Annotated in this window: 53 protein-coding genes and 4 pseudogenes (2 of these 57 only partly in view); 10 read left to right on the top strand and 47 right to left on the bottom strand. The window is 60.8% G+C overall.

Annotation, left to right across the window (positions count from 1 at the left end):
• The 4 genes in view from tssM to KDD17_RS17400 are tightly spaced (at most 3 nt apart) and all read left to right on the top strand, a layout consistent with a single transcriptional unit that may run on beyond the window.
• On the top strand, positions 1–1,336 hold the 3' portion of the coding sequence (gene tssM / locus KDD17_RS17415; protein ID WP_212706312.1) for a type VI secretion system membrane subunit TssM. Its footprint begins 2,270 nt before the window's first position; the window shows 1,336 of its 3,606 coding nt (coding positions 2,271–3,606); its start codon lies beyond the left edge, outside the window; the stop codon is at positions 1,334–1,336.
• Positions 1,337–1,339: 3 nt separating this feature from the next.
• A complete protein-coding gene (gene tagF / locus KDD17_RS17410) occupies positions 1,340–2,023 on the top strand; it encodes a type VI secretion system-associated protein TagF (protein WP_212706311.1) in 684 nt (227 codons plus the stop codon).
• Positions 2,016–2,816: a PP2C family protein-serine/threonine phosphatase gene (locus tag KDD17_RS17405; protein WP_212706310.1), complete on the top strand. Its 801-nt coding sequence runs from the start codon at positions 2,016–2,018 to the stop codon at positions 2,814–2,816. Before tagF ends, KDD17_RS17405 begins: the two co-directional genes overlap by 8 nt.
• Positions 2,813–4,930, top strand: a complete 2,118-nt coding sequence (locus KDD17_RS17400; protein ID WP_212706309.1) for a serine/threonine protein kinase — start codon at positions 2,813–2,815, stop codon at positions 4,928–4,930. The genes KDD17_RS17405 and KDD17_RS17400 overlap by 4 nt, the downstream gene beginning before the upstream one ends.
• On the opposite strand, the gene KDD17_RS17395 is transcribed toward KDD17_RS17400, so the two are convergent.
• From KDD17_RS17395 to KDD17_RS17360, 8 genes are all read right to left on the bottom strand, one after another.
• Positions 4,927–5,205, bottom strand: coding sequence for a hypothetical protein (locus KDD17_RS17395; RefSeq protein WP_212706308.1), 279 nt, complete (start codon positions 5,203–5,205; stop codon positions 4,927–4,929). The two genes, KDD17_RS17400 and KDD17_RS17395, sit on opposite strands and share 4 nt — an antisense overlap.
• Positions 5,196–5,411 (bottom strand): hypothetical protein, encoded by a 216-nt coding sequence (locus KDD17_RS17390; RefSeq protein WP_212706307.1) that lies wholly within the window; start codon positions 5,409–5,411, stop codon positions 5,196–5,198. Before KDD17_RS17390 ends, KDD17_RS17395 begins: the two co-directional genes overlap by 10 nt.
• Positions 5,412–5,416: 5 nt before the next feature.
• Positions 5,417–6,466 (bottom strand): hypothetical protein, encoded by a 1,050-nt coding sequence (locus KDD17_RS17385; RefSeq protein ID WP_212706306.1) that lies wholly within the window; start codon positions 6,464–6,466, stop codon positions 5,417–5,419.
• Positions 6,463–6,870, bottom strand: a complete 408-nt coding sequence (locus tag KDD17_RS17380) for an ExbD/TolR family protein (protein ID WP_212706305.1) — start codon at positions 6,868–6,870, stop codon at positions 6,463–6,465. Before KDD17_RS17380 ends, KDD17_RS17385 begins: the two co-directional genes overlap by 4 nt.
• Positions 6,867–7,340: an ExbD/TolR family protein gene (locus KDD17_RS17375; protein ID WP_212706304.1), complete on the bottom strand. Its 474-nt coding sequence runs from the start codon at positions 7,338–7,340 to the stop codon at positions 6,867–6,869. The genes KDD17_RS17380 and KDD17_RS17375 overlap by 4 nt, the downstream gene beginning before the upstream one ends.
• 8 nt (positions 7,341–7,348) lie before the next feature.
• Positions 7,349–7,984: a MotA/TolQ/ExbB proton channel family protein gene (locus KDD17_RS17370; RefSeq protein ID WP_212706303.1), complete on the bottom strand. Its 636-nt coding sequence runs from the start codon at positions 7,982–7,984 to the stop codon at positions 7,349–7,351.
• A gap of 25 nt (positions 7,985–8,009) precedes the next feature.
• Positions 8,010–8,405: a hypothetical protein gene (locus tag KDD17_RS17365; protein ID WP_212706302.1), complete on the bottom strand. Its 396-nt coding sequence runs from the start codon at positions 8,403–8,405 to the stop codon at positions 8,010–8,012.
• A 105-nt stretch (positions 8,406–8,510) separates the two neighbouring features.
• Entirely contained in the window at positions 8,511–9,047 is a 537-nt protein-coding gene (locus KDD17_RS17360; protein WP_212706301.1) for a hypothetical protein, read from the bottom strand.
• A gap of 172 nt (positions 9,048–9,219) precedes the next feature.
• Here KDD17_RS17360 and KDD17_RS17355 point away from each other — a divergent pair, with 172 nt between their 5' ends.
• Genes KDD17_RS17355 through KDD17_RS17345 form a run of 3 tightly spaced genes read left to right on the top strand, consistent with a single transcriptional unit; the run spans position 9,220 to position 12,823 of the window.
• Complete coding sequence (locus tag KDD17_RS17355) at positions 9,220–9,555, top strand: DUF1036 domain-containing protein (RefSeq protein WP_254796978.1); 336 nt, start codon at positions 9,220–9,222, stop codon at positions 9,553–9,555.
• A gap of 46 nt (positions 9,556–9,601) precedes the next feature.
• The gene (locus tag KDD17_RS17350) at positions 9,602–10,405 is read left to right on the top strand and encodes a hypothetical protein (protein WP_212706299.1); all 804 of its coding nucleotides are present in this window, start codon (positions 9,602–9,604) and stop codon (positions 10,403–10,405) included.
• Between the two features lie 42 nt (positions 10,406–10,447).
• Entirely contained in the window at positions 10,448–12,823 is a 2,376-nt protein-coding gene (locus KDD17_RS17345; RefSeq protein WP_212706298.1) for a peptidoglycan DD-metalloendopeptidase family protein, read from the top strand.
• Here the strand turns inward: KDD17_RS17345 and KDD17_RS17340 are convergent.
• From KDD17_RS17340 to KDD17_RS17190, 30 genes and pseudogenes are all read right to left on the bottom strand, one after another.
• Entirely contained in the window at positions 12,818–13,999 is a 1,182-nt protein-coding gene (locus tag KDD17_RS17340; RefSeq protein WP_212706297.1) for a peptidoglycan-binding domain-containing protein, read from the bottom strand. The genes KDD17_RS17345 and KDD17_RS17340 overlap by 6 nt on opposite strands.
• Positions 14,000–14,103: 104 nt before the next feature.
• On the bottom strand, positions 14,104–15,093 hold the full coding sequence (locus KDD17_RS17335) for a LysM peptidoglycan-binding domain-containing protein (protein ID WP_212706296.1): 990 nt from the start codon (positions 15,091–15,093) through the stop codon (positions 14,104–14,106).
• 14 nt (positions 15,094–15,107) lie between these two features.
• On the bottom strand, positions 15,108–17,816 hold the full coding sequence (gene tssH, locus KDD17_RS17330) for a type VI secretion system ATPase TssH (protein WP_212706295.1): 2,709 nt from the start codon (positions 17,814–17,816) through the stop codon (positions 15,108–15,110).
• Positions 17,817–17,819: 3 nt separating this feature from the next.
• A pseudogene (tssG, locus tag KDD17_RS18970) lies at positions 17,820–18,778 on the bottom strand (type VI secretion system baseplate subunit TssG).
• A gap of 53 nt (positions 18,779–18,831) precedes the next feature.
• Positions 18,832–20,757 carry a type VI secretion system baseplate subunit TssF gene (tssF, locus tag KDD17_RS17315; RefSeq protein ID WP_212706440.1) on the bottom strand — a complete coding sequence of 642 codons (1,926 nt, stop codon included), beginning with the start codon at positions 20,755–20,757 and terminating at the stop codon, positions 18,832–18,834.
• Between the two features lies 1 nt (position 20,758).
• Positions 20,759–21,274 (bottom strand): type VI secretion system baseplate subunit TssE, encoded by a 516-nt coding sequence (tssE, locus tag KDD17_RS17310; protein ID WP_212706439.1) that lies wholly within the window; start codon positions 21,272–21,274, stop codon positions 20,759–20,761.
• Between the two features lie 158 nt (positions 21,275–21,432).
• On the bottom strand, positions 21,433–21,918 hold the full coding sequence (locus tag KDD17_RS17305; protein ID WP_212706438.1) for an Hcp family type VI secretion system effector: 486 nt from the start codon (positions 21,916–21,918) through the stop codon (positions 21,433–21,435).
• Between the two features lie 42 nt (positions 21,919–21,960).
• Positions 21,961–23,454: a type VI secretion system contractile sheath large subunit gene (tssC, locus tag KDD17_RS17300; RefSeq protein ID WP_254796992.1), complete on the bottom strand. Its 1,494-nt coding sequence runs from the start codon at positions 23,452–23,454 to the stop codon at positions 21,961–21,963.
• 37 nt (positions 23,455–23,491) lie between these two features.
• Positions 23,492–24,043 carry a type VI secretion system contractile sheath small subunit gene (gene tssB, locus KDD17_RS17295; protein WP_212706437.1) on the bottom strand — a complete coding sequence of 184 codons (552 nt, stop codon included), beginning with the start codon at positions 24,041–24,043 and terminating at the stop codon, positions 23,492–23,494.
• A gap of 91 nt (positions 24,044–24,134) precedes the next feature.
• A complete protein-coding gene (locus tag KDD17_RS17290; RefSeq protein ID WP_212706436.1) occupies positions 24,135–25,634 on the bottom strand; it encodes a type VI secretion system ImpA family N-terminal domain-containing protein in 1,500 nt (499 codons plus the stop codon).
• A gap of 40 nt (positions 25,635–25,674) precedes the next feature.
• The gene (locus tag KDD17_RS17285) at positions 25,675–26,361 is read right to left on the bottom strand and encodes a type VI secretion system-associated FHA domain protein (RefSeq protein ID WP_254796991.1); all 687 of its coding nucleotides are present in this window, start codon (positions 26,359–26,361) and stop codon (positions 25,675–25,677) included.
• A gap of 440 nt (positions 26,362–26,801) precedes the next feature.
• A pseudogene (locus KDD17_RS19290) lies at positions 26,802–27,029 on the bottom strand (FHA domain-containing protein); the annotation flags it as partial.
• Between the two features lie 38 nt (positions 27,030–27,067).
• A complete protein-coding gene (locus KDD17_RS17275; protein ID WP_212706433.1) occupies positions 27,068–27,568 on the bottom strand; it encodes a DUF6931 family protein in 501 nt (166 codons plus the stop codon).
• Positions 27,569–28,159: 591 nt separating this feature from the next.
• A complete protein-coding gene (locus KDD17_RS17270) occupies positions 28,160–29,263 on the bottom strand; it encodes a TRAP transporter large permease (RefSeq protein ID WP_254796990.1) in 1,104 nt (367 codons plus the stop codon).
• A gap of 11 nt (positions 29,264–29,274) precedes the next feature.
• Positions 29,275–29,460: a hypothetical protein gene (locus tag KDD17_RS17265; protein WP_212706431.1), complete on the bottom strand. Its 186-nt coding sequence runs from the start codon at positions 29,458–29,460 to the stop codon at positions 29,275–29,277.
• Positions 29,457–30,020: a TRAP transporter small permease gene (locus KDD17_RS17260; protein ID WP_212706430.1), complete on the bottom strand. Its 564-nt coding sequence runs from the start codon at positions 30,018–30,020 to the stop codon at positions 29,457–29,459. Before KDD17_RS17260 ends, KDD17_RS17265 begins: the two co-directional genes overlap by 4 nt.
• A 188-nt stretch (positions 30,021–30,208) precedes the next feature.
• On the bottom strand, positions 30,209–31,225 hold the full coding sequence (locus tag KDD17_RS17255; protein WP_212706429.1) for a TRAP transporter substrate-binding protein: 1,017 nt from the start codon (positions 31,223–31,225) through the stop codon (positions 30,209–30,211).
• A gap of 226 nt (positions 31,226–31,451) precedes the next feature.
• Complete coding sequence (locus KDD17_RS17250) at positions 31,452–31,907, bottom strand: OsmC family protein (protein WP_212706428.1); 456 nt, start codon at positions 31,905–31,907, stop codon at positions 31,452–31,454.
• 200 nt (positions 31,908–32,107) lie between these two features.
• Positions 32,108–32,998 carry an SMP-30/gluconolactonase/LRE family protein gene (locus tag KDD17_RS17245; protein WP_212706427.1) on the bottom strand — a complete coding sequence of 297 codons (891 nt, stop codon included), beginning with the start codon at positions 32,996–32,998 and terminating at the stop codon, positions 32,108–32,110.
• Positions 32,995–33,204, bottom strand: coding sequence for a tautomerase family protein (locus KDD17_RS17240; RefSeq protein WP_212706426.1), 210 nt, complete (start codon positions 33,202–33,204; stop codon positions 32,995–32,997). Before KDD17_RS17240 ends, KDD17_RS17245 begins: the two co-directional genes overlap by 4 nt.
• A gap of 255 nt (positions 33,205–33,459) precedes the next feature.
• Entirely contained in the window at positions 33,460–34,191 is a 732-nt protein-coding gene (locus tag KDD17_RS17235) for a response regulator transcription factor (RefSeq protein WP_212706425.1), read from the bottom strand.
• A 28-nt stretch (positions 34,192–34,219) separates the two neighbouring features.
• Entirely contained in the window at positions 34,220–35,449 is a 1,230-nt protein-coding gene (locus KDD17_RS17230; RefSeq protein WP_212706424.1) for a GAF domain-containing sensor histidine kinase, read from the bottom strand.
• Between the two features lie 414 nt (positions 35,450–35,863).
• Positions 35,864–37,210, bottom strand: coding sequence for an aminotransferase class III-fold pyridoxal phosphate-dependent enzyme (locus KDD17_RS17225; protein ID WP_212706423.1), 1,347 nt, complete (start codon positions 37,208–37,210; stop codon positions 35,864–35,866).
• Positions 37,207–38,022: an IclR family transcriptional regulator gene (locus KDD17_RS17220; protein ID WP_254796989.1), complete on the bottom strand. Its 816-nt coding sequence runs from the start codon at positions 38,020–38,022 to the stop codon at positions 37,207–37,209. Before KDD17_RS17220 ends, KDD17_RS17225 begins: the two co-directional genes overlap by 4 nt.
• Before the next feature lie 21 nt (positions 38,023–38,043).
• Complete coding sequence (locus KDD17_RS17215) at positions 38,044–38,754, bottom strand: type 1 glutamine amidotransferase (protein WP_212706445.1); 711 nt, start codon at positions 38,752–38,754, stop codon at positions 38,044–38,046.
• A 2-nt stretch (positions 38,755–38,756) separates the two neighbouring features.
• Positions 38,757–40,049: a type I glutamate--ammonia ligase gene (locus tag KDD17_RS17210; RefSeq protein ID WP_212706421.1), complete on the bottom strand. Its 1,293-nt coding sequence runs from the start codon at positions 40,047–40,049 to the stop codon at positions 38,757–38,759.
• A gap of 6 nt (positions 40,050–40,055) precedes the next feature.
• Positions 40,056–41,312 (bottom strand): cytochrome P450, encoded by a 1,257-nt coding sequence (locus KDD17_RS17205; protein ID WP_212706420.1) that lies wholly within the window; start codon positions 41,310–41,312, stop codon positions 40,056–40,058.
• Positions 41,293–42,897, bottom strand: a complete 1,605-nt coding sequence (locus KDD17_RS17200; RefSeq protein WP_212706419.1) for a tripartite tricarboxylate transporter permease — start codon at positions 42,895–42,897, stop codon at positions 41,293–41,295. Before KDD17_RS17200 ends, KDD17_RS17205 begins: the two co-directional genes overlap by 20 nt.
• A complete protein-coding gene (locus KDD17_RS17195; protein ID WP_212706418.1) occupies positions 42,897–43,430 on the bottom strand; it encodes a tripartite tricarboxylate transporter TctB family protein in 534 nt (177 codons plus the stop codon). Before KDD17_RS17195 ends, KDD17_RS17200 begins: the two co-directional genes overlap by 1 nt.
• Before the next feature lie 60 nt (positions 43,431–43,490).
• A complete protein-coding gene (locus KDD17_RS17190) occupies positions 43,491–44,429 on the bottom strand; it encodes a tripartite tricarboxylate transporter substrate-binding protein (protein WP_212706417.1) in 939 nt (312 codons plus the stop codon).
• A 132-nt stretch (positions 44,430–44,561) separates the two neighbouring features.
• Between KDD17_RS17190 and KDD17_RS17185 the strand changes: the two genes are divergently transcribed.
• Positions 44,562–46,046, top strand: coding sequence for an aldehyde dehydrogenase family protein (locus tag KDD17_RS17185; protein ID WP_212706416.1), 1,485 nt, complete (start codon positions 44,562–44,564; stop codon positions 46,044–46,046).
• A 9-nt stretch (positions 46,047–46,055) separates the two neighbouring features.
• Positions 46,056–47,280 (top strand): annotated as a pseudogene (locus KDD17_RS17180) (Tm-1-like ATP-binding domain-containing protein).
• A gap of 51 nt (positions 47,281–47,331) precedes the next feature.
• Here the strand turns inward: KDD17_RS17180 and KDD17_RS17175 are convergent.
• Positions 47,332–48,117: a glutaredoxin family protein gene (locus tag KDD17_RS17175; protein WP_212706415.1), complete on the bottom strand. Its 786-nt coding sequence runs from the start codon at positions 48,115–48,117 to the stop codon at positions 47,332–47,334.
• A 140-nt stretch (positions 48,118–48,257) separates the two neighbouring features.
• Between KDD17_RS17175 and KDD17_RS17170 the strand changes: the two genes are divergently transcribed.
• A complete protein-coding gene (locus KDD17_RS17170) occupies positions 48,258–48,530 on the top strand; it encodes a metal-sensitive transcriptional regulator (protein ID WP_284438390.1) in 273 nt (90 codons plus the stop codon).
• Positions 48,531–48,534: 4 nt separating this feature from the next.
• Here KDD17_RS17170 and KDD17_RS17165 read toward each other — a convergent pair whose 3' ends face one another.
• From KDD17_RS17165 to hpaH, 8 genes and pseudogenes are all read right to left on the bottom strand, one after another.
• Entirely contained in the window at positions 48,535–49,413 is an 879-nt protein-coding gene (locus KDD17_RS17165; protein ID WP_212706413.1) for a copper resistance D family protein, read from the bottom strand.
• Entirely contained in the window at positions 49,410–49,754 is a 345-nt protein-coding gene (locus tag KDD17_RS17160) for a copper resistance CopC family protein (RefSeq protein ID WP_212706412.1), read from the bottom strand. Before KDD17_RS17160 ends, KDD17_RS17165 begins: the two co-directional genes overlap by 4 nt.
• Positions 49,755–49,935: 181 nt before the next feature.
• A complete protein-coding gene (locus KDD17_RS17155; protein WP_212706411.1) occupies positions 49,936–51,267 on the bottom strand; it encodes a sigma-54-dependent transcriptional regulator in 1,332 nt (443 codons plus the stop codon).
• Positions 51,264–53,003 (bottom strand): sensor histidine kinase, encoded by a 1,740-nt coding sequence (locus KDD17_RS17150; protein WP_212706410.1) that lies wholly within the window; start codon positions 53,001–53,003, stop codon positions 51,264–51,266. Before KDD17_RS17150 ends, KDD17_RS17155 begins: the two co-directional genes overlap by 4 nt.
• Positions 53,004–53,007: 4 nt before the next feature.
• Positions 53,008–54,996: a TRAP transporter permease gene (locus tag KDD17_RS17145; RefSeq protein ID WP_212706409.1), complete on the bottom strand. Its 1,989-nt coding sequence runs from the start codon at positions 54,994–54,996 to the stop codon at positions 53,008–53,010.
• Positions 54,993–55,463, bottom strand: a complete 471-nt coding sequence (locus KDD17_RS17140) for a DUF1850 domain-containing protein (protein WP_212706408.1) — start codon at positions 55,461–55,463, stop codon at positions 54,993–54,995. The genes KDD17_RS17145 and KDD17_RS17140 overlap by 4 nt, the downstream gene beginning before the upstream one ends.
• A complete protein-coding gene (locus KDD17_RS17135) occupies positions 55,460–56,446 on the bottom strand; it encodes a TAXI family TRAP transporter solute-binding subunit (RefSeq protein WP_212706407.1) in 987 nt (328 codons plus the stop codon). Before KDD17_RS17135 ends, KDD17_RS17140 begins: the two co-directional genes overlap by 4 nt.
• A gap of 206 nt (positions 56,447–56,652) precedes the next feature.
• Positions 56,653–57,394, bottom strand: a pseudogene (gene hpaH, locus KDD17_RS17130) (2-oxo-hept-4-ene-1,7-dioate hydratase); it runs 58 nt beyond the window's last position.

The following is a 57,394-nucleotide window of genomic DNA, read 5'->3' as shown; positions in this document are numbered from 1 at the left end:
GACCTGGCGCGAGATGTTGGCCCGCGTCGAATTGGTGCCGATGGCCCAGGGCGCGCCACAATATCCGGCCCTTGCGGTGGCCGCGGCTCCGTTTGCCTCGCCGATCCTCAAGCTGGCCGAAGCGGTCGATCGCGAAACGCGCCTGTCGCGGTTCCTCGATGTGGTTGACGGGATGGAATTGTCGCCAGAAGCGCTGGCCAGCGGTGATATCGGTGGTGAACTTGCCGGGGTCGGTTTCGACGAGGTTGAACGCAGGTCCGGCGCAATTCAGCGGATCGCGCTTGGCATGCTGCGCGACCGGGCAAAGTTTCAGGAACGCGCGGGTGCGGGCGCCGCCGCAGCACCGTCGCAGCGCCGTCAGCTGGAAAGTATCGAGCAGCGTTTCGAGAAATGGCATCGCCTTGTGCGTGACGGCGACGCGGGGCGACCCATCGACGTGCTCCTCAAGGGGCTGAGCGAACTTTTGAAGAACCGCCAGCTTGCCGGCAGAGGCGGGACGCTGGCACTCGACGAACGTGGCATGCAGGACGCGCTCAATGACATGTCCCAGGGGATGCCGTTCTACCCCGAAACGATTGTCGGGTTCGTCAACCAGATCGAAAGCGAATTCCTGACCGTTTCCGCCAATGCCTCGATGGAAGAATTGCAACGCGCTCTTGCAGAGGAAGTCGCTGCCTATTGCACGCAGAACGTCGCCAGCGCCTTTCCTTTTGCGCAGCGTGGCGCGCGGCATATTTCGACATCGGTCTTCGGCGAATTCTTTGGCTTCGGTGGCCGGATGGAGCGTTTTTATGACAATTATCTGCGCGAGCACACACAGCGCGAGGCCGGAGGGGCCATCGTTGCGCGTGAAGGCTCGGCCCTTGGCGCGCGGCTGTCGTCGGGGATGCTGAGCCAGTTCGCCCGCGCCGAACGGATCAAGCAGGCGTTCTTTCCGCCCGATGCAGCCTCACCTCAGGTCAGCTTTACCATCTCGCAGGCGGCGGCTTCGCAAGCTGTCGAAAGCAGTGAGGTCACGTTCAGCGGACGCACCGTTCAGCTGTTCCCCAACTCCAGTGGATCAAGCTTCAGCTGGCCCGATGAGACGGCGGATATCGCCATTGCCTTGCTGCCCCGCGCCGAGGCCGGAGAAGACAGCCTGCGCTTTGGTGGTGGTCGCTGGGCGCTGTCGGATTTCATCACACGGGGGCGGATCCGCAAGAACGGCACCCGTGCGGATGTCACCCATCAGGTCGGCGGCCGCTCTGTCACCTTCCGGCTGGAATTCGACAGTATCGAGATTCCATTCCTGATGCGCGAACTCAGTGAGTTCTCTTGCCCCAAAACGATTGAGTAGCCCATGGATCTGGTCATCTACGGTAAACATCCGGCTTTTGGGGACTTCCTGTCGCACGGGCTTCCGCATCCGATTCTGCACAAGCTTGACGCATGGCTCGAACGGGTGCTTCCGACTGTGCGCAAGGGGCTGGGCGACGATTGGGAGGCCGCATGGGCCGCGGCGCCGACGCTCTATTTCTGGCTGGGTCCGGATATTATCGGCGTTCCCTTGCTGGGCTTGATGGCGCCATCCCAAGACAAGGTCGGGCGTCGCTTCCCGCTGGTTTTGGGCCTGTCCGATGTCATCACACCGCCGCCGGTGCACCGGGGGCATGATGCAACCCCTTTTCTGGCACTCAGCGCGCATCTGGACCGTTTCGAGGTGCCGCCGGACGGCACGCGTGGGGCCGCAACGCTTGCGGCGAATTTCGACCCGCCGGCCCTTGTCGGGGTGCCCTTCGAAGACGGGCAGGACGGCACCCTGTGGGGGCATCGTGAGGACGGCGATCTGGGGCGTCTGTTTGCCGATGCCGCAGATGCAGACGCGCAAAAGGCGCAGCTGGGACGCAGCCATTGGTGGCACGCGGATACGCCAACGCACTACGCGGGGTGGCTTGCCGCGAACGGCCTGCCGGATGCGGAAGGGCTTGCGTGGCTTTTGACCGCCCGCTGGCGCGAGACCGACGGAGCGCAACGTGATGACTGACAGTGCGACGCCGATCTACCGTTTTGTCACGGCAAGCCGAACGGATATCGGCTGCGTTCGAAAGATAAACGAAGACAGCTTATTGGCCTTGCCGGATGCGGGGCTCTGGCTTGTCGCGGATGGCATGGGCGGTCACGCCGCCGGTGATTTTGCAAGCCAGACCATTGTTTCCCAAATGGAAACGATCGGCGTGCCGACCGGCGCCGTCGATCTACACGCCCGCTTTGCCCAGCGGCTCGCCCAGGCAAACCGGCTGATCTTCGATCACGCGCGCGAGCTTGGCGGGGGGACGATCGGCAGCACGCTTGCCGCCTTGATGGTGCAGCAGGGGCATTTCGCGTGTATCTGGTCCGGGGACAGCCGCGTCTACCGCTTGCGCGGCGGCGTGTTGACCCGCTGCACTCGGGACCACACCGAAGTGCGCACCCTGCTGGAGAATGGAACCATCACACCCGAAGAGGCCGAAAACTGGCCGCGCAAGAACGTCATCACCAAAGCCATTGGTGTCACCGCAGAACCCGATTGCGAGATGGCCGAAGGACCGCTTGCCGACGGTGATACATTCTTGATCTGCTCAGATGGGCTGACCGAATATTTCCAAGACGAAGCGCTCGAGAGGCAGATGGTCGACGCGGGCCGTGATCTTGAGGGATTGTGTGATCGCCTGATTGCGCATGCCCTTGCCAGCGGGGGGAAGGACAATGTTTCCGTTGTGGCCGTGCGGTGTCGGCAGGAACCATGGCCGCAAATGCAGGCCGACGGCGTCTTTCCGGAATTTGTGGGCTCGCTATGAATAGCGAGGAAACCCAGCCGCCAAAATCGGACAAGGCAGAGGCGGAGGCAGACGACCGCACGCTATTGGTCCCGTCCCCAACGGCGCCAGGTGCCGACGATGATGACCGCACCATGATCGCCGCACCTCCGACCAACGAAGTGGATCCTGACCGCACCATGATCGCCGCGCCGCCGACTGAAGACGTTGATCCCGACCGGACCATGATCGCAGCACCGCCGGACTCCGCATCGTTGGATGATGATCGCACGATGTTGGCCGCACCCGTGCCGATAGCTGGAAACAACCCCGACGGGACGGTCGTCTCGCGTCCCACAACCCCGCCGCGGCCGGTGACGATGACCGATACGATCTCTACCGGCCCCGCCACGCAAACACCGCTGCGCACGCTGGAAATCGGTAATGTCATCAACAACATGTACCGCGTCGAAGAACGGATTGATCACGGCGGGATGGGTCGTGTTTTCCGCGGGATCGAGATCGGGACAGGCGAATCCGTAGCGATCAAGGTCATCCTGCCGGAAATGGCGGAGGATCCGCGCGTCGCACAGATGTTTCGTCGAGAGGCGCGGACACTGCGCCAGCTGCATCACGATGCCATCGTGCGCTATTTCGCTTACGTCCCCCCGGACACCAATTTCAACCTGCACGCCTTGGTCATGGGCTTTATCGAGGGGACGAAACTATCTGATCGCATCAAGGAACGCGGGCCGCTTGATGAGGAGCAGGCCTGCGAGATGTTTTTGCGCCTGGCGGGCGGCCTCGAACGCGCGCATGCAATCGGGATCGTGCACCGGGATCTGTCACCGGACAATGTGATGTTGCCGGACGATGATATCAGCAAGGCATTGTTGATCGATTTCGGGATTTCGCGGTCTTCGAAGATTGCCGATGGCACGCTCGGCAATGAATTTGCCGGTAAGCTCAAATATGTCTCTCCCGAACAGCTGGGGGCCTACGGCGGGGAGGCTGGGCCGCCGAGTGATGTGTATTCACTTGCGCTGTTGATGATCGTCTCGCTGACAGGGCAAGCGATGGCGATGGGCGACAGCATCGTGGATGCGGTGCAAAAACGTCAGGCCGTCCCCGATTTGACCGCCGTGCCCGAACGCTTCCAGTCCCTGCTCTACAAGATGTTGCAACCCGATCCCGGCCAGCGCATTGCATCAATGGCCGAGGTCATCGCGGGACTGCGCGGAATTGCCGGTGGGCAGCAGCTGACGGATCTTGGGCCGCGCCCCGCACCTCCGACCGAAACCCGCAGCGTGCCCGGGTTGCAAGCTGCCCCCGGTGCGACATTGACCGGTTTGCCCCGCCCAAGACAGGCGCAGACCGTGACGCCGACAGCCCCGGCGCAAAGCAATGGCGGCTTTGGTAAAATCGTTGCCGCAGGTCTCGTGCTCGCTGGCCTTGGCGTGGGAGGGTGGTTCGTTGCGGGTCAGCCGGGCGTGCCCACTTCAACAGCGCTTCCCCCGCAGGATGGCGCACCCGAACGTATCGCCGGCAGCCCTGCGGCCTTTCTGGCCGAAGCGCTTGACGAAACACCGTGCACCCTGGTCCGCCTGCGGGCGCAAGGTCGCAACGCGGGACTTCTTGAGGGGTATGCGCCCGTGCCGTCGGACTTGCCGGACGTGCCCACGCAATACGCTTCCCGATTTGGCATGCAGCCCGATATGATGACCCAAACGCTGACAGAGCCACAGTGCCCGGCAGTCGATCTCACACGCAATTTCCAGGGAACGCCCGCGCAGCCTTTGGAAATGAGCCTGGCGAGTGGTGGTGTCTCGCGCAGCGAAGGCGTCGTTGGGACGCTGCACAATATCTCGGGGCGCGAAACTTGGCTCGCGCTTGTCACGCCCGGCGGGGGCGTATTTTCGCTGATGAGCCGACTTGCCGATCCGGTCGGCGATGTGCAGCAGTTTTCGTTTCGCCTGCCATCAGCACAACCGGGGCGCTACCTTTTGCTTGCGGTCGCGTCGGATCAGGCGCTTGTCCGGGCAGGTGCCATGACGGACGGGACTGCGGCAACAGCGATCCTGCCGCTGATCGATGCTGAGTTGGCGCGCGGCACAGGTGGCAGCGTTGATATCGGCATTGTCGAGATTACGCCCTAGCGTACGTCAAATGTCGTGACACCGAAGACCAGGGATGAAAGTGTCCCGGCAGGCAGGCTGCCAAAGAAGGTTTGCGCGGTTTGCCCGATCCGCCCCGTCAGATCCAGCGGTGCATCCCGCGACCCCACCGCCAGAAGGATCTGGCGCGTTGCCCTTGCCGGACCCGCGCGCGCCACTGGCGCGTCGAAGACGGGCGTGTTGCCGTCCAGTGTCGTGAACCGCGCCAGATCCTGCACAACGCCGTTATCGTCGATCACCAGAAGTGTCAGGAACAACCCCCCGCGCCAAGCACCCGACCTTGCAATGTGTCACCACTGCGCAGGCTCACGTTTTCGACGGCAAGGCCGATACGCCCGGCGGGATAGCCCGCCATTTGCTGAACGGCGTCAATCGTCGCGCATTGGGGTGCGCCCACGATTTCACGGGTCTGAACAGGTGCCGGGTCAATGCCATCCAGCGCACGGGCGGCAAACCCGTCCATTTCGGTTAAATCAGCGCCGATGAAGGAGACACCGGCACCATCGGCGGTGCGGCGGGGCAGGGCTGCGATGCATCGCTCGGGGGGCAGCGCACGTATACGACGCAACAGCGCGCCGATTTGCGCGGTGACGGGATCGGGCGCCGCAATGCGCCTAGGCGCAGGCACAGATGAAGTGCCCCCTCCGGCTCATCGTCGGTCACGGCTGGCTCTGGGCTTTCCTCTGCCAAGATTTCCGGCGCAAGCAAAGCGACGGTGTCCGGCAATTCTGGCTCAACCGGCTGCACATCATCAGCCTCAGATTCGAATGCCTGCGGTGTCAGCACGAGCGGCTCCTGCGCTATCACCTCTGGGGTCACCGCAGACGGCACTTCGGGCTGGGCCGGTGCCACGAGTTCCGCCAGGGGCGAAAGCTCCACTGGCTCAGGGGCAAGGATATCTTCGACGGAGAGGATATCGCTCTCGGGCTCGACCGTCGGCAGGGAGGACGGCACATCGACCGGTTCGGGAGCGGGCACGGCCTGTTCATCCACAAGAGGGGAGGGGAGAATTGAGTCAGGGTCTGTCAGCGCGGTTTCTACGGGTTCGACCCCCTCGATTTCCTGCGCGACAGGGCTGCCGGAATCCACATCGGGAACAATCGGATCCGCCTCGGGTAACAAGGCACCCGTCACCGCAGGATCCTCATCCGGAAGCAGCGCGTCTGGCGCAATTGCATCAGCGTCAGGCAGCAACCCATCCGGTGTCGCAGGCTCTGGCGTAAGAAATGACTCCTCTTCGGGATCGGTTTCTTCCGCGGCTTCGGGCAGCAGTGGTTCCGCGTCAGGGGGCACAAGCGGCTCTTCGAGTGCCGCGTCGGGAGTGACGATCGCAGCGTCCAGAATTTCCAGTGTTACCTCGAATTCCGGCGCCCTCAGGATCGTCCCAGTGGGCGCCTGAACGAATGCGACAGAGGACGTCAGCAGCGCGAGCGCGACGCCGCCATGCAGGACGGACGATCCAAGCCAGGAGCCGAGCCACACTGATGGCGGCGGCCTTTCATAGGGAAGAAAGCTCACGGCGACCCGTTGCCGGCTGCGCGGCGATGTACAGTGACCAGGCGGACTTCGACCGCAATCAACGCTTCGGCGGCAAGCGTGTCGAGGAGCACACCTGCATTCGCGTCGCGTTCGGCCAAAACGTGCAGCGCCGGGTTATCGCCAAGCGCTTCCGCAAGATCGCCCTGTGCTACCGCAACACCGTCGAGGGTCATCCCCCCATTCGCGTCGAGCACCAGCAAAGGGTCGGGCAGCAAATCCAGCGGCAGCTCGCTGGTGTCGGGTAAGCTCACCGTGAAGTCCCGTGTGCTGGACAGCGACCCCGTCGTTAGAAAGAAGAAGATCAGCAACAGCACGATGTTCACAATGGCCAGACCACTGTCTATCACAAGCGGCGGGCGCCGTGGAGGCAGGCGCAGGCTCATTGTGTGGACCTTGTGATCTGAACCGATTCCACCTCGGCCGCTTGAAGCGCATCCAGCGCCGACGCAACATCCTGAACACGCGCCAGATCACCGACCAGTAGGACGATCTTCCCGGGGCGATCCTGTGTTCCAATCGCCTCCGCCAGTTCCGGCAGCTGATCGCGGCTGAAGATCTGCTCGTTTACCACAACAATGCCGTCGCCAAGCGTCCAGATCGTGATACCGGGTGTGTCGGTGGTATCGCTGGCAGGGGTCGACGAGGAGGCGTCTTCGACCTGCGGCGTCTGCGCACCGGGCTCACTGGCACCCGCCGCGTCGGGGGAGCCACGCAGGGTCACCAGCGAAAACGGGGTCAGGCTCGACGTCAGCATGAAGAAGATCAGCAGCTGAAACATCGCATCCGCAAGCGGCGTGAGCGAAAACTTGTAGCTGCGCGGGCGCGCGGGTAAGGGGGCGACACGGCTATGCATCGCCGCGCTCAGCCGGCTCCGGCGTTGGGATCGACGCGCCCGTGGATTGCTGCAGACATCAGCGCCTCCATCATGTTGCGCTCACGGTCGATACGGCTTTCCAGCCAGCTTGCGATAAAGAACGCGACCAGAGCAATCGACAACCCGGCGGCGGTCGTGGTCAGCGCCACGTAGATACCGCCCGCCAATTGCGTTGGATCAATCGCCCCGTCGGTGACGGCAAGCACGGCAAAGCTATCGATCATCCCGATCACCGTCCCCAAAAGTCCCAACATCGGCGCCGCCTGAACAACCATTTCCAGCGAGCGCATGCGCTCGCTCAGTGAGGCCAGCTCGACGATGGCGGTCTGCCGCGAAAGCTCTTCGGCGTAGGCCGCATCGCCCGGCCTTGCCTGAACGCCCGAGAACACCGCCTGCAATATCCGCGCAAGCACTGATTTGCGCTGACCGGCGGCACTGATCGCGGCTTCGACGCGTCCGTTCAGCCAATCATCGAGGATCTTTTCAGCGTCCCTCCGGCGCCCGACGCCGAGCCGCGCAAATTGGATCGTTTTGAACAAACCGACTGAGACCGCAAAGAGCGACAGGATCGCAAGAAAGCCGTAGACCACAAAAGAGGTCAGCTGAAAGATCGTCAGTTCCATTGAATGCCCCTTTCGGCAGATCCGGTCAGATCCCGAACGCGATGTCGGCGCGGGAGCGTGCATCAAGCTGCGTCATGCATTGATTGCTCGCGCCGCCATCGACTTCACAGGTGGCGACTTCGTTGACGATAATCTCCGAGAAATCCTCGCAAGGGCTGGGAAGGTTATATTGGACGATACGCCGCTTGCCTTTCGACAGGCTTCCCAAAGGAAGTGACAGCAGGTTGCGGAAAACACCCTCGTTGTCGAGCACGGCAAGGCGCCATGTCACATCATCGACATCAACGCCTAGACCGTTTTGGGCGAAAAAGACAACCTGGCACCCGCCGCTGTCTGAGGCGGACGCCCTGTTCAATTCAAGTGTAAGAGTGGGATTTTCGGTTGTTTCCTGCGCGCTGGCGCCGGTTGCGAATACCGCCACGCCAATACAAATAGCCATGAAATTTCTAATCAACGTCTTAATCCCCACCGTTCAAACACGAAAGATTAGGGGCGTCGGTGACTCATATGTCAACCGGTGATTTGATTAGCGATACACGCCAATCAAGAAATCAGGAGCGCGGATCGGACCACGGCCAGCGCGTACCGACGGCCGTGCGATCGCCACCCGCGTTGGCGCGTTTTTGCGTGCCTGCGGTACGGAAGGGACCCGATTGATCTTCGGAAAAACGACGGGCGCGAAATTCGCGGTTTTCTGGGCCGTCACGCCCGGGCGCTGCCGGGGACGTTTCACGATCATGTGCTCCTCGGGCGCGGCGGCATCCGGTTCCGCGTGCGACGGCGCAAAAGCCGCAGCCGGTATCACTGGCGCTTGCTTTGGCAGTGTTCTGGCAATCGGAGCGACCGGTGTTGGCATCACATAGCGTGCCTGTACAGGCTCCGCGTCCGGAATCGACGGCCCACGCGTGGCAATCTGGTAGCTGGCAAGCGACGCGGCAAAGCTGCGTTCATGCGCCACCGACAGCGCAAACGCGCCCGCGCCACTACCGGCGCACAAGGCAACGCAGATGATGAAATGCCTGATCATGCGAAAGAACATAACACATAAGGTGGTGAAATCCATCAAGCTGTGCCAATTATGAATAATGGCGCGCGAAAATTACCACAGCCGGGCCTCAAGGTGTCGGCGATTTAGCGGGGCATGCAACCGTTTTACGGGGCGGTGCATCCCTGTTTTCTTGGTATTTATTCTTACTTTGGCCGGGACGTCGCCCAGTGCGGATGCAAATTTCCGGGTGTGCAATCAGACCCTCGATGTCGTGAATGTCGCGATTGGATTGTACGACGTGGATGACTGGGAGACGTCGGGTTGGTGGATTGTAGGCCCGAATCAATGCTCCAATGTGGTCGAGGACTCATTGACGTCGCGCTACATCTACGTATACGCCCGCGACGTCTTCAACGGCTCGATGCTGGCGGGCGACACGAGTATGTGCGTGGCCCCCGGTGAATTCAGGATCCGCGGACGTCAGGACTGCCTGATCCGGGGCCATATCGCGGCCGAATTCGAAGAGGTCGACACCCGGCGATCAGAGCGTTGGACATTTTTCATCACGACCCACGACAGCTGATCGCGCGCCCTTGTCCCAAAAGGGTGTTCGGGGTTAATTTACACGTATGATCCCACGTCTGTCCGAATCCATGCGCATTTGCGCAGCCGCACTCACGGCGATGATGCTGTTGCCTGTACATGGACTGGCGCAATCGATCTCTGCGAGCCCGATCGAGATCGACGTTGCCGATGACGGCTTTCTCATTGCCGCGTTCGTGCCACAGCCTGATCTGGCCCCTCGAATGTCACCTGGAACGCAAGCGAGCAGGGTGGCGCTCAGTTCAGCGGATGGCGCGCCGCAACCCTCGATCATTCTCGGACGGATCGCGCCACGACAGGAGGAAGCTTTCGGCATCGAAGGCTTGCTCCCCGCTACCGTTGAGGAGATCGGACTGCGCTACGACGACGTCGCCGCGCGCGCCGAGCTGCGGGCATCGGATCCGGAATTATTTGCCAAGCTGCTTTCCGGCGGGCATCTGGACCCACCCGACGCGGAGCTGCGTCGCGCCCTACAGACAGAACTTGCCCGGATGAACTGTTACCGATCAGGCATTGACGGCGCCTGGGGGCCGGGATCACGCCGGTCCGTTTCCGCCTACTTCGAGGAAGTGGATGGCGTCGACTGGCCCGATCAGGAGCCTTCGAACGGGCTGTTCCGTACCATTATCGGACGGGAGGATATCGCCTGTCCTGCACCCGTCGCGGCTGCTCGCAGCACGACACCACGCCGCACAACCGCGGCTGCGCCTCGCCGCGCGGCAACCGCCGCGGCACCCACCCGACGCGCGGCCCCTGCCGCCAGATCTCAACCCGCCCCAGCCCCGAAACGGCGCATCAAGGCGACGTCCGGTGTCGGCGTATTTCGCTAGCATGCGTCCCGCTGCGATAGGGATCGGCAAAGACCCGCGTTTATGATTGATGTGGATCCAAAATTCGCAGGCAGCGGACGCGCTCTGCGGCGTCGTCAGCGTCGGCGCGCGATTGGTCGCCTGATTGCCCTTGGGCTCGCGGGTGCCGTGGCGCTTTCGCTTGTCGCGTTCCTGGGGTTCTACGTTCTTGGCCAAGGGACCTCGGACACCGTCCCGACCGAAACTGCCGACACGGACGGCGACGAAAGTCTGTCGCTGGTGCAGACCGAGGCATCCGACGAGGGGCGGATTGAATTGCGGGCTGCCGCGGCAGATGCGTTTCTTGATATTCGTGGCGCGCCGATGATCATCAATCTGACTGAAGGCGCGCAGGGCGGTACGCGCCGCTTGCTGTTGGAAAACCAGATCGACGCCAATCGGGCGCGGCGGGGCGATCAAGTCACGGTGATCGAGGACAGCTTGTTCGATGCGGCTCAGCAGGTGCAGATCACGCTTCCTTCAACCGCCGCAGACCTCGCGGCGTTTCAGGCGCGGCGCGAGGGGGCGATCACTCCGGTTGTCGAGGAAGATACCGGACCGGTCGCGCAAAGCGTCACAGCGGGGACGACCGTCACTGTCGATGACGGTGAAGGCAGTTGGGGCGAAGTACTCGATGGCGGTGATGCCGGGTTACAGAATGTCAGCTACGTTGAAACGGTTATCAAGAATACGACCACCGAAGTTGCCGCACGGGGCTCGACCGAACGCGCGCCCCTGTTTCGCGATCAGGTCGTCCGGTTGCGGGGGGCAAAATCCCTCAAGGAAATCCTGACAGAACAGAATGTTTCGACACAGGAAGCAGACCGGCTGCTCTCCGCGCTTTCGCGTTTGTCGGTCGCCGATGGCGGCGCTGTGGACCGCTACGCCGAAATCGGGGCAGGCGGGCTGGTCGCTCTTCGGATGGCCAGGGATCGTCCCGGTGCGGAGATCCTTCAAATCTCGCTCTATGCAGCGGAAGGATACTTGGCGAGTTTTGCCCAGCCGGGTCCCGGCCGGTTTGAACGCAGCGCGGACCCATGGTTTGAGGATCGCTTGCTGGAACGTGCAGGCCGCGCCGTTCGCGCCCGCGGCAACCAAGGAGAGGTCACGCTGAAAGACGCGGTTTATGCCACAGCTCTGCGCAACGGCATGCCCTCCGAGCTGGTGGGCGAATTGATGGTGATGCTGAGCCGGGGGCAGGATCTGAACCGCATCGCAACCGAACAGGATCGTCTGCGTGTCCTCATCGGTGAAGAAGCACGTGGCATCGCCCCGGCGGGGCAGATTCTGTTCGCATCGCTGACCGGACCAGACATTGATTTCAAATGCTACGTGTTGCGCCCGCGCACGCCAGAGGCGCCTTTTGGCTGCTACGTACCCGAAACCGGTGGCGGCAGCGGTGGCGGTGGCGAGCGTCCCGGGGCACTCGGCGCCGGATTTCTTATGCCCGTTGCGGGCACAAAAACCTCCAGTTTCGGACCCAGACACCACCCGATTCTGAACCGGACAATAAACCACAATGGCGTCGATTGGGCGGCGCCGACCGGCACACCGATCCACGCGGTAGCCGCAGGCCGGATCAGCCGGGCGGACCGTTCTCCCAGCTACGGGAATATCATCTATATCGATCATCCGGGCGGGGCGCAGTCACGCTACGCGCACCAGCATGAATTCGCACCGGGGATCAAGCGCGGGGCGACAGTTTCCGCCGGGCAGCTGATCGGCTTTGTCGGGACGACGGGCCGTTCGACCGGACCTCACCTGCATTTTGAATTGCACCTCAATGGGAAGCCAGTCGATCCTCTTGCGCTCGCGGCCCCGAAAGCCTCGGGCGCGGTCGAGGCATTGGTCGCGCAGATCATCAAGGTTGAAAGCGCGGGCAATGCCCGTGCCAAGAACAGCAGGTCGAGCGCGACCGGTCTTGGTCAATTCATTAATTCGACGTGGATCAGGATGATGCAAACCTACCGACCAGACCTTGTCGCCAAGATGAGCCGGGCGGAGCTTCTGGAGCTACGCTTTGATCCGGCCCTGAGCCGAGCGATGGTCACGAACCTCGCGCGCGAGAACGAGGCATTTCTGCGCGCGCGCGGCCACGCCATCACTCCCGGCCGGCTTTACCTTGCGCATTTTCTGGGGCCCGCAGGCGCCAATACCGCCTTGAGAGCCGATGCAAACGCAACCGTGCTGGCCGTGATGGGGGCAGGGGTCGTGAATGCCAACCCGTTCCTGCGCGGGCGCACGGTCGGGTGGATGACCAGCTGGGCCGATCGTAAAATGGGTCGGATCAGTCGCACGGCTGTCGCTGCGGCACCGGCTTTGCCTCCTGCGCAAACTGTCGAGCCTGCGCAGGTGAAAAGATATAAAGAAGGGCTCAATACCCTTCTGGCCTCTTTATAGGTCAGTAGCCGCGCAGCTTATCGTCGATCCAAAGCAGCTGATCCCCCAGGATTGCGCCATGAAATCCCCCAGATCATCGCCAAGGTCGGTGAACGGTTTGAGGGGCGAATTCCGCATCCGGTTCGCAAGGTTTTCGATCTCATGCAGCGGGTATTTCCCGGTGGAGGCAGCGATGATAACTGTCTTGATCAGCGTCCATCCGGTATCGACGGCGTTCTTGCCTGCGCCAATCGGGTCAAGTGCGATCATCAGTTTGAACGTCGCATCGACATAGGGGTCTTTGACGTTCGGATAGTAGGCATAGACCAGCCCCTGCACCGCATTCATCGCTGCCGCCCAGGGGATCATCGCGCCCATCAACGCGGCGTAGATTTCCGCCATCCCGGGCCCAATATCGCCCTTGCGGAAATGATTACCAGCCTCGATCACGCAGACAATGACGCCCGCAACAATCGCGACGCGGCCAAGCGCCTTGAGCGTCGACGCCAATCGCGGATTTTTGCTGAACAGTCGAAAGATCTGAACCAATTCGTCAAAGGTCGCCCCTTTGCTGTTGGTCATCACCGTCTTGAACAGCGTCGCAATCTCGCGGCCCGAAAATCCGGCCCGTTTCATGGCAACGACACCGTCGATGAATTCACCGCCGTATTGCAGGATACCAGGCACCGCGAGCAGATTCTTGATGATCTGAAACTCATTGATCACCATATTATCGAGCGTGTCTTTGCCTTCCTTGCGCTGATGGGCTTTTGCAAAATGTGCGTAGAGTGTTTCGATTTTGCCCAGTTCGGATGCGGTGTAGACCCCTGGTGGCACGTCGGGTACGCGTGTCAGATCCGACGAATCCGGGCCCGTTTGTGGTGTTGGCTGCGCATCCGCCGGCATCATCGACATCCCGGCCCATTTACCTTCAGACATCGGGTTGTTTAGCCCTGCTAGCGTCTTTCCACCGGGGTCGACACGCCCGTCCCCCCGACGAAATCCCAAAACGCTGCGCTGAAAATCGCGGATCGCTGTTTCAGTCTTGTTGCCCGAAACGCCATCGACCTTGAGATAGGTGCGCGGCGGGTTCATCAGGTCATTGAGTTGCTGCTGGATCGCCGCCACATCGGTTTTCGAATTGGCGCCGCGTGCGCCGACGCTGCGCAGGATATTCACTGATCTATTGATAGGCATTGCAAAAATCTCTCCGGGTCAAAACTATCGCCATGGTAGAGAAGTTTGCGCGCCCTGTCAGGTCAGGAAATTCCGACCCTCAAGCCGTTCCAAGGGGTCGCCCGCTACGGAAGGCTGATCGACGCCGGATTGAGCAGCTTCTCGGTGTAGATGGCGCGCCCGTTCGCGTCGTAAAGCATTCCACGCGACGCGCGATCGGCAAGTTCTTCACCCAAGATTGACCCCGCCGCGCCACCCGCTCCGGCCAGGAGGATGCCCGCAACCGCAACCCAGCCGACGGGCGTGGCGACGGCTGCGGCGAAAACGGCTCCTGCCGCCACCGTACCAAACACGCCGCCGATCAAACCGCCGCCTGATTTGGCCATCAGCTGTGCCTGGGCCGATCCGGTATCGGCCATGCCGACGTCTGTCGCCACTTCGGCAAAGGAGATGACCCGTATGACCGTGACGCCCTTGCTCGCCAGACGCAGATATCGGTTCAGCGTCTTCACTTCGCTCAGCAGGGCACCCGCCGGCACATCGGCGTGAGGCTTTACGTGCAACACGGCGCGCGACTGCTTGAACGGGCGGTGCAGGGGTTTGAGACCGCCAAGCGATTTGTCGTAGGCGCCCAGGTATTTGATCCGGCGCCCGTCGTAGGCGCCGCGCGTGATTTCCCGTGACGCGCGCTGGCTTTGGTTCCGTATCACGGGCGTGAAGCTTTCAAGGGCCTTTTGCGATTGGGATTTGACGTATTGCACGTAAGAGCTGCCCACGGCGTTCGCGAGTTTGCCGCCAACCATGTCTGCCGTCACATCGGCCATCCAGCCGCGCGCGGCAGGGCTCGCGCCTGCAAGTTCATTGCAGATCAACGGGATCTCTGCCTGCAGGTGAGGATCAAGCGGTCGCGCCACCTCCCGCAGCCCCGGCGCGCCGGGAAGCGCTATCGATTGTCCCGGAAAAATACGGTCGATGTCGGTGATCTGCGGGTTACTTTTGCGCACGAGATCAATGATGTCCTCGCCGCGCTCAAAAAATGTTCCGTCGCCGTAGTGGGATCGCAAGATCCGGTAGAGCTGATCGCCGGGCTCTACCGTATAGAAAGTCGCTGACATCGAGGGATCCTCTCTCAGGCAAATGCGTAGCTGAAATCGCCGTTTTCCAGCGTGACTGTCAGGGTGGCGAATTCTTCGCCTGCGACCATTCTTTCCAGAACGCGGCGCGACATCTGCGGCAGGATTGAGTTGGTGATGATGTTGTCGATCATCCGCCCACCGCTGTCGGGGTCCAGACACTGCGCCGTAATATGATCGAGCACGTCCTGCCCGTAAATCATTTCGGCGTTGTGCGTGCCCTTCAGCCGCTTGGCGACCGAACGCAGCTTGAGCCGGGTGATATCCGCCAATGCCTCCCGACCCAGCGGGAAATAGGGGATCGACACGATGCGACCCAAAAGTGCGGGCGGAAACACATCAAGCTGGAACGGGCGCAAAGCTGCCGCCAACTCCTCGGCGTCAGGCTCCGCCTCGCCGGCTTCGGCCATCTCCATGATAACTTCGGTGCCGACGTTCGAGGTCAGCAAGATCAGGCAGTTCTTGAAATTGATCGGGCGACCGTTGCCGTCCTCCATGATCCCCTTGTCGAACACCTGAAAGAACAGCTCGTGAATATCGGGGTGCGCCTTTTCGATCTCGTCGAGCAGGACGACGGAATAGGGTTTGCGCCGGACGGCTTCTGTCAGCCGGCCACCTTCACCATAGCCGACATAGCCCGGAGGTGCGCCCTTGAGCAGGGAAACCGAATGGGCTTCCTGAAACTCGCTCATGTTGATGGTGATGATATTCTGCTCACCGCCGTAAAGAGTCTCGGCCAGTGCCAAGGCGGTTTCGGTCTTGCCGACGCCGGAAGGGCCGCAAAGCATGAAGACGCCGATGGGCTTGTCGGGATTGGAAAGGCCGGCCCGGCTCGTCTCGATGCGTTTGGCGATAGTGCGCAATCCATGGTCCTGCCCGATCACACGTTCATTCAACCGGTCGGCCAATGTCAGCACCGCCGACAGCTCGTCCTGTACCATGCGTCCCGCGGGGATGCCGGTCCAGTCCGAAATGACGGTCGCCACTGATTGCGCGTCGACATGCGCGTAAACCATGCGCTCGTCCGGGTTGGCATCGGCCAGTTCCGCCATCTTGGCCGCCAGGTCGGCGTGGGCGGCGTCGATGTCCTGTGCGGGCGTCACTTGCGCCGCTTCGGTAGTGGCCTCGGCTTCGGCGTCCGGGCGGGCGTCCGCGATTTCTTCGGCGTCGCCCCCGACTCCTTCGGCAATGCGTTTGCGCAGCGACAGAATATCCTCAACGAGGGCGCGTTCCGCGCTGTACTTCCCTTCAAACTCCGCAAGCTCGGTCTCGAGGGCCCCTTTTTCCACCACGGCTTCGGCAAGCCGGTCCTCATCGGTGCGGCCCAGGTCACGTTCTGCCTCCTTGCTGGCGATTTCGACCTCCAGCGCGCGGATCGCCTGACGCAGATCGCCGATGCGTGCCGGGGTACTGGCCTGGCTGACGGCCACACGGGCGCAGGCCGTATCCAGAAGCGACACCGCCTTGTCCGGCAATTGCCGGGCGGGAATGTAGCGCGCCGAAAGAGATACCGCGGCCACGATAGCCTCGTCCGAGATCCGCACACCGTGGTGCGCCTCCATCGGGCCAAGGATCCCCCGCAGCATGAAGCAGCAGCGTTCGATATCCGGTTCGGCCACGTCGACGGGCTGGAATCGACGTGTCAGAGCCGGGTCCTTTTCGAAATAATTGCGATATTCCGAGAATGTCGTGGCCGCGATCGTGCGCAACGTGCCACGGGCCAGCGCGGGTTTCAGCAAATTGGCGGCATCACCTGTCCCAGCTGCGCCACCGGCACCGATAAGCGTATGCGCCTCGTCGATGAACAGGATGATGGGTACGGGACTGGCCTGCACCTCGTCGATGACCGATTTCAGACGCTGTTCGAATTCGCCCTTCATCGATGCCCCCGCCTGCATCGACTGGATATCCAGCTCATACAGCTTTGTTCCCTTCAATGCGGGGGGTACATCATCGGCGGCGAGCCGTTGGGCGAACCCTTCGACGACGGCGGTCTTGCCCACACCTGCCTCACCGGTCAGGATCGGATTGTTCTGTCGGCGGCGCAGCAATACATCCACGATCTGCCGGATCTCGTCATCCCGGCCGACGATCTGGTCCATGCTCGCGGCGGCGGCGGTCATATCCTTGGCAAAACGCCCCAACGCGGTACTTGCCCCCGGTCCGTCGTCATCCGCGCCCGCAGGTGTTCCAAGGCCCGTGCCGTCCATCGGGCGCATGTCGCCCTCTTCACTGTCACGCCATAGAGCCGACGCCTCTTTAGCGATCTGGTCCGCTGACAACTCTCCCAGTACGGTCGAGAGACGCGACAGGACGCGCCGCTGTTCGCTTGACGACAAAAGAGCCACCAGCGCATGGCCCGAGCGGACCTGGACCTCACCAAACAGCAGCGTCGAATAGACCCAACCATTCTTCAACATCTGGGCCATGCTGTCGGAGATTGCCGGGATTTCGGTGACGTTCTTGTCGAGGCGGCCCAAGGCATCCGTCAGATCGGAAAGTACCCGACCGCGATCCAGACCCAACTGCGACAACATGCACGACAGATCCGACTGCTTGTTGGACACGACATGATACAGCCAGTGCAGCACATCGACGTGACGGTGGCCTTCGCCGCGCGCCATGCTCATCGCCTTGATGAAAGCATCATAGCCCGTACGGTTCAGCTTCCCCGCATATTTCTCGACCTGAATCTCGGCTGCCATAATCTAAGTCCCCGTAAGAAAGTTATTTTCCATATCAAATGCATATTGGCATGCGCGCACAAGCGCGCGTTCGTCAGCGCGCCCAGCCGAAGCAGTCTGCGGCATTGCGGAGGTCCAGCCAAGCTCTGTCGTCGTGCCAAGGGCGGCACCGCCGATGGCGCGTCGTGGCAGCCAAAGCGCCACATCGACCTCCAGAAACCCGCCTGTATAGCCGATCACGAGATCCTTCAGCTCTGCCTGACGCGTGCGCCCCGGCAAAAAGCTGCGGTATTCGTCGAGGCTTGCGCATTCCACGTGCAGGACGATTTTTTCATTGATCGACGGCGCGCGCTTGCCAACGCGCAGATCACGCCCCAGCGACATGCCGGACAAGCCCATGCATGATTGATCCTCGGCGGGAAAGTCCAGCCAGCTTGTCACGAATTCCTCTACCCGGATTTCCACGCCAAAGTGCACGCACAGCATTTCGCGGAGCTTCACCGGGCTGCGCACCCTGCCGTGCATCAGCGGGGTGTAGAAAACCCGGACCGTGTCATCGACGATAGCTGTGCCGTCATGCGCAGCACTTGCATCGCCGGTAAAGGCGCGCAGGTGACGGGGGAATTCCCCCCCGTCGGGTGGTCGAATTGTGTGATCGCCCGCGCATCCGACCAGCTGCGATAGAACAGCTGTTGGAAACGGGTGACAAAGATATCGGCGAAACGCACGAAACTGCTGTCACCATTGCGCGTCCAAAAGGCGACTTCACGGGTCTGGGCGCCGGGCAGGGGGCCAAAAGGACCAAAGAACCCCAGAAATCTTGGGCGGATGCGGGGCGGGTCCGCGGCGAGGTCAATCTGTGAAAGGTCGCTATCGGGAAATCCGGTAAACGGATCCTGACCCATTGAAACGGCGTCCTGTGCCACGCGGGTGCTTTTCCCGATGCGGGGCTTGCCCTTGGCACGCCGTTCGGCGAAGCGCATCGCGCTCAGAAATCCCCAGCCCTTCGAGGAGCCGTCTGCGTGTTCTTCGCCGGTCACAGGAGCGGCCCCGAACCACCGCGCGGCGGCCAACGCTTGATCTCTTTACCCTTGCCGTTGGCGATGACGCATTCGGTAAAGCTGTTGATCGCCGCGTAATCCGCGAGAAACCGATCAAGTGCCGCGCCCATCGCGATCATCGCGGCAGGATCCAGCACATTTTCATCGAATTGCAGCGTAATCTCGAGCCCGCGGGCAGGGTGATACCCATCGGGGCGTTTGATTGTACGCACCCTTGGGCGCGCACGCACGTCTGTGATCGCCTCGATCTGCGTTTCGGTCAATTGGTCGGACACATCCGAAAAGAGCCTGATCACTTCGCGCAGCGCTTCGACATTGCCCTGACCGTCCGCACGGATGAAGCCGCGGTAGCTGAGCGATAGCAAGGAAATCAGACGCCAGTAGTTGTCTCCCGCACGGGCCCGATGAGGCCCATCGCCTTCCAGTTCCGCCACCGCCTCACGCGGGGGAGTAGCGGCCGTGACCGGGCGCATCTGGATCATCCGATCGTCAAGCAGGTGAAACGGCGTCTCGGATATCGGGACGATCTCGGGGAGATGCCGACTGGAGCATAGCGTACTCACCAAAAGCAAATGCGCGGGCTCGTGGTCCGGCGGCTCGTAGAATGTCAGCCATGTCTGCGTGCCCTCATAGCGGAAGCGCGTTCCCCCGGCGCGCCGCTCTTCCGGCGTAAGCCCGCGCCGTTCGCGCCGGGCGGAATAGTAAAGTGCGTCGCGCGGCGTGGCGCCCGCTGGCGGCAACCCGTAGAGGGGCCGCGCAGTCACCTTGTCGCGCACGCCTTCATATTGCGCACGCACGGAGGTGATCTTGTGAACCTCGAAATGCGTCTCGGGCGCCCGGTTTGGCGCGACGAGAAACCGGTGGTGCCTGTTGTCGAGCGTAATCGGCTTTGCCTCATCTTCGAAAAGATTGACGGCCGGCGCGCAAAAGAGCCGCAGATTATCCGGGTTAAAATGGCTTGCCAGATGGGTGTTGGGCGCATCGAATTCCATGACAAGCTGCACCGTTTTCTCGGGAATACCGCGCAAATGATCGGCGAGACCACGGATGCGAAAGCCCAGGAACTTGCGCGGGAACGAGAAATATTCGAGCAGGGTCGATACGCCGGGAAACTGCCGTTCGTCCGCGCGGTAGAGCGGGCAATCCGCATCAAAACCGACCTGCTCAATCGCGTGTATGGGCAGGCGGCGGAAGACAGGCGTGCCCATCTTATCTTCCCAGCGGAGCGAGACCCGCGACAAATTAGCAAAAACCTGAGCGTAAAGCGCCATCGCCTCGGTCTGCGTGCCACAGAAGTGGATTGGTAGCACGTCGCACGCCAATCCATCCAATGCTGCCCTGTCGGTGCGGGTCAGCCGGATCACCAACCCGGCGGCGGTGCGCAGTGTCTCGCCCCGACCCGTCATGGCAGGCGTGTCACACCCCAGCGCATTGAGCGGTGTCGCCGTTGAGTGGTAATCGGCCCCGGCGATCTGGAGCGGCCAGAAGGTGATCGGCTCCGTCGTTTGGTAGCGGATCGGGATGCGCCGGGTCTGGTTGCTGAATGTCGCCTCAATATAGCTGCCCTTGTCGATGGTAGGGCCGCCACGTAACTCTTCGGGCTTTGCTGCAGGCACCCCTTGCACCATCATCGCCGAGGGCAGGGGGGCGCACATATCGGGGCTGAGATGCTCAAGAAGCTCTTCGGAAAAGACGCGGAACTGCTGGTCGAGGTTCAGCTGTACCCGCGCCGCCATAAAGGCGGTCCCTTCGAGCAAACCCGCGATGGACGGGTCAAGGTTCTCTTCAAGCAATCCACCAAGCCTGTCAGCGAGCCCGGGATACTCGGCGCCGAACTGCGCCGCGCGTTCCTTGAGCAGCAGCAATTCACGCTCGTAGGCGTCTTTGAACGCGCGCCGCACGTCAGATCCGCTGGTTGTTGAGAATGATCTTTCCCGCGCCGGTATCGATATCGGCGGAGAATTCGATCGAGACATCGGCAGGGTCAGCGATCAGATCGGCGCTGATTTCGACAAACACGCGCTGATAGTCATCCCCCTCCAGCGATTTGATACTGACTGCGATGCTGCGCTTTACCAATCGCGGTTCGTGCCGGGCGAGCGCTTCCTTGACGGATTCGGCGACCTGGCGGCCCATCATTTCCTTGCGGGTCAGATTGCTGAGATCCTGAAACCCGTAGTTCAGGACCGACTCAGCGACATGCGGTGTGTCCGAAAGATCATCCACCGCGTCCAGTCGTATCGTATTCATCAGGGTCTCGAGATGGCGTCGCACATGGGCCCGCAGCTCTTCCTCGCTGACGCCAAGCCTGCGCGCCTTCGAGCGATCCGAAAGCCGCGCGACGACACCGCCGCCCGTTTCAGGCTCCATCGTGGTTTTCGCACGGGTGTCGCGTTTCTCGAATCCGTGGCGGAACACGTCGAATAGCGCAATGCGCGATCGCTGATGGATTCGACGCTTCGCTGCTGCGCGCGCGTCCGATTTGGATGAGGTCCGGGAGGCCATTGCGCAATGCGAGTGCGTTCTTGAATTGCGTGGCCCGTCGTCTGAGCGGGCCACGCAACATCAATTCACGATCAAACGGCTTCGTTTTTCGCGATGTCAAAGCCCGCCTGACCTTCGGGGCCTTTGGAGCCGTCGTTTTTCTGCGAAGCGTAGGTAACTTCGTACTTCGCAAAGTTCAGTGTGACGGTTTCCATCACACGGTCCATGCCATCGCCCGACCCGCCGGTCTGGTAGGACGAAACCATGATGTCGGTCATCTTGAGGCGGAAGTACTCAAGTGGGACGGAGCCCGCCTTGCGCACGATCAACTCACCATCCGCAATGTGCAGACCGGACGCACAGGCCTTGAGCAGCTCGTGCGTTGCCATATCGACATATTTGGTGATCGAGATGTCCTGCACGTTGACCTTGCCCGAACCGCCGCCTGGCCCAAGGTGCGTTGTGCCGGACTGGGACATGCCCCAGCTCCACTGGAGAACGTCGATTTCGCCCGCGTATTTGGAGTCGACCGACTCGCCTTTGATTTTGTTGAGTTTCAGAAAAATATCGACAGCCATAGTCTATGTCCTTTTCGGTGGTAACTGCTTGAGTTGCGTTGGTTACTTTGGTGGCGGAATCTTGGAGACCAGGCTCATCCCGATATCCATTCCTTCCATCTGGAAGTGAGGCTTGAGAAAGAACTTGCCGGTGTAATATCCGGGATTGAGTTCGTCCTCGGTAACTTCGACCTGCGCCGCGGCCAAAGGTTTGCGCGCCTTTTCACGCTCGTCCGCATTCTCCGGATTGAGCGTCACGTATTGATCGATCCAGGTCTGCAGGTTGGACCGGATCTGATCCTTGTCGGCGCTGGATCCGATCTGATCGCGGATCATCGCTTTGAGATAGTGGCTAAAGCGGGAGACAGCGAACATGTAGGGCAGACGAGACGACATGTTGTCCGACGCGGTCGCCTGCGGATCTGTGTATTTCTTCGGCTTGTACAGCGACTGCCCCCCCAAAAAGACGGCCTTGTCGGTGTTCTGACGGTGCACGAGACCCAACAGGCCGACTTTTGACAGCTCGCCCTCGCGTCGGTCATCGATGCTGACCTCAGTCGGGCATTTGAGATCTTTTTCGCCGGAGCCGGTATCAAAGTGATGTGTCGGCAGTTGTGCAACTTCACCGCCTGACTGAACGCCGCGGATCCGAACCGTCCAGCCGTATTCCTTGAACGCGCGGTTGATATTGACGCCCATGGCATGCGCGGCATTCATCCACGAATACTTCGCCCCACCGTGACCATCCGTATCTTCCGTAAAGTTGAATTCCTCGACGGTCATGGTGCTGTCCGGGCCATATGGCTCGCGCGCGAGGACACGCGGCAGTGCGAGGCCCAGGAACCGCGCGTTCTCACTCTCGCGCAGGGAGTTCCAACCGGCATAATCCGACGCCGTGAACAAATCCTCGATGTCGGGAGGATTGGACAGGTCGTTCCAGCTGTCTAGACCCAACAGGCGGGGGCCTGCCGAAGAGATGAACGGCGCCAGCGCCGCCTCGGAGATCTTGGACATCGAGCTGAGCAAAGCGACATCGGCAGAGGAATGATCGAAATAGTAGTCCCCGATCACGGCCCCCATCGGGTCCCCGCCAAGTGTTCCGATCTTGCGCTCATAGATTTGGCGATACAGCGGCGAGCGATCCCATTTTGCGCCCGGATACCGCTTCATCATCGAGGCGAGCTCTTTCTTCGATGAATTGAGCACTTCCACCTGAAGTGATGCGCCTGTTTCCGAATTGTTGAGCGTGTAGGAAAGACCGCGCCAGGAGGCTTCCAGCGTCTGGAAATCCTCATTGTGCAGAACTTCATTGACCTGTGCGCTCAATTTCTTGTCCAGCCCGGCGATCATGCCCTGAATGGTGTCGATCACATCGTCATCAAGGAGCGTCTGATCTTCTACCGCCGCCTGAACAACTGTCGCCAGAGCGTTGTCGATCGCACGTTCGGCGTTTTCGGTTGTCGGGTTGATCGTCTGTTTGAGAATGGCGGAAAAATCTTCCAGTTCGCTCATCGCGCCCTGGGATTCTCCCGATTTTATCTGAGCTTCTTCTGCCACTGCGAATTCCTTTTCAAATATCCCGGAGCGCGGCCGCTTACGCGTCGCCGCCCTCAGCTTCCTCGGCGCTGCGACGCGCGTCGGCTTCCGCCTTGGCTTGTGCGGCCAATACCTTCAGCCGCTCAGGATCGTTGAGCAATTCCTTGATTTGCTCCTGCGCTTTGGGTTTGGAGGTCATGTAGAGCAGAAGGTCAGCCAACTGCTGACGCGCCTGCAACAACTCGTTCAGCGCGGGCACCTGGCGGGCGATCTGCGCGGGTTCAAAATCTTCCATCGAATTGAACCGCAGGTTGACGCCCATCTTCTGACCACTGTCCGGCTCAAGCTTGTTATCGACGAGGATCGAAAGTCCGGGCTGGACGGTCTTGCCCATATACGCATCGAGTGTGCTGTTGGTGACTTTTTCGAACACCCGCTCCTCGATGGGGGCCTTTTCGCGACCCGGCGCATTCCCCGACAAATCGCTCATCACGCCCATCACGAACGGAAGTTCGACTTCCTTCTCACTGTCGAGAGGATCGGTGTAGGCGATATTGACGCGCGGTGGACGGTTGCGCCGGATATGTCCAGAACCGGTATCGGATGCCATGACAAAAACCCTTTAATTAATCTTAACTGCTAGTTGTGCGGGAATTCTGCCCTGAGTCAATGCCGGATTCCCTTACCCAATCGTTGCTGCGTCAGAAGTCTCCGGTTGGCACCAGTTCCTTCAGCAGGCTTTCGAAATCCTTGCCGATGTAGGATCGCGCACGGGCGAGAAGCATTGGCAGGGGCGATGATTTCTCTACTGCGCGAAAATAAGTCTCGACAGCGAGGATCTGTGCGCTTGCTTCGGCGCTGTCGCGCACACGGATGGGCGTAGGCTGTTGCACGGGGGCAGGGGCAACATGGCTATCCGCTTCTACAGCAACAGCTTCCGGCGCATTATTGCGTTCTTCGTCAGTATCGGGTGCGTGATCATCGTCTCCAGACTCTGACTCACCTTCATCATCAGTGCTACCCAAAGTCTCCTCCACGGGTGTCACCGCCTCTGGCGGGGCCGGGGGCGGTGGTGCGGGCTCTGGTTGCGGCTCTGGCTCCGGCGGTGGTGCCGTCAACATCTCGTTCGCAAGGGTCCTGAGCTGCGGATGCGCCAACTGAAACCCGTTATCGGTAATGAACGCGACCTTTGAGAACGGCGCAGAGTTCGGCATCAGGACTTCGAATGCGTCGATCAGGGATTTACCAATCAACATACGCGCTTGGGTGACCAACAAGACGGCGGCTGAAGAAGGCTCATGATGCGCGAAGTAGCTTTCGGTTGCGACGAGGCGGGCGCGGGCATCTTCGTGCGACTGCACCTCGGATGTAACAACTGCGGCAGCCTTGGGCGCGGCTGCCTCCGCAACGCTTTCACCGGCTTCATCAGCTTCGTTCTGCGGCGCGAGATCCGGATCGGCCTCGGCAATGATTTCAAGGATACCCTCGATCTCGGCGCGCAAAGCGCCGAACTGCGGCGTATGCGGACGTTCGTTGGCCAGGCAAGCATTTTCAATCCGGGTAAGCGCATCGAGCATTCCGGTCAGCTGACCCGTCACTTCCGTTACACGCTCGCGTGACTTGGACAACGCCGCAAACATCGCGTCGATGCTCAGATCATCTTCGCCGTCGTGGGCCGTCAGCTTGCCCCGGGCAACCATAACCCGCCGACGGGAGGCGCCTGTCCCTGCGATATCGAGATACCGAATGGGCAGGATCATCGGGCCGACCGCTGCCAGGTCATTGAGCGCATCAAGCCGATCGCGCGGGCCGTCGCTTGTGGCGGGGTGGGCCAATTCGGGCATCGCCTCAAGCAGATCGGCAATCGCGGCAATGCTATTGACCATCCCCTCCGGCTCTGCGGCCAAAGCAAACCATTGGGTCCGCAGGGTCAGCAACCGCACATCACGACTGCGCGCCAAAAGCGCGTCGATCGCTGACAGCTCGGCATTGAGCGCCACACTCTTGGGATCGAAAATCGTGTCGGGCTGTTTCGCCCCGTCGCCCATCGACAGGCCGATCCGCGCATAGTCATCCGCTTCGGGCAAACGTCCCAAAGCGTCGAAATAATATTCCGAGTAAATCGGATCGTCTGTTTCAAACAGATCCGCGCCCGCGGGCGTTTCCGGATCGACCGGTTCGGATATCCATCCAAGGCTCATGTGGTCCATTCCTTATGCGGGCAGGGCGGGCGGCGGCAGGTCATTTCCGGCGCAGCGCCTCTGAATAATGTCGCGAGAATGCCGCGATAAAGGCGTCAAGCATGCCGTTGTCTCCACGCGCCGCGCGCGCTTCCCAGCGTTTGCAGAATTCGTCCCACGCCTTGCGACCACCGCCGCCCAGCACGCCACCGCCCGCAGCACGCTCGACCTCTCCAGGATCCAACCCGTCGAGTGTTTCCGCAAGCGCCGGCTGCATCGCTGCGATCACCGCCTTGTGGTGGCGGCGCATATCGTCCAGCGCGTTCTGAAAGCCGTCCGCACCCGTCATGTACCCATCGCGCGGGGTCAGAAACATCGCCTCGAACGCCTGTTCGGTATCGGCCATGAATTTCAACGGGTTGTTTCCTTCCGCTGCGCGCATGGTCCGATCGCCGTCACTGACGAACAGCTTGACCGCCGCGCGGTCCTGCAACATGCGCATCAGCTCTCCCGTCCCATTGCGGGCAATTTCACCCAGCAGACGCCCAAGCTCTTCGGGGGGAAGATTTATCTTGGACGCATCCGCGATGCCGGCGCCCTGCAAGAACCCGCGCAGCATTGCGTTATCCGAGGCGACGGGCGCAGGTTGCGGCGCTGCCTGTTCGCGCTGACCGTCCCGCGCGCCAAAACTGTCGGAATGGGCCGGCGGCTCCGGATAGCCGGGCGGCGTGTGCTGTGCCTGAGGCATCTCGCGACGCTGGGGTGGCGATTCAGGCGTGGGGTAGGGTGAGTAGCCAGGCGGCATCGCGACGGGCGGCCGATCGCGCATCGCGTCACTTGGCTGCCGCATACTTGGCGGCGGAGTGGTGGGCACCGCCTGCTGCGTTCGGCCCGCCCGGCCATAATCAGGCTGTTGTGTACCGGCGCCGTAGTCGCGCGGGGGCGCATTGGCGGGCGGCGATTGCAGGCCCGGCGGCGGTGTGAAACCGCTTCCCGGCGGCATGTTGGCTGGCGCACGGGAGAGCGGCGTATCAAGCTCCCCCACACATCGTCGAATTCATCTTCCGGCGGCGGTGCGGGCGCGGGCGCAGGCGCGCTCTCTTCGATCTGCACACCGATGATGTAATGCCCGACGGTCAGCCTGTGCCCTGCCTCAAGCACGAGCGCGCCGTCGATGCGATAGCGCTCCCCCTGCAGGAAAGTCCCGTTGCTGGAGACGTCAATCAGCAAATACTGCCCCCGCTCGAAAACGATATCGAAGTGATGGCCTGAGATATGACGCGACGGGTCGGGCAATACCCAATCGTTTCCCGCCTTGCGCCCCACCTGCGCGCCCTTGCCGGAGAGCGTCAGGAACACCGGGCCGCCGTTTTCAAGCGTGGCGTGATTCTCGATGCTCAGCGTCAGCGTCTTCATGTCGTCCCTTCGATCCCGGCGATCAGTAATCTGGCCGGTCAATACACCCGAAACAGGCCCGCTGCCAGATCGAGGATTCGGGCAAGCGATACCGATCGCTGCTCGATCCCGACCTGGCCGATGGCGCGCAGGATAGCCGCATTCACCGCCTTCGGGGTGCGCCATGCTGGCGCAGTAATCGGATCATTAGGCGCCAGCGCGCCGCCAGACCATCCCACGGCAAGCCCCAGATACACGACCGCGGTGCGCCGGGGCGCATACATCGCGGCGCGCATGACCCGCCACCGCGTTTCCGATACCGGGTTGTCTATCCATTGGGTAATCCATGCCAACATCTGCAAATCGTCCGCCGACATGTCCGGCAGTGTAATACGGACGGATTCCACCCCCCACGCGATCGAGGTCGATGGTTGTGCCGCGAATGCGGAGTAAGTCACGGCATCTTCGGGTGTGGTCGACGCACGCAAACGCTCAAGAAAGCTCAGCGCGTCCTCCCCGTCGGTGGGTCGGTGTTTGGTAAAGCCTGCAATTTCAGGCATCCGCAAATATAATTCGACCGGCGATTCAAATCGCAGGGTCTGAAGCGGCGGGACGGTCTTGTCCTGTTCAAATTCGTTTTGCGTGCCAAACATTCCGGTGCCCTACCATTGTCCATGTCCGAGAGTGCGATGGAACGCCCGATCTGGTCAACCGCCCTGCACAGCGGATCCGCATCGTCACATGGGCAAATGCACCACTGCCCAAGGTTTTTGTTCACACACCACGGTGAGCCTGTTTGATCTGTTTTGGTTGACCGATGCCGGGATGGCGCGGCTGGTGTGACAACCAGATGCCGTCCTCCTCCATCAATTTACGCAGCGTCTCGCGCCGGACTTTGAACCCAGTGTGTTAAGGCAACATCTCAGCCACCATCCTCATCTTGCTTTGGGGCGGAGTGACATTCCTGAAATGCGCATGAGTGGCATTATCTCTTTGCGGCCACAGGTATTGATCCATTAAGACATGTTATGGTAAATTATGCCTTCGAAGCGCCCGAGTTCCGGTCACCCGAATTGGCCCGGCTATGAGACTTGTGCCAATAAGGCGCAGAGCCCATGGATCCGCGTCGGGGCGCCATTCAAAAGCGGCCATCAAAACGCGAGTTCGGGCAAAAAGGTCGCAATCGACGGGATGAGGAGGATTAGAATGAGGGTCACGACCTCCACCTGAAGGAACCACCAGATCCCACCAAAAATCTCGCGCAGCGAGAAGGAAGGCACGACACCTTTCAACACAAAGGCGTTCAACCCGACCGGCGGCGTGATCAAACCGATCTCCAATGTCTTGACGATTACGATAGCCAGCCAGATTGGATGTGCGCCCAGAGCCACCAGTGGGGGCACGAATATCGGCACGGTCAGGAACATCACTGAAACCGGGTCGACCATGCAGCCCAAGACAAGCAAAAGCAGCGCGTAGATGCACACAATGCCCATCATCGGCATATCCAGCCCGACGATGTAAGCCGAAACAGCCCCTGAAGCACCGCTCACGGCGAGGTAGGAGGAGAAGATCAACGCACCAACGAGGATGATAAAGATGACAGAGGTCGTCTGCGCCGTATCAAGGAAGACCTCCTTCAAAACGCGAAACGACAGCCGGTTTCGAAACAGCGCGATCAGGAAGGCCCCGACGGCGCCGATCGCCCCCGCTTCAGTAGGGGTGATAATCCCGGCGTAGATTCCGCCGATTACAACACCGCCCAATGTCAGAAAACTCCAGACCCCTTTGAGCGAATTGATCCGCTCCTGCACGGATGCTTTGGGCAGTGCGGGCGCCATTTCCGGGTTTCGGCTGACGCGAATGTAGATCATCACCAAATAGGCAAAGGCCGTCAGCAAGCCTGGGATAATGCCCGCGATCAGGAGCTTGGGAATGCTCTCGCGGGCGATGATTCCATATACGATCAAATTGATGCTTGGTGGGATCATTCCGGCCAACGTACCAACGGTAGCCACACAGCCGGCGGCCAGCTTTCTGTTCACATTGAGACGCAGCATTTCGGGGATCGCCACGCGGCCAAAAACCGCCGTCGAAGAAGTGGTGGATCCCGAACAGGCCGCAAAGGCAACGGCTGCCACGGTCGTGGCAAAGACTACACTGCCTTTGAGATGCCCAAGCCAAGCCCGGGCGGCGCGGTAGATGTCCTGGGTAATCCCCGCCTTCGCCGCCACATGTCCCATCAACAGGAACAAGGGCACTGCGCTCAACGCGTAGCCCGATCCGATATCAAATAGACGCCCCCAATCGTATCAAACGTGATTGTCGTGCCACGGATGAAGGCAAAGCCCATGGCGCCGGACAACAAAAGCGCGATCCCGACCGGAACCCGCATGACCATCAACACGGCCACCGTGCCCAGCACAAAAGGAAGTTGGAGAGATTCAATCATTGTACGACCTCTTCCTCAAAGGGTTCCTGCAGGGAGATTTCATCTTGTGCGGCTTCTTCGAGCAGCAGGTCGCGCGCAAACAGAGTGATCAGCTGGACCAGAAAGCGAAGGGAAAAGAGGGCAAGCCCCACCGGAATGCCCGCACGCGCCCACCACGTCTTGACCTCGATGATACCGAGAACGGTGTCGCCCATGACATAGGCGCTCCATGCCGATGCGGCACTTGTCCAGGTCAGCGCGGCAAAGAACATGAACGCAATAAGCAGGTAAACCGCCTGAATAACCTTTCGCGCGCTGCGGGGTATAGCATCGTACAAAATGCCTACCGTGATATGTGCGTCGCGCCGCTGGGAATAGGCTAGACCCAGATAGATAAGGTAAACGAACATCAGGCTGACGTATTCGTAGGATCCGGGAACGCTGATCTTGAACAACGCCCGTGCCACGACTTCCAGCACGGTGATGGACATCATCGAAGCGACTGCAAGGGCGGAGATGTAACACGCGATCTCCTCCGCCTTTTTTTGAAACCACGCGCCTTTGTCGATCAGTGTCGTCATTGCCGTATCCCTCCCCCGGATTGTGAAAGCCGAAAAGCTACAGTGCATCGCGGTGTCTGGCGATTTTTCGGAGCGCGGCACCGTCAAGCAGTGCGGTGATTGTTCCGCGCCGCCGAGCGCCCATCAGGTTTTGCCCGGCGGTGCGGTTTGGTCTCAGATTTAGGCCCGACGCTTAAGCCGGAGGGACCTTATCCCCCGTGCTTTTCGAGCAGTGCCAGGAACTCATCCAGTACAGCCTGACCCGGGAGCCCTTCTGCTTCACGCGCCTCTGCCCAGCTCTGCCAAGTTGCATCTCGCACGGCGTCCATCTTCGCCTGCTCAGCTGGCTCCAGAGTCACTGTTTCAGTCAGTTCACTCAACGCTTCGCGCGCCTCGACTTCTTCCGCTTCAAGAAGCTTGCGCGCCTGTGCAACGGTTTCGTTGCCGACCTGCTCCATCACGGACTGAACGTCAGCGGGCAGCGCGTTCCAGGTATCGAGATTGATCGACACGGGCAGTGGAAAGTAGAACCAGTCAACATTGTCCCAATAGCTGAAGATCTCTCCGAAACCGAACGCATAGGCATCAGCCGGCGCCCCGATGATGGCGGCGGTGACGACTTTGCGTTCCGCAGCCGCAGGCAGTTCGCCCCACGGGATGCCGTATACGGTGATGTCCAACTGTTTGAGAATTTCGGCAGCACCACCGTGTGCACGGACTTTCGCCGCTTTCAGATCGTCAATCGTGCGGATCGGATCATGCGACAAAAGCTGGATGGACCCCCACTGCCCGGGAAACAGATACTTCTGGTTCATTGCCGTGAACTCGGCTTCGACCGCTTCGGTCTTGAAGAGCTCGTGACCCGCCTGTGCATGCGCCATTGGATTATCCGTCATGAACGGCAGCGATGTCACATTCGCCAGCGCAAAGATCCCCGGATTGTAGACCGGTGAGAAATCACCCATGTCGAAGGCACCGACCTTGATGTTTTCAGGTTGTCCCGAAAGCTTGCCAAGCGGTCCACCAAAGATACGCGTGAATGATACCTTGCCGTCGGTGCGTTTTTCGACCTCGTCCATGAACCAGCGCGTCGCGAGGTTGGACGGGCCTTGGCCGGTAAAGGCGTGGTACTTGAGGTCAATTTCCTCGGCACTGGCAGCTGTCGGGGCGCTGAATAGTGCAGTCGCAGCCATCGCGCCGGCGCAAAGCGTATTGATGAATTTCATTGTATCTCTCTCCCTGTGTTGAGTTCTTTCCTCGGGGGCGTACGGCGGCTTCATTAAGATCAGGCCCGCAGGCTTCTGGCAGCCTCCTCACTGCCAAACGCTGCTTTCCGGTCGCCTCCCGTCTTTGGTAACTTTCGGCCTCGGGTCCTGGGTACGGGGGATCGCGCTCACAATTTGCGGAAACCCGCAGGATCGCCGGGCACACCCGCGAAGGCAGTCCAGTGCCCTACTTTCGCATCCAGCTCTCCTGGATTTCGCAACCGGCGCGGCGCAGCAACACCGAAACGGGGCATTTCTCGCCGGTCAGGCGCTGCAATTCGGCGATTTTTTCGTCGCTTGCATCCGTATCGAGAACCACCCGCAATTCGATTACAGGAAACGGCGAAGCAATGTCGGCCTTGCCAAAGACCCCCCGGGTATCGAAATGGCCACAAATGTCCATCTCCATACCGCGCAACTCGATCTTCAAAAGACCCGCGACATAGTTGGCAATCACATTGGTGCACCCCAGAAACGAGGACAGCATCGTCTCAAGCGGCGTGGCAAAAAGGTTCGTGCCCCCACGTTCGGGAGGTTCGTCCGTCGCGACCACCTTGCCCCGCGCAACCATCTCGGTACGGGCATGCGTGATCGCATGTGCCTTTACATCTATCTTGAACAAGTCCGGCATGACATGTGCCATCTGCATCTCCTATCGTGTTTCTACCGATCCCGTTTCGGGCCATCCTGGCATTTCTGGATCGGAATTTTTCCAATTCGCCGACGCCCCTATCGCCGCGCTGTGGCCCGCTATCGGGCATCGGGGTCAGGACGCCTGTCATGCGCCTGTTTTCCGGTGGCCCCTGCAAAAAGCGCCACGGCCGACTTGAGGGAGTGAGCCCGTCAAAAAAGGGCGAGCCCCGGTGTCTTGACCTTCATCCGGTACAGGGAGGTGGAGGACGTGAAATAGAGATCCGTCAGATCCCGGCCACCCCACGCGAAATTAGCCGTGAATTCATTCATTCGGATCACGCCCAGCGTTTCTCCATCGGGCGAAATAACATGCACCCCACCCGGCCCGGTACAATACACGTTGCCAAGGCTGTCGATTTTCATGCCATCGGGGTGGCCGTCGCCTTCGCCCACGGTCACCTCGACCCAGACATCGCCGCCCGTCGCAGTTCCGTCCGCGGCCACATCAAATCTACGGATATGCTTGTGCTCTGTGTCGTTGACGTAAAGTGTTCGGTGGTCGAGCGAAAAGCAGAGCCCGTTGGGCTGGGCGAAATCATCGGCAATGCGTGTAATCGTCTCGCCATCGGGGGTGACGCAATAGACCCCTTGCGCGCCCATTTCGAGTTCTCGCTCCACGCCGTAATACGCCATGCGCCCGAATGTCGGATCGGTGAAGTAGATCAGCCCATCGTTTCGCACGACGATATCATTGGGGCTGTTTAGTTCTTTGCCCTCAAAATGGGTGGCGAGCGTCGTGACGGTCCCGTCGATCTCGGTTCGGGTGACCGAACTGCTGGCATGTTGGCAGGTCAGCATGCGGCCCGCGCCATCGTAGGTATTGCCGTTGCCCATGTTGCTTGGCTTTCGGAAGGACACGACCGTACCATCCGCCTGTAGGCGAAACATCTCGTTGCCCGGAATGTCGGAAAACGTCAGGTGTTGCTCAATCGGATGCCAGATCGGTCCCTCGGTGAACTGAAAGCCGCTTGCCACCTTTTCGAGCGTTGCGTCGACGTCAACGATGTCGCGCATCCCTTCCATGCGAACTTCAATACTCATGAGTTTGCCCGGATTTCCTTGACGCGCTGACCGCCGGCAAACCAGTCGGTTTCATCAATCTCTTCGAAAGTAACCCAGACGTTCTCCTGCGGAATTTGCGCGGCGTGTGAAAGCGCATCCGTCACCGAGGCTTGGACTTGCGCCTTGATGCCCTCGGGGTCGTGTTCAATGACCTGTTTAACGATACGAATATTTACAAATGGCATCGACATTCTCCCTCGCGATCAACCGCTCCCATCGCCGACCGGACGGGGCCGGGTGAGCTTCACGCTAGATTGCGCCAATGGGTCCGTATGCGTCGGCTTACGCAGGAAAAACGCGGATACCCACAACCTCCTTGCGGGTTCCCGCAAAAGCACCACAACGGAGTGTGCGTGCAAAATCGACGCGACAATACCCACATGGTCAGGCACAGTAAGGCCCGCGCTTTTGTCGCGGAATGGATTGGTGGGTGGCCCGGTCTAGCTTTGCTGACGTGCTGTCCAGACGCGCAGATCTTCTTCTTCCTTGCGCAGCGCGTCGGCATTCAGGATACCTTGCGTCAATGCCAGAGAAATCGCGCGCGTTCGCGAGTTATACGTCGGGCCCCAGGTGCCGACCGGGATGTCGCTCTTGTCGAGCCCGAGCTTCTGATACAGATGCTGCAGTCGGCTTTGCGCGCCGCGCAAAGAAACGTTGCGGCGGGCCGCCATCGCCTTGTCGGTCAGACCAAGGCAGAGATCAACCAGCGCCGCGTATTCTACCTCACTCAGCCCAAGATGCCGGTCCCCGGCCCGTTGCTGCACCCCGCGCACTTCGCGGTCAATCACGCATTGCTCGGCGATGAAGACCCCCTGCAGGGCGAGCTTGAGCTGCTCTGCCGGCGCGGACTTCAGAATATACCCGTAGACCGCAGCGCTTGGCACAATTTTTGTGATTCCGCGAATGTACGCTTCTTCGGTGTAGTTCGACCAAAACAAGATTTTGGTGCCCGGCTTTTTTGCCCAGATGCTCTTGGCGACTTCCACACCTGTCATGCGCGGCATCTGAAGATCCAGAACGACGGAGTCGTAGTCTGCCGCGTCAAACTCCTCAATGGCCTCCGCGCCGTCGTCGGCCATCGTCAGAACCTCCATCTCCGTCAGCGTATTTCGGGCGACCTTCTCGAGAAACGCGCGGTGCAGCTTGTCATCTTCGGCAATCAAAAGGCGCATGATGTGTCCTGAAATTCTGAGATCTGTTTCACGTCAGCAGCGTCTCGCCTGCGGTCAGGGGCACACTGATCGCGACGCGCGTACCCTTGGGATTGGTCAATCGCTCGAAGTTTACCGTAGCCGATATCAGGTCTGCGCGCGTCTTGATGTTGCTGATGCCGCTATCGGACCGCAGATCAGCGTCGGAAATACCGGTGCCACTATCATCGACGGTGACGATCAGACGCTCATCTACCCGCGCGATGCAGACATCGATCGTACTGCAGGCGGCGTGTTTGAGCGCGTTGTTGACGGCTTCCTGCACAATCCTGAACATCGCCGTGCGTACCGTATCGGGCAAACTGTCCATCCGATTGCCGGACGTATCCTGAATACGCATCGCGATGTCTCGGCCTGCGTGTTTTTGGCATCGTTGCAGATGCGCTTCTACCGCATCCGCAAAGCCAAACATCTGCAGGACTCCCGGCTTCATGTTTTCGACAATTCCGCGCACTTCTTCGAGACAATGATCCAGCTCGTCCTGAACGAGATTGATTTCTCTTTGCGCGGCGGCAGAGCCACCGTCTATCCGTGACATACGCCTTCGGATGCGGGCCAGATCGGCCAGCGTCTGATCGTGCAGGTCCATACCCAGGCGTTGCCTTTCGCGCTCCATACCTTCCGTGAGGCGCAAGGCCCCCAGCCGCAGCGCAGCTTCGCGCCCTGTCGCTTCTAGTTCCGCAACCGCCGACTCCTTGGCCTGCTTGCCCCGCTCAAGAGCAAAAAGATACGCCGAAACCAGATCAGCCGCCCCCTGCGCCAATTCCACAAGACCGTGGTCGTAGAAATTCGTCTTGTGGCTGGAAATTGCAAGAGATCCGGTAAGGCTCCCCTGTACCCGCAATGGCACAACGATGCGACTGCGCAGATCCGCATCAAACAACGGTTTGTTATCGGCGCCCTCGAAGTTGAAGCGCGGATCTGCCCATGCATCCCCCGTCAGAATGAACGCTGTGTGTCCCAGCAAAACGTCCCGGATCGGACTTTTTGCCGTCGGTTTTGTCGGAGCAGTCGTATGGCTCCATGAGGTCTGCATCCGCGCCTCATAACAGATCTGCGTCCCGAAACCATGTAGCAGAACAATGTCCAGATGATCATGCGCGATCAGCGTCCGCAACTGGTTGGCGAAATTCTCCAAAACCAAATCATAGTCAGTCTGTCCGGCGATGGCCTTTGCGATCGACAGATAACACTCAAGTGCCTTTTCGGCGTTAGGCATCAATGCCGAATACCTCTCTCCTGACGCCCCCAGCTGATCACACTCCAAACTATGCTTCAATGTTGCCTCGTGCAAAAGGGTTGGTGGCGCGGCGCGAGTTTCTTCGATCCCGAATAATCCGACGCATCCAACGATCCGGAACGTCAGCGGCTGGTTGTCGGCTGTGCGCCAGATATTCCCAAAGGCGCCTACCATACCGGCCTACGGCGCACCGACCTACCGGCTGATTTACAGCCTACAGACCTATACGCTTTCAAAAAACGGTAAGGCCGCATCGTTTTTGCGGGAACCCGCAAGTCTGGCGGACGGGAAAATTCGGGAAAGCATCAAGTAGACACAATTTTCCCAGAAAGGGGCCGCCTGCTGGGGCAGACGCAGCCCTCTCTGACGGCTCCAGCGAGGCGCCGCTACCGCTCAGACAGCGGCAAAGCCCGCGTCGAGCGCTGACAGGATACCGGCCGCGTCCGCCTCGGTCAGGATAAGTGGCGGTGACAAGATGATATTCGGACCCGAAACACGGATCATCGTACCGTTTTGGTAGGCCGTTTCCTGCACAACCTGTGCAACATCTCCGCCAATCGGTTTTTTAGTGCTGCGATCGCTGACCATTTCGATCGCCGTCATCAGTCCGTGCCCACCGCGCACATCCCCGATGATCTCGTATTTCTCCATGAGCGCCAGACAGCCTTCGTAGATTTGCGTCCCGCGTGTGGCGGCGTTCCCTGGCACGTTCTGTCGGTGCGTTTCAGCCAGACACGCAAGCGCGGCGGCAGCACCGACAGGGTGGCCGGAATAGGTGTAGCCATGGGCGATCTTGGCAGCTGGATTGTTCTCGAAGACCTCTTGCACATGCCCGCCGATCATCACGGCACCGAAAGGGAAATAACCATTGGTGATCGCCTTGGCGGTCGCCATCATGTCAGGCTGGATCCCCCACAGCCGCGCACCGGACCACGCACCGGTGCGCCCGAAAGCCGTGATCACCTCATCGGTGATCAACAAGATGCCGTGACGCGTGCAGATCTCGCGCACCATGGGCGCAAAGCTTTCGTGAGGCGGGATAACACCGCCTGCCCCAAGGATCGGCTCCATGACCATGGCGGCGATCGTGTTGGCGCCCTGAAAGGCAATTTCGTCTTCAAGGGCTGCCGCACAAAGTGTCGCCAACCGCGCGGGATCGGTCTCGTTGAAGGGATTGCGATAGGGATACGGCGCGGGAATATGAAAACATCCCGGCATCAACGGCTCGTAGGCGGTGCGAAAATTCGCGTTGCCATTCACACTAGCCGCACCAAAGTGGGTGCCGTGATAGCCCTTTTTCAGGCTGAGGAACTTGGTGCGTCCCGGCTCGCCTCTCAGTTTGTGGTACTGCCGGGCCAGTCGCAGGGAGGTCTCGATGGAATCCGAGCCGCCCGAGGTGAAAAAGGCGCGGGTCATGCCGTCCGGCGCGAAGAACGCGTTCAGCTCATAGGCCAGCTCAATCGCGGTATCATTGGAGGACCCGCGGAAAGTCGAGTAGTAGGGCAGCCGGTTCAGCTGACCGGCGATTGCGTCCTTCACGGGCTGGCAGGAATAGCCAAGGTTCACGTTCCATAACCCACCGACCGCATCGATCACCTCATGCCCGTCGATGTCGCGCAGGCGCACCCCCTCGGCCTCGGTGATGATCTTGGGCGGGTTGTCGATACTGTCTTGGGGGGAGGTCATGGGATGCCAGAACTGGCGGCCGTTATTCTCCTTCAGAAAATTCGAATCTTTCATGCGTTTGGTTCCGTTTCCTTGCTCTCGCGATGCACTGTAAATTTTGTGCCGCTCCAGTTGGGCGGCAGATCCTCGAATGTCTTGGGGTAAGCCCCGCCCAACGCAACCGTCGCTTTGCGGGCGTAGCGTTGCAGTTGACCGGCGATTTCGTGGGTCTTGCGGGGTGCCGCACGGCTGGTTGGGACCGCGACGGCCAATGCCCCGATCACGCGGCATCCTTGGCCAAAAATCGGGGCGCCAACCGAACTCACACCGTCCTCGAAGGCATCGGCAAGCGTGCACAGCCCGTATTGACGCACCCCTTCAATCAGATCCCGCATCCGCGACGGATCAGCAACGGTACGCGCCGTGTGCTTTTTCAGGGGCCGCGCCATCAATCTGTCGATCGTCGCGTCGGGAAAAAATGCAAGTGCCGCAAGACCGGAAGACGTCGCGTGCAGCGGCAGCATCTCTGCCACATCAAAATGGACCTGAATGCCGTGCACCTTCGGGTCGGCATGAACGAGCGGCGACATTTCGTCGTTCTGCAACAGGCTGGCATGGGCCAGCTCGCCGACAATCTCCGAAAGCTCGATCACAAGCGGCTGCAGGATTTTCCGCATCGGGAACAGTGTCTCGCGCAAGGCCGCCAGCCGTAGCACCGCAGGCCCCAGCCTGTAGGCGCGACTGTCGGGGTTCTGCTCCAGAAAGCCGTTCTGTGCCAATTCGGTCAAATGACGATGCACCGTCGCCTTGTCACGCTTTGACAGGCGCACAAAATCAGTCAGGCCGATTTCGGCGCGGTCCGGCGAAAACAGATCCAATAGTTCCAACGCTTTGCTTATCGTTCCCATCTACTGCCTCGCGTGCTCAAAAAAGCGGGCGATTTCCCCGGCAAATTTCATGCTGTCGGCGGGACGGTCCGCGACAGATCGGCGCGCCTGCTCAGTCACCTCCGCACCCACATGATCGGCATATTCCCCAATGAGATCGATGATGAAGCCCTTTGTCATTTCCGGATGATGCTGCACGGTGAAAACCGATCTACCGATCGCAAAGCCCGCGATAGGGCATCCGGGGCTTTCGAAAACCCGCCGCGCGCCATCCGGCAACTTGGCGACCTGCTCGATATGGGAGCCGTACAGCGCCAGCCTATCGGTGGATCCTGACCAATCCATGCGCGCGACACGGGCGATGTCGATCAATCCGTGGCTCCAGCCGTGAGGATTGCGCGTGATCCTCGCGCCCAAAGCCTTGGCAATGATCTGATGCCCGAAACACGCACCAAAAATGGGCACACCCGCTGCAACAAGATCGCGAACGCTGTGCTCAAGTTTCTCCATCCAGCGCGCGCCATCGTTGACTGACGCCGGGCTTCCGGTAATCACCACGCCGTCAAAGGCCGCGTAGCTTTCGGGAAATTCATCCCTGCAGACCCAGAAAGCGGTGGTGCTCCACGCGGGTCGGACATCCTCGATCAGGGAGGCAAATTTTGCGTCATCCAACGGTCGGGCGCGGGCAAAGGCGCTGAAATCTGTATTGGTGACAAGGATCGCCAGATGCATGGTCACACAAACCACACGTAAAAATCCAGAAGCGCATCGGGTTCCATATCGCGGGTCTTGCGGAATTCGCGTTCCTTCATAAATGCGTGGTTTTCGACCAATCCAGAGCCCACGGCAGTGACGAGAGCCGTATCCGCGACCAGATCCATTATGGCGCCACGCAGGGTTCCGGCTGTTCCGATCTTTGCATCGACCTTGTCAAACCCATCCCCCGTTTCGATGGGTGGCAAGTCGTATCTTGCCTCGAACCCCAGACGCGCGGCCTGCAGCACAGCCGCGGTCGCAGTATAGGGGTTCGCACTTGCGTCGGCCATGCGATGCTCCAGCCGCGCTTTTGCGCCGCCCTCGCTTGAGACCCGGGTCGTGACGCCGCGGTGATCGCCCCCCCAATTCCGCCAGTAGCCCGACATCGAGGACGGTTGCAGACGCCGGTAGGATCCGGTGGTAGGGGCAATCAGACCGGCCAGGCCCTTGTGATGATGGACCAGCCCGGCCAAGCATCCCCGCGACAGATCATTGAGATGATCCGGTCCGCCCCGGTCCCCCGTGGCAAGGGCGTTCTGACCCTCTGCGTCCCACAGCGAGAAATTGATATGCATGCCCGAGCCCCCCATGTCCGAGATCGGCTTGGGCAGGAAGGTCAGCACGATCCCGTGATCAAGGGCGACTTCGCGCGCCATCTGACGAAACAGCACCACATCGTCCAGCGCTTGCAAGGCATCATCAAAGCTAAGCGTGTATTCGAACTGCGGGCTGTCGTATTCCGCCGTGATCAGATCAAGCTTGAAGCCCATTTCATGGGCCTTGTTCCAGATCACGTCGTTGATGCGCATCGGATCCGCAAAAGGGCCCGTGCCATAGACAACGCCACCGGGCGCATCGTAAGGGCGCAAGCGGCCGTCATCCCCGCCTTGAAATGCGTAGGCTTCCAATTCGATGCCGATTTTCGGGGACAGGCCGTGCGCCCCCCAGTCGGCGATGGCGCGTTTCAGCGCGCCCCGCGGACACAGCGGCAACGGCGCCCCATCAACGTCGAAAAGATCACCCAGCACCACCGATGTATTCGGCTCCCATCCGGGACGAATGTCCGCCCCGCGCCAGCGCAGTTCCATGTCCGGCGCCCCGTCGCGCACTTTTGCATGAGGTGCGTCCAGCAGCAGGTCGCGATCGAAATGAACCCCGAAGGTTGCCCGTGCAAAACGGCTCGACCCGTCGCCGATCTTGCTTGCGGGCAGGTATTTGCCACGCGGGATCGAAAGGTGGTCGACAAAAAGGGCGCGAAGACGGTCCGGCATGGGCACCTACTGTAAGCTGACTGTGACCGGCATCCGCTTGATGCCATTGACGAAATTCGAGCGGACGAAGGCAGCTTCACCGGCGGGCTCGATGCCGCGGATCCGTTTGGTGAGTTCCTGGAAAAGCACCCGAACCTCGAGCCGCGCGAGGTGCATGCCAAGGCAGACATGCGGGCCACCCTGCCCCCAGCCCAGTTGCCGATTGGGTTTGCGGGTAAAGTCCAACCGATATGGATCGTCGAACATCTCTTCGTCGCGGTTGGCCGAGATGAACCAGTAGAGCACCTTGTCGCCTTCGCGGATCTGCTTGCCGTGGACCTCGACATCCCGCATCGCCGTGCGGCGGAAATAGGTGGCAGGCGACGCCCAACGAACGATCTCGTCGGGCGCGGTGTCCCAGACCTCACCGCTTTGCATTTGCGCCAGTAAGCCCTCCTGCCGGGCCAGAGCCTGCATGCCTGCGGCAATGGAATACCGTGTCGTGTCATTGCCGGCAGCAACGAGAAGGCAAAAGAAGTTGCGAAATTCGGCCTCTGAGATGGTCTCGCCGTTTTCGTCCGGTTGCAGAACAAGATGAAGAATACCGTCGGTATCTCCCCGCGCGTTCTTTTTGTCCATCATCTCGCGCGCGTATTCATACAATTCCGCCCCCGCAGGGGAATTGAAGGGCATCAGGCGGTAGGCATCCGTATCAAGCCTGTCGACGACATGATCGGTAAAATCGGGGTCTGAATTGGCCATCAGCGCATCACCCTTCTCGACCAGCCACGGCAGATCCTCATCCGGCAGCCCGAGGATCTGACCAAGCATCCGCATCGGCAATTCACGCGCGATTTCGTAAGTTGCATCGAAGGTGCCCATCGCCAGTGCACGGTCAAGAATGGGGCCACACAGCTCGCGGATCTGCGGCTCGAACCCGGCAACGACGCGCGGGGAAAATGCCCGTGTGACCTTCATCCTCACCTTGCGATGCTCGGCACCGTCGACCTCCTGAAAGGTGCGCCGGGCCAGGTATTCCTCGTATGACTGGTCTTCCATGCGGATGCCACGGGCCGACGAAAATGTCTGCGTGTCGCGGATCATCCTGTCGATATCCGCGTGACGGGTGATCGACCAATAGCCCGCCCCATGCGTAAATTCGGACCAATGGCAGGGCGCTTCGCGCCGAAGCCGCGCAAATGTATTGTAAGGCGCCCCGTTGGCAAAGCTGTCGTGATCGCCAAGATCGGCGTGCCCGTCGTCGTCAGGAACCCATGTGGTCATAGGACCGCCTCCGTCTTTGCTGTTTTCTGCGCGCCTCGAAATGCCGGGCGTTCCGGCCGGAGATGCGTTTGGAAAACGCCTGCGCGGCCCGCTTTTGGGGTGTTCGGCGGTCCGGGCTCTGCCAGCCGCGCCAGACCTGCCAAAACGTGGACGCAAGGATCAGGACGATCAGGCAGAACAGCACAAAGGCAATGGGCCTGTCGATGAAATCCAGCGGTGCGCGGATCCGGGCCAGCGAGGTGCGCAGCTTGACCTCCATGATGCCCCCCAGAACCATGCCAAGGATGATCGGCACGATCGGCATGTTGAGACGTTTGAGAACATATCCCAAGAGCCCGAAGGCCGCGGCGATCATACAGTCCACCGTGGAATTGCGGATCGAATAGACGCCGACAAAGCTCAACAGCAGAATGCACATGCCCAAAAAGCGATTGGGGATGCGTGTCAGATGCACCAGCCAGTTGGTGGAAGCGAGCAGAAATAGCACCACCAGCACATTCAGGATCAGCAGCGCAATATAGAGGGCGACGACAAAATCCATGTCGTTCTGGAATAGCCCCGGCCCCGGCACGACATTGTGCACGTAAAAGACCGACAGCATCATCGCGGTCAGCGCCTCGCCCGGGATACCCAGCGCGAGAAGCGGGATCATGGCGGCGGCGGGCACGGCGTTATTGGCCGCCTCGGATGCGATCAGCCCTTCGGACGAACCATTCCCAAAGCTTTGCGGTGTCTTGGAGAGCTTGCGCGCCGAGGTATAGGACATGAACTGCGCAGTGAACTCGCCCACGCCGGGGATCATGCCCATCACAACGCCAAAGCCAGCCGCGACACCGGCGACGCGGGGGTGGCGGCCCAGTTCGCGGAAACCCTGCAACAGCGAGCCGCGCGACCGCGGCAGCCGGATCTTTTCGTCATCCATGGTCATCAGCACAAAAGCCTGAGAGAGGGCGAAGAGCCCCAACACCACAACAATCAGATCGATACCACCGGCAAGCCAGCTTTGCTCAAACGTATAGCGGCGGGTGTAGGCCGCAGGCTCCAATCCGACGGTGTTAAGCAAAATGCCAAAGCCCGCGAGCGCGGCGGCGATCAGCATTTGGCCCCGGTGCGCCACGACAACCAGAATGATGCCCAAGAGCGCCGCCAGAAAAATCTCACGCGAACCGAACATTGGCGCGATCTTGGCCAGTACTGGCGACAGGAAAATCAGGCACACAACCGAAAAGACGCCACCCACAAAGCTGGCGGAATAAGCGAGGGACAGGGCCCGCCGCCCCTCCCCGCGCGCCGTCATCGGAAAGCCGTCGTAGGTGGTCAGGGCATTGACCGCCGTGCCGGGAGTGTTGATCAGGATTGCCGGAATGGCACCGCCGTACATCGACGAGCCGTAGATGCCGAGCAGGAGCGTCAGGCCCACAATCGGATCCATCGAGAACGTCGCCGGCAACAGGATTGCGATGGCAACCGCCGGCCCCACACCGGGGATGGCTCCAATGGCGACACCGCCGATGGAGCCGACCAGCAGCGCCAGAACAACATCCCAGCGCGAAAGCACCTCAATCGCGGCGGTGATGATTTCCATCAGAGATACACCAGAAAAAACGTGCGGATCGATCCGGGCAGAAAGTCATAGATTTGCCCGCCGGGTATATTGACCCCCAGAAGGCCCTTGAAGACGACGGTAATCGCCACAGCAAAAACCGCCGCCAGCGCAAGAGCCCCGCGCGTGCGATATCCCAGCCGCCACGTCAAAGCGCAGGCAACCAAAAGGCTGACCGGCAAGAAGCCAAGCCGGGGAACCGCAAGAACGTAAATCAGAAACCAGCCGAGGAACTCCAACGGTTCGACCCACCGGCGTACTTCGAGCCAGTCAATCGCATCCGGCCGCCGTCGGCGCATCGACCGCCAATGCAGACCGAACCCCAGGACCATCAGTACCAGCGCCACCGCAGGCCACAACCGCGGCTGCGCGGCAACGGTGCGGGCCCTGTCGTTCCATTCGGTTTGACTCCCGATCTGCGACAACAGCAGCACACTGACCAGAAAGGCGCCGATCACGAAAACGACCTGACCGGATGTCCGGGTCTTTACCTCTATCAGTTCGGGCTTGCTCATCCGGCAGACTCTCAGGGTTTGTGAAAGGGGCGCCAATCGCCCCTTTCGATGTCTTCAAGATCAGTTACCCAGCGCGGCGCCGATGGCACCCAGGGTTTGCTTGTCCGTTGCGATGACATCGGCGCTTTCTTCGGCGTTCAGCCAATAGACCAGCGCGCCGGTTTCCTCGGCCACGGCCTGCGCCCGGTCGCTCATAACCGTTTTCTGAGCCACGGCGGCGATCTTCTCACGCACATCGGCTGGGGTGTCTTTTGTCACGAACAGACCGTTCCAAAGCGTGATATTCAGCGTGTCGTCGACTTCGCCGATGGCAGGAGTATCCGGGATCTTCGAAATACGCTCCCCGGTGACCGAAACCAGCACCTTCACATCGTCGAGACATGGCAGGATCAGTTGAAGCGTCGTATTGATCACATCGGCATCGCCCGAGGCCAGTGTGTTGCAATCCAGCGCGTCGAAGGGCGCATCGCCGCCCCAGGCAAAGCCCATGTTTGCCGCAAGCGCCTTTGTCACTTGCGTCGGGGTCAACACGTCCCCGAAATGGCCAAGAAAGACCTCGTTGTCCTTCGCAAACGTCGCAAGCTCTTCCATCGAGGAATAGGGCGCGTCACCCGAAGTGGCGATCACGAAAGGATAGGTCATGAAAATGCCGATGGGGTCGAATTTCTCCGGCGTAAGTTCGGGAATGTCGATCTCATGCCCGATAAGAGAAACCGCCGGCACAAAAGACCCGATCGTGTAGCCATCAGCCGGCGCTGTTGCGACTTCGATCGCGCCGGGGAACGGGCCGCCACCGCCGCCGGGACGGTTCACGACCGCAGCTGGCACGCCGTATTCAGCCTGAAAGTCTTCGGCGATCATGCGCGTCAAAACGTCTTCAAGGTCGCCCGGAGGCCATGGAACGACAAAGCTGACAGGCTTTTCCGGATATTCTGCCAGAGCAGGCCCCGCAAGGCCGATGGCAAGCGCCGTCAGTGCGGCCTTTGTAAATTTGGACATTGGAACTCCCAGTTGCTTAGTTGGTTCATTATTCAAACCGTTGGTATCAAATACTTTGACACAGACCGCTCGCCTGTCAATAATTATCTTGCGAGGCAGTTTTTGCTTTGCCCGAGAAATTATGGTGAGCACGTGGACGAGACCAAAATCGCGCAATTGAGAAACCAGAGCATCCCACCCGCACGGCATTTCATCGACGGCGCGCAGGTATCCGCGTCGGACGGCGGGACGATGCCAGTCACCTCGCCTATCGACGGCGCCGAACTGACGACGCTCGCACGCGGGACACACAAGGATGCCGATCGCGCAATAGCCGCCGCGCGTGGTGCGTTCGACGATGGCCGCTGGAGCGGGCTTGCCCCCGCCGCGCGCAAGAAAATCCTCCTGGCGTGGGCGTCGCTGATAGAAGCGCATGCGTTGGAGCTGGCCGTTCTGGGTGTGCGCGACAATGGCACGGAAATCGGCATGGCCTTCAAGGCCGAACCGCTGAGCGCGGCAGGCACGATCCGCTTCTACGCCGAAGCCTGCGACAAGATTTTTGGCGAAATCGCCCCCACATCACCGGGCGCTCTCGGCTTGGTGCACAAGCAACCGGTTGGCGTCGTCGGTGCAATTGTGCCCTGGAACTTCCCCCTGATGATCGGGGCGTGGAAACTTGCCCCTGCCCTCGCGGCGGGCTGCACCATGGTGATGAAACCCGCCGAAACCGCGTCGCTTTCGCTGCTGCGGCTGGCCGAACTTGGCCATGAGGCGGGCCTGCCCGCAGGGGTCTTCAATGTGATCACCGGCGAAGGGCCTGTGGTCGGTGCCGCCCTCGCCCAAAGCCATGACGTGGACGCGCTCGTTTTCACCGGCTCGGGTGCCACGGGGCGCAAATTGATGGAAGCGGCCGCCCGCAGCAATCTCAAAAGGGTCTATCTGGAACTTGGTGGCAAATCTCCGAATATCGTGTTTGCCGATGCCCCCGATCTGAACGAGGCCGCCAAGGTTTCGGCAGCGGGCATCTTCCGCAATTCGGGTCAGGTTTGCATCGCCGGTTCCCGCCTGCTGGTTGAACGCAGCATCTACGACAGCTTTCTGGAAAAATTCGCGGCGCAAGCCAAGGCGATGAGGGTTGGCGACCCGCTTGACCCCGCGACCCACGCGGGCGCCATAAACTCCGAGAGCCAGCTTGCGCGGAATCTGGCGTTCGTCGATGCGGCACGCGCGGCTGGGCGCAGGGTTGTCACGGGCGGCACGCGGATATTGGAGCAGACGGGCGGGACCTATATGGCGCCTACGATTGTGGCCGACGTCACGCAGGACGACCCGATCGTGCAGAACGAAGTGTTCGGGCCCGTCGCGACGGTCCAGCCATTCGACACCGAGGCAGAAGCCATAGCCCTTGCCAACGGCACGACGCTGGGGCTGGCCGCCGGTGTCTGGACACGGGATCTGTCGCGCGCACATCGTATGGTCGCGCGGCTCAGGGCGGGCGTGGTGCATGTGAACACCTACGGCGGCGCCGACATCACCGTTCCCATGGGCGGGATGAAACAATCGGGCAATGGACACGACAAATCGCTTCATGCCTTTGAAAAATACCTCGATCTCAAAACAGCCTGGATCAAGCTTTAGGGACAGCCCATGACCAAAAAGACTATCCTTCTCGTCGGGACCTTCGACACGAAAGACGACGAACTCACCTTTCTGGCAGAGACGATCCGCGGCCAGGGTGGAACGGTTTTGACCATGGATATCAGCGTGCTGGGCGATCCATCGACGCCCACCGATATCTCCAAGCACGAGGTCGCCGAGGCGGGCGGCCATTCCATTCAGCACGCCATCGACAGTCAGGACGAAAATACCGCGATGCAGATCATGGCCCGGGCGGGGCAATCCTCGCGGCGCGCGCGCACGCGGATGGCAAGATCGACGGCGCCCTTGTTTTGGGCGGCACGATGGGGACCGATGCCGCTCTCGATATCTGCGCGGCGCTGCCCCTTGGCGTGCCAAAATACATCGTCTCGACCGTGTCCTTCTCACCGCTGATCCCCCCGAACGCTTGCCTGCCGATATCCAGATGATCCTCTGGGCGGGCGGTCTTTACGGGCTGAACTCGGTTTGCAAGGCATCGCTGAGCCAGGCGGCAGGCGCCGTGCTTGGCGCCGCGCGCGCAGCCGCGCCCCCGTCGCGCGACAGGCCCCTGATCGGCATGACCTCTTTCGGAAAAACCGTGCTGAGGTACATGGTGGCACTGAAACCCGCGCTTGAGGCGCGCGGCTTTGAAGTGGCCGTTTTCCACGCCACCGGCATGGGCGGGCGCGCGTTTGAGGCGCTGGCGGCGGAGGGACGCTTTGCCGCCGTGATGGATTTTGCACCGCAAGAGGTGGGGAACCACCTGATGGGCTCGTCGATCAGCGCCGGCGCGAGCCGTATGACTGCGGCAGGCAAAGCAGGCATTCCGCAACTCGTGTCCATCGGCTGCTACGATCTGGTGGATTTTGTCGGTTGGCAGGACGCGCCCCCAAAGGTAGCGACGCAGGAAATGCACGCACACAACCGGCTTTTGTCGTCTGTCATGATGACACCCGACCAACGGCGGCAGATGGCGCGCGCCATGTGTGCCAAGCTTGGCACGGCCAAGGGACCAACGACCCTGCTGCTTCCCAAGCATGGCGGAAATGAATGGGACCGACCGGGCGGCCCCCTCTGCGATCCAGAAGGGTTGGAGGCTTTCGTAGCTGAACTGCGGGGCTGTTGCCCCAAGAACGTCGATCTTGTCGAACTCGACTGCCATATCAACGACGAGATGTTCGCGTCCAAAACGCTGGAGGTGTTCGATGACTGGAGCGCGAAGGCCCTGATCTGATGCCGGTCTGCCCTAGCAGGGTAGCCCGGGATCAGATCAGGCGCGCGATTGCTACGCCATCGACCAGAGCATCACAACCGACATGCCGACCATCATCAGGTTTTCGGTCAGGCTCACAAACCCGAGCGGAACATTCGAATTGCCACCCACACAGGCGCATTTGAGATCCCGCCGATCAATGTAGACCGCTTTGAACACACTCACTGCGCCAATCGTCGCGATGAAAAGCGCGGTCGGCGCCGCGATCCATGTCAGGATCATACCCGTCATCAGGATCCCCGCACCGGTTTCGACAAACGGATAGATGTAGGCATAGGGCACCCATCTGCGCGCAAGCAGATCGTAATTCAGGAACATGGTCGAGAAACTCTCGACATCGCGCAGTTTCTGCATGCCCAACAGGATCATGGAAATCGAGATGAACCAACCAAGCGTCTGCCAGCTGAGGCTGCCCAGGAATCCGATGGAAAGTGCAACTGCGGTCAGCGCCGCCACGGCAAAAAGATACAGGACCGGACGATAGGTCGTTGCCTTCGGATCCCAGCCGGTAAGCTTTTCGCGCAGGTCGGTATACCCACCGACCCGCTCTCCCTCGATCCAGGCCTGCGGTGTTGTGCTGACGTCATGCGCGGATTTGAACGCATCGACCTCATCGCGGGACCGAAACAACCGGTCGTCCACGTCATATCCCTGCCGTTCGAGAAGCCAGCGCGCCTTTTGCCCCGAGGGGCACAGATGATCCGGCAGCGCCATCCGGTAGAGCACGGCTGTCTTTCCGCTCGCCGAGTGGGCCGGATGCGTTCTTACTTCTGCGGCGTCTCGGGTGTCTTTCGGCATTGATTTGACGCTCCTCGGCAACGGTATTTGGGGTCGTAATTACCTGCGCAATTATATACCCCCCTAGGGTATAGTATCAAGATATTGAATTTTACCCCCTCGTTCTCGACTTTTCCGCACCCGCTATGCGACACAGGTGTATGCACCAGAACCGCGATGCCACTTTAAAACGCCTCAAACGCCTTGAAGGGCAGATCCGCGGGATCGCCCGGATGGTTGAGGAAGACCGCTATTGCGTCGACGTGCTGACCCAGATCGCGGCGGTGCGCGCCGCGCTCAAGGGCGTTGAGAAGCTTGTGATCGACGATCACGCCACGCATTGCATCGAGGATGCGCTGGCCTCCGGCGATCCGGAGGATCAGCGGACGAAATTCACCGAATTGCTGGACCTTCTCGACAAGGCACGCCGCTAGCCACTCAAAGGTTGACCGGCGGTGTGGTGACTGTCGTCAGGGATGCGGTTGCCAGCAGGATCAACACCACTGCAATCATTTCGACAGAAATCGACCGGCGCAACGCCCGTTTTGCGCCGGGGCGTCCCGCACCAAGGGCCGGGACCAGCCACAGCTTGTTTAAAGCGGCGATGCCAAGAAGGCCGCAGACGATCAGCACTTTGACCAGCAACCCCAAACCATAGGCCGTGCTGACCAGCGCGAGCAACGTGCCCACAAGCATCCACGCGAGTGCGAAGCCGGTAGCAACAAGCACCGCAACCCCATAGAGGGCAACCTTTCCAAAATGATGCAGCAGCCCGGCGCCGCGGGCCACACCCACCGCCCGGTGCAAAGGGGCAAGCGCCCCGATCCAAAGCGCAGCGGCAAGAATATGGATGACAAGCGCTATGGCCAAAGCCCCCCTCGGATCCCCAAGGGAGTGGCCAATCTGGGCGAACGAGCCCGCAATGGCAAAGCTTCCCGCCACGGCGATCCACCGTCCCAGACCGGGGATCAACACCGCCAATACCGAAACCTCCCCCAACCCCCGCCAGATCGCGGCGTCCCCCAACGGGCTTTGCCACACAAATCCCAACATCATCGGATCCACCGCACCTTCAAAGCCCATGCCGGAAATCCGGGCCGCGCGGATGCCGAACCGCAGCGCCAGTACGACAAGCCCGGCAACCGCGGCACCTATGGCAATGCGCCGGGCAAGACGCAAAACGGACGCGTCGGCGTAAGAGGCAAAGATGACGGTAAACAGCACGCTCCCCATCGCCAGAAGCGCAGCACCGGTGCCCGCCGCTTTTGCAACGATTGCCAAGACGGTGATCGTATCGATTGGGGCCAGCCCGCTCACTTGGACTTGGTGAACGAAAAGCTTCCCTGCATCGGATGCCCGTCCGCGGCCATCCCGCGCCAGTCGAGGCGGTAGGACCCCGGTGCAAGATCCTGCAGGGGGGTGGCGCGGAAAACCGTGACGGGATCGGTCCCTGTTTCCCGTTCTATCGGGATATCGCCATCGGCCGCGCTTAGCGTCACAGAGATGATGCGCATCGGCGCGTCGAACTGCATCGACAGCTCAGATACCTCAGCCACGGTCGCGCCGTCGGCGGGTGTGGTACCGGCGGATTTCGAATGTGCCGCGGCGAAGGCGGGTGGTATCGCAAGGACAAAAGCAAGAAAAACGAATCTGATCATCGGTACATCCCAGATGTTCTGGCCATTTGACGCGCGCCCCACACCCCAGCTGCAAACCTTTCGGCACCATCTAGCGATATGCGACGGCACTGCCTTCACCAGTCTTCATAAGCCATGCCGCGATGCGTCCCGTCAAGCCGCACAGCACATCGTCCGAACGCCGACAGTGCCAGCGTCCTGTTCACTCTGCCTCATCCTCACTGCGGTCCCGTTCCAAGGAGATCCCGTAGCGCCGCATCTTGTCGTTCAGCGTACGGCGCGGCAGACCAAGGGTCTTTGCCGCCCGCAGCGTGTTGCCCATATGCGCTTCAAGCACCGCCGAAATCTCGCGGGATTCAAATTCGGCAACCCGCTCGGCGAGGGTCATCCGGCCTCGTTCCTGTGTGCGTGGGCCTTCACTTTCAAACAGGCCAAGCGCGAAACCCTCCGCGCTCGTCTTGAGTTCGCGCACATTGCCGCTCCACGCCTGTCGTTTGAGCTTTTGCGACAGCTCCCACGGCACCTTGGGATCGGCGCGGCCATAGCGGCGGGCCGCCAATTGCGCGTAATGCGCAAATATCAGCGGTATATCCTCCCCCGCCTCATGCAGGGTGGGGGTATGAAGTTCGGACCCTGCAAGCCGGTAAAACAGATCAGGTCGGAAAGTATCGAGCAATCGCAGATTGCTTTTTGTCGTAGCGATGACGCGGATATCGAGTGCTCGGGTCAGCGGGTCGCCCATCCTCTCGAAACTGCGCTCCTGCAAGACGCGCAGAAATTTTGCCTGAATGGCAATCGGCATCGTCTCGACCTCATCCAGCATAAGCGTTCCGCCCTGTGCGGCCTCAAGCTTGCCTGCGCGACCGTCGGTGTCATGGGCAAGGAAGCCTTTGCCCGTGCCAAAAAGAAACATCTCCGCGCTTGCTTCCGGCAGCACCGCGCAATTGAGCGCGACAAAAGGCCCGTCCGCCCGGGCGCTTGCGGCATGGACCGCGCGCGCGGCAAGTTCCTTGCCGGTTCCGGTTTCCCCTGTGATCAGCACGTCCACATCGACCGACGCCAGTGCCGCGATCCGTTTGCGAAACTCACGCATCGCACGGGAGCGACCAAGGATGGACACATCCGCACGCTCTGCCAGTACCTTCTGAAGGCGCAGCACCTCGTTTCTGGCGGCCTGCGCCTCAAGGGCGCGCCGGACCACCGCAAGAAGGTGGGTGGCGTCATAGGGTTTTTCGAGGAAATCCTCCGCGCCCGCGCGCATCGCTTCGACCGCATGTTCGACGTCGCCATGGCCGGTCAAAAGCACCACCGGGACGTTAATCCTTCTTTCCCGCAGGACCTTGAGAAACGCGATCCCGTCCATCCCCGGCATCCGCAGGTCGCTGATCACCAGATCCGGCGGCAGGGCCATCGCGTCCAGCGCCGCCGCCGCCGATTGAAAGGTCTCAACTGTATAACCGGAGGTCTCGACCAGATCAGCAAGTGCCGACAGGTGATCGGCATCGTCATCGACGATGAAGACACTGCCGGTCATGCCGCCTCTGCGCCGGTCGCGACGGCCAACGGCATCGTGACACTCACCCGAGTCCCGCTGCCCGGGGCCGAGCGGATATCGAGCGTGCCGTTGAAATCAGAGAGGATCGCCTTGCAGATCGCAAGGCCAAGGCCAAGGCTTTCGCCCGTCAGCTTCGTCGAAAAGAAGGGTTCAGCCACATGCGGCAGATCGTTCTGCGCAATGCCTTTCCCGGTGTCTTCGACGCTCAGGCAGGCCAGCCCACCCTCGGTTTCAAGTCGCACGGTGATGGCGGCGCCGGAGACATCCGCAACCGCGTCGAGCGCGTTCAGCAACAGATTGGCAACCACCTGTTCGATCCTGATCGTGCCCGCCAACACCTTGATTTTGCCTTCGGGAGCCTCGAACACGGGCATGACGCCCACATCGCGGGCGCGCGGGGCGACGAGCTCAAGCGCGGAAACCACGGGCACGCTCAGATCGATCAGCGATCGCTCTACCCCGTCCTTTCGCGCAAAGCTCTTGAGGTGTTTTGTGGTGCGCTGCATCCGGCGGATCAGCCCCTTGGCCTTGTGCAAACGCGTGGCCGTCGCGGTGTCGTCCCCGCGCAGCCCCAGCTCTGCAGCCGACAACGTCGCCTCCATGGCCGCAAGGGGCTGGCTTATTTCATGCACAATCGCGGCGGACATGCGTCCAAGCGCGGCCATTTTCTCGGTATGCACCAACGCTTCCTGTGCTGCGCGCAGATCCACTTCGACCTGCGCACGCGCCTCGACTTCGCGGGCAAGGTCGGCCGTGCGGGCAACGACCATTGATTCAAGCTTTTCTGACTGTTGCAGGCGCAATGCAACGAGCTGCCGGCGCTGATCCCACGCCTTCAGCGCGGCGGCAAGCGCAAGCGTTGCAAGAGCGGCCAGGATTGCCGCCCCGATGGAAAGCGCTTGCAGCCCCGCCGTGGAGCGTGCCGCGATCACCTGCCAGCCAGTGCTGGGCATCGTTGCCACGCGCGCAATCCAACCATCGCCGCCGACGCTTCCGCCGTCTGGCGCCGCTTGCGCCAATGGCTCCGCCCCAGCAAGGACGATGCCGCTATAGGCCCGCGTGGCCTCGATCCGGGCCAGTTGATCCGGCTGCAAATGCGTCAGGGCGCGGTATTGCCAATCGGGCCGCGCGGAGAGGAACACGACACCGTTCTCATCCGCCAGCGCGACGTCCGCTTCGGCCACGCGCCAGATTTCCTCGATTGGACGGAGATCAAGTTTTACGACCAACACGCCGCGCGCGTCGCCAACGTCGATCCGTGTCGACAGGAAGTAGCCCGGCACACCCGTCGTGACCCCGATGGCATAGAATTGCCCCTTTCCCTGCGCCATCGCATCCTGAAAATATGGTCTGAAGGCATAGTTCTGGCCAACGAAACTTCCCGGACGGTTCCAATTCGACGATGCGATCGTGTCGCCCTGCGCATCGATCAAAAATAGCTCACCCGCCTGTGCGTGCACCGCAACCGTTTCAAGATAGTGGTTGGCCGCCTGAAGCGCGCCCTGCCCGGCGAGCGCATCACGCACGCGCACGTCTTCGGCCGCGACATCCGGCAAAGCGCGCAGACGCTCGACCTCGGTCTCGACCGCGCGGGTCGTCAGAAGCAAGGTCTGATCCAGCTCGGTCTGCGCCCTGCTGATCACGACCCCCTGCGCGCCCCCCCACGCAAGCGCCGCCGCCAAAGCAACGAACACAAGGGACCGCACCAGCGTCATCGCCTCAGGCCTTCTGTGCACCCGGTGTGGACGGCGCCCCGCGCGCCTGCGCCCAGTTCAAGGCAAGCAGACCACCGATGAGGATTGCCCCGGCGATCTCGACCGTCAGATCCGGCCAGAACAATGCGACGACACCCGGCACCAAAAGGATCCGCATCCAGATCGGCATGGGCCCCCACAGATATCCTTCGAGTGCGGCAGCAAAGGCCACGAGGCCAAGAATCGCAATCGCACCGCTCCAGATCACCATGGGAACCGGCCCCCCGAGGATGATTTCCTCGTTGAACACCATGAACAGCGGGATCAGATACAGCCCCTTGGCGTATTTCCATGCCTGAACGCTCGTTTCCATCGGTTTTGAACCCGCAATGGCGGCGCCGGCAAAACCTGCCAGTGCGACGGGCGGGGTCACGTTACTGTCTTGTGAATACCAGAAAACCACCAGATGTGCGATCAACAAAGGAATGCCAAACTGCTCGGTCAGCGCCGGCCCCACCAGAATGATCAGCACAATATAGGCCGCCGTGACCGGCAGCCCCATGCCCAGCACCAGGCTGGCCAGCAGGACAAGGATGAGGGCCAGCACGATATTGCCCCCCGAAAAGGCGATCATCATGGCCGAGAATTTCAGCCCCAGACCGGTCAGACCAACCACGCCGACAATGATGCCTGCAACGGCGCAGGCCACCGAGACGGCGACGGCATTGCGCGCGCCAAGGTCAAGCGCCTCAAGCGTCAGGGCCACCCCGCGCCGACACATCGCAACGAACCCCGCCACCGTCGGACCGTCAGCGACATAGCACCACATGGCGCGCGCGGAAGCGGCGGCAATGATCGACAGGATCGCATAAAATCCAACCCGCATCGGCGAATATCCCGCCACCAGCAGCGCAACCAGCGCCACCAACGGCAGCAGGAAATGCCACCCTTCGGCCATGACCGCGCGCACGCTTGGCAGTTCTTCGGCACTCAGTCCGGTCATACCCTGTTTGACGGCGGCAATATGCACAAGCAGATACACCGTACCAAAATACAGAACCGCAGGGAAAATCGAAACCAGCACGATATCGACATATGGCACCTGCGTGAATTCGCTCATCAAAAAGGCACCTGCCCCCATGAGCGGTGGCATGATCTGGCCCCCGGTCGAGGCGGCGGCCTCGATCCCGCCCGCCTGCGCAGGGCGGTAGCCGAGCTTTTTCATCAGCGGAATGGTGAAGGCACCGGTCGTGACAACATTGGCGATGGCAGACCCGGAAATCGAGCCCATGCCCGCACTCGCGATCACCGCTGCCTTGGCAGGCCCGCCGCGCTGCTTGCCCGCCGCCGCATAGGCCAGATCGATAAAGAACTTGCCCGCGCCTGTGACTTCGAGAAAGGCACCGAACAGCACGAAGATGAAGACGAATGTCGCGGCAACCCCCAGCGGGATGCCAAAGATCCCTTCGGCTCCAAGGGTCATCTGGCTGGCCAGACGCTCAAGCGAATAGCCGCGATGGTTCATGATGCCCGGCATCCAGTCTGCCAGAAACGGCAGCTCACCCCGACTGCCCGCAAAGGCATACACAACAAAGAACGCGCCGATCAACGTCATGCCGAGGCCGACCGCCCGGCGCGCGGCCTCAAGCACCACGAGGATGGTTACAACCCCGATCCACACGTCGATATCGCGCGGGAAAACCTGATTGGCGATAGTGTCGATATTCAACGGCACCCATGCGCCCGCAAGCGCCCCCAGGGCGATCAACGTACCGTCGATGCCCCACCCCAGAACGCCGCGCGCACGGTGGCGACCAAACGCCGGATAAATCAGAAAACATAGAACCAGCACAAAGCCGAGATGGATCGGCCGCTGGAAAAACAGGCCCAGCGGCTGTACCCCTGCAGTGTAGAGCTGGAACAGCGAAAGCGCGATTCCGATCACGGTAATCGCCCGCAGCACAAGCGCTGGCTGGGATACTTCGGGGCGTTCGATTTCAACCGGTGACGTCATTTTTCCACCTGTCCTACGAGGGCGATCCGCACACGCGCGCGTGGGGCAATCGCCGAAAGTGATACTGTTTGCGCACCCACCCGAAGCCGGTGATCGACAGGGCCAAGGCCCGGGCGCAGGATATAGGCGTCACCCGGGACAGCCTCGTTGATATTGCGAATGAAGTAGCCGCCCGCACCGTCGGAGGTCTGGATGCCGCGTCCGGGGATATGATCCAGCCCGGCGGCAAAATCAGGTAGGTGAGACCAGACCAGAACCATGCGGCCCGCACGATTTTCGTAACAATCTGAAACCTCGAACCCCTTGACGGAGTGATGCCACAAAACACACCAACCGCTGCCCTGGGGCACGGAAAATCGTGCAAGTTCTGCACCGTCCGCCACCCGGGTTGCCACAAGATCATCGGCCAACGCGCCAAAGGCCGATACGAGGAGGGCAACCAGCCCTCCCCGAAAGGCACGGATCATTCGCGCAGATCGTCCGGCACGGTTGCACCGACTTCGTCGTAGTAGCGCAATGCTCCAGCGTGCAGCGGGACCGGTGTCGCGGACATCGTGAATTCGATCGTCGTCTCGTTGGCGGCGGGGTGGACGGCCTGAACATCGGCAATATTTTCAAACATCGCCTTGGTCAGCGCGTAGGCCAGATCGTCCGACATTTCCGACGATACCGTCAGCACGTTGGGGATGCCCAGAACCGCGATATCGGCATCGATACCGGTATAGCTGCCACCGGGGAGGGTGGTTACGGCAAAGGTTTCATCCGCAGCCATCGCAGCGTCAAGCTCGGCCTGCGTCAGCTCGATGATGACGATATCCTGCGTTGTCGCCAGGTTAAGGATCGACGAGGTCGGCGCACCGACTGACCAGAAGCCCGCGTCGATATCGCCGTTTGCCAGCGCATCGGCGGTTTCATTGAAGTTCAGACGCTGTTCATCGATGTCGTCATATGTGATCCCGTTCGCTTCGAGAATGGCACCGGTGTTGACTTCGGTCCCGGATCCGGGCGCGCCGATCGACACGCGTTTGCCGCGCAGATCCTCAAGCGTCGTGATGCCGCTGCTCTTGAGCGCCACGATGTGCACCATGTTGGCATACAGCGACGCCAACCCGCGCACCATCTCCAGCTGCTGGCCTTCGAATTTACCCGTGCCGGTGTAGGCCTGGGCGACCGTGTCGGCCAGGGCGATGGCAAGGTCTGCGTCGCCGGTGGCGATCAGACCCATGTTCTCGACCGATGCACCGGTCACCTCTGCGGTGGCCGAATACCCCTCGACGTGATTGTTGAACACCTCTGCCAGACCGCCGCCGACAGGGTAGTACGTCCCGCCGGTGCCACCGGTCGCGATCGACAGCTGCTCTTGCGCCAACGCGGGCGCGCCCAGACCCAGCGCAACAATGACAGCCGTGCCTAGCAGGCCACGCGGCCCACGACAGATACCTTCAAACATCTTATCCTCCCAGATCGGGCTTCTGCCCGTTTCGCGATGAAAATCGACTCCTCCCGAGCCTGCGATGAGGATACGCCACCGTCCGGTTCCAGTGGATCGGGAATATGCGCAACGGCCACATCTCGTGGCAGTCCGTCGCCAAGCCCCAAGCAGAATTTCGCCACGACCCTTGCACGGGAGCCGGAAGGTGCCTCACCGCAAGGCTTTCAGGCAAAGGCGATATCGACCTGCCCGAAGTCGCCGAAATCCGCACGTATCTCGCTCCCGCGCGGGCATTCGATGGGCCGGATAAAGCTGCCCGACAGGATCACCTGTCCCGGTGCGATGGATTGGCCGTATTGCGCCATCCGGCGGGCAAGCCAGACGACACTTTGCACGGGATCGTCCAACACCCCGGCACCCAGCCCGGTTTCCTCAACCTCACCGTTGCGGTGGGTGATGACCCCGACGCGCCGGAGGTCGACATCATGTACCCCGTGCCGCGCGCGACCCAGCACAAAACCCGCGTTGGCGGCGTTGTCGCTGATGGTGTCAAAGATCCGGCGCGTCTGTCCGGTGGCGGGGTCCGCCCGCACGACCCGTGTATCGAGAATCTCGATCGCGGGGACGACGCAATCGGTCGCCGCAAGGATCTGGGACCGGGTCACATCTGTGCCGCCGACCTCGCCCTTCATGACGAACGCGATCTCCGCCTCGATACGCGGCTGAATAAACCGGCCCTGTGGAACGGTTGCGCCATTCTCGAAAGCCATGTCGTCAAACAGAATCCCGCTATCGGGATGTCGATACCCAGGGCGGCCTGCATCGCCTTGGACGTCAGTCCGATTTTCCAGCCAACGACGCGACGCCCCTGTGCCAGCTTGGCCCGGTAGAGAGCATTCTGAATGGCATAGGCGTCATCCATCGTCATCTCCGGATGGCGCAAGCTCAGCAACCCGATCTGTGTGC

This window comes from Sulfitobacter albidus (assembly GCF_018200035.1).
GTDB classification, from domain to species: Bacteria; Pseudomonadota; Alphaproteobacteria; order Rhodobacterales; family Rhodobacteraceae; genus Sulfitobacter; species Sulfitobacter albidus.
This window is presented reverse-complemented; position numbering and strand designations above follow the sequence as displayed.

Bases quoted from the DNA above. Each gene is read 5' to 3' on its own strand.
- tagF (WP_212706311.1), top strand. From the start codon at position 1,340: ATGGATCTGGTCATCTACGGTAAACATCCGGCTTTTGGGGACTTCCTG.
- KDD17_RS17405 (WP_212706310.1), top strand. From the start codon at position 2,016: ATGACTGACAGTGCGACGCCGATCTACCGTTTTGTCACGGCAAGCCGA.
- KDD17_RS17400 (WP_212706309.1), top strand. From the start codon at position 2,813: ATGAATAGCGAGGAAACCCAGCCGCCAAAATCGGACAAGGCAGAGGCG.
- KDD17_RS17390 (WP_212706307.1), bottom strand. From the start codon at position 5,411: ATGGACGGGTTTGCCGCCCGTGCGCTGGATGGCATTGACCCGGCACCT.
- KDD17_RS17380 (WP_212706305.1), bottom strand. From the start codon at position 6,870: ATGAGCCTGCGCCTGCCTCCACGGCGCCCGCCGCTTGTGATAGACAGT.
- KDD17_RS17375 (WP_212706304.1), bottom strand. From the start codon at position 7,340: ATGCATAGCCGTGTCGCCCCCTTACCCGCGCGCCCGCGCAGCTACAAG.
- KDD17_RS17370 (WP_212706303.1), bottom strand. From the start codon at position 7,984: ATGGAACTGACGATCTTTCAGCTGACCTCTTTTGTGGTCTACGGCTTT.
- KDD17_RS17360 (WP_212706301.1), bottom strand. From the start codon at position 9,047: ATGGATTTCACCACCTTATGTGTTATGTTCTTTCGCATGATCAGGCAT.
- KDD17_RS17350 (WP_212706299.1), top strand. From the start codon at position 9,602: ATGATCCCACGTCTGTCCGAATCCATGCGCATTTGCGCAGCCGCACTC.
- KDD17_RS17345 (WP_212706298.1), top strand. From the start codon at position 10,448: ATGATTGATGTGGATCCAAAATTCGCAGGCAGCGGACGCGCTCTGCGG.
- KDD17_RS17340 (WP_212706297.1), bottom strand. From the start codon at position 13,999: ATGCCTATCAATAGATCAGTGAATATCCTGCGCAGCGTCGGCGCACGC.
- KDD17_RS17335 (WP_212706296.1), bottom strand. From the start codon at position 15,093: ATGTCAGCGACTTTCTATACGGTAGAGCCCGGCGATCAGCTCTACCGG.
- tssH (WP_212706295.1), bottom strand. From the start codon at position 17,816: ATGGCAGCCGAGATTCAGGTCGAGAAATATGCGGGGAAGCTGAACCGT.
- KDD17_RS17305 (WP_212706438.1), bottom strand. From the start codon at position 21,918: ATGGCTGTCGATATTTTTCTGAAACTCAACAAAATCAAAGGCGAGTCG.
- tssB (WP_212706437.1), bottom strand. From the start codon at position 24,043: ATGGCATCCGATACCGGTTCTGGACATATCCGGCGCAACCGTCCACCG.
- KDD17_RS17290 (WP_212706436.1), bottom strand. From the start codon at position 25,634: ATGAGCCTTGGATGGATATCCGAACCGGTCGATCCGGAAACGCCCGCG.
- KDD17_RS17285 (WP_254796991.1), bottom strand. From the start codon at position 26,361: ATGCCTCAGGCACAGCACACGCCGCCCGGCTATCCGGAGCCGCCGGCC.
- KDD17_RS17275 (WP_212706433.1), bottom strand. From the start codon at position 27,568: ATGCCTGAAATTGCAGGCTTTACCAAACACCGACCCACCGACGGGGAG.
- KDD17_RS17265 (WP_212706431.1), bottom strand. From the start codon at position 29,460: ATGATTGAATCTCTCCAACTTCCTTTTGTGCTGGGCACGGTGGCCGTG.
- KDD17_RS17260 (WP_212706430.1), bottom strand. From the start codon at position 30,020: ATGACGACACTGATCGACAAAGGCGCGTGGTTTCAAAAAAAGGCGGAG.
- KDD17_RS17255 (WP_212706429.1), bottom strand. From the start codon at position 31,225: ATGAAATTCATCAATACGCTTTGCGCCGGCGCGATGGCTGCGACTGCA.
- KDD17_RS17250 (WP_212706428.1), bottom strand. From the start codon at position 31,907: ATGGCACATGTCATGCCGGACTTGTTCAAGATAGATGTAAAGGCACAT.
- KDD17_RS17245 (WP_212706427.1), bottom strand. From the start codon at position 32,998: ATGAGTATTGAAGTTCGCATGGAAGGGATGCGCGACATCGTTGACGTC.
- KDD17_RS17240 (WP_212706426.1), bottom strand. From the start codon at position 33,204: ATGCCATTTGTAAATATTCGTATCGTTAAACAGGTCATTGAACACGAC.
- KDD17_RS17235 (WP_212706425.1), bottom strand. From the start codon at position 34,191: ATGCGCCTTTTGATTGCCGAAGATGACAAGCTGCACCGCGCGTTTCTC.
- KDD17_RS17230 (WP_212706424.1), bottom strand. From the start codon at position 35,449: ATGCCTAACGCCGAAAAGGCACTTGAGTGTTATCTGTCGATCGCAAAG.
- KDD17_RS17225 (WP_212706423.1), bottom strand. From the start codon at position 37,210: ATGAAAGATTCGAATTTTCTGAAGGAGAATAACGGCCGCCAGTTCTGG.
- KDD17_RS17215 (WP_212706445.1), bottom strand. From the start codon at position 38,754: ATGCATCTGGCGATCCTTGTCACCAATACAGATTTCAGCGCCTTTGCC.
- KDD17_RS17210 (WP_212706421.1), bottom strand. From the start codon at position 40,049: ATGCCGGACCGTCTTCGCGCCCTTTTTGTCGACCACCTTTCGATCCCG.
- KDD17_RS17205 (WP_212706420.1), bottom strand. From the start codon at position 41,312: ATGACCACATGGGTTCCTGACGACGACGGGCACGCCGATCTTGGCGAT.
- KDD17_RS17200 (WP_212706419.1), bottom strand. From the start codon at position 42,897: ATGGAAATCATCACCGCCGCGATTGAGGTGCTTTCGCGCTGGGATGTT.
- KDD17_RS17195 (WP_212706418.1), bottom strand. From the start codon at position 43,430: ATGAGCAAGCCCGAACTGATAGAGGTAAAGACCCGGACATCCGGTCAG.
- KDD17_RS17190 (WP_212706417.1), bottom strand. From the start codon at position 44,429: ATGTCCAAATTTACAAAGGCCGCACTGACGGCGCTTGCCATCGGCCTT.
- KDD17_RS17175 (WP_212706415.1), bottom strand. From the start codon at position 48,117: ATGCCGAAAGACACCCGAGACGCCGCAGAAGTAAGAACGCATCCGGCC.
- KDD17_RS17170 (WP_284438390.1), top strand. From the start codon at position 48,258: ATGCACCAGAACCGCGATGCCACTTTAAAACGCCTCAAACGCCTTGAA.
- KDD17_RS17160 (WP_212706412.1), bottom strand. From the start codon at position 49,754: ATGATCAGATTCGTTTTTCTTGCTTTTGTCCTTGCGATACCACCCGCC.
- KDD17_RS17155 (WP_212706411.1), bottom strand. From the start codon at position 51,267: ATGACCGGCAGTGTCTTCATCGTCGATGACGATGCCGATCACCTGTCG.
- KDD17_RS17150 (WP_212706410.1), bottom strand. From the start codon at position 53,003: ATGACGCTGGTGCGGTCCCTTGTGTTCGTTGCTTTGGCGGCGGCGCTT.
- KDD17_RS17145 (WP_212706409.1), bottom strand. From the start codon at position 54,996: ATGACGTCACCGGTTGAAATCGAACGCCCCGAAGTATCCCAGCCAGCG.
- KDD17_RS17140 (WP_212706408.1), bottom strand. From the start codon at position 55,463: ATGATCCGTGCCTTTCGGGGAGGGCTGGTTGCCCTCCTCGTATCGGCC.
- KDD17_RS17135 (WP_212706407.1), bottom strand. From the start codon at position 56,446: ATGTTTGAAGGTATCTGTCGTGGGCCGCGTGGCCTGCTAGGCACGGCT.